We start from the raw sequence: 57,671 nt of genomic DNA on the forward strand, positions 1-57,671 counted from the left end.
CAGCACCGGACGCTCCAACTCCGCCACCACCTCACGCATCACAAAAACGCTCTCCGCCTCAAGAGCATCCAGATGCGACACCCGGTACGCCGCCGGAGTGGTCATGTCCACGTCTCCCATCGCGGTCAGCCGGCTGCCGTGGCCGTCGCCGGCACGGGGGACAGGTGCCGGCGCAGTGCGGCAAGCAGCGGGACGGCCAGTTCCGGCCGGCAGACGACCAGGTCGGGTAGCCGGGGATCGGCCTCGTTGTATCTCAACGCGGAACCGTCGATTCGGGAAGCGTGCAGACCCGTGGCCATCGCCACAGCCACCGGCGCCGCCGAATCCCACTCGTACTGACCACCCGCATGCACGTACGCGTCCACCTCACCACCGACCACCGCAGCGATCTTCGCACCCGCCGACCCCATCGGCACCAACTCCGCACCCACCTCCTCCGCCAACTCGGTCAGGAACACCGGCGGCCGACTCCGACTCGCCGCCAACCGGATCGTCCGCCCGTCGAGGGCGTCGGCCGGTCGGGGCGGCGGATTGTCGGTGCCGAGGGTGCGGTGCTGGGCCGGCAGGGCGACGGCGCCCGCGACGAGCCGGTGCTCCGTGGCGGCGCTCCGCGCCCAGAGCGCCACGTGCACCGCCCAGTCGGACCGGCCCTGCTCGGAGAACTCCCGCGTCCCGTCCAACGGATCGATGATCCACACCCGGTCGGCACCGAGCCGGTCCGGCGGCGCTCCGGCCGTACCGTCGGCCCAGGCCCGTCGGGCGTCGTCGTCCTCCTCCGACAGGACCGCGTCCGTACTCCGGTAGCGGGCCAGTTCGTCCCGGAGCAGGTCGTGCGACGCCCGGTCACCCGCACGCTTCAACGCGGCCGGGTCGCCGTGCCCGTGTTCGGCGCGTACCCGCAGCAGCAACCGGCCGGCCCGGTCGGCGAGCCAGGCGGCGAAGGCACCATCCGACACGGGAGCATCGGTTGTGGGGGGTTCCAGCACGTTCATCGACGAGCACCTCCGGGGAAAACGTTGACCGTGCCGCTCATTGAACGGCACGCCGACTGAAACTACGTACGCTGGTGGCGGTGACCAGTCCGGCCACGCCGGTGAGCACCAGCAGACAGACCCAGGCCGGGATGTGCGCGACGTCGGGCAACATGGCCCCGCGTACGCCCTCGGAGACGTACGTCATCGGGTTCACGGCGGTGACCGCCTGGAACCAGGGCATCGAGGAGAGCCTCGGCCACGGGTAGTGGATGCAGCCGGTCCAGATGATCGGGGTCACGACCAGCGAGAACGTGACGTTGATCCGTTGGATGGGCAGGATCGTCGCCAGCGTCATCCCGATCCCGCCGCCGATCCATCCGCCGAGCAGCACCGTCAGCGCGACCATCGGCAGTCGTTCCGGTTGCCAGGGCGCCGAGCCGACCATGAGTGCGCCCAGCGGGTAGATGAGGGCGGCGGCGATCAGGCCGCGCAGCGTCGCGACCACCAGCTTCCCCACCGCGACCAGGCTCGTCGACAGCGGGGCGAGCAACCGGTCCTCGATCTCGCGGGTGAAGCCGAACTCCTTGACCAGCGGCAGCGCGACACTCTGGAGCGCGGTGGTGAGCGCGGCCAGCGCGATGATGCCGGGCAGGAACAGGTCGGCGAAGTCCCGGCTGACGATGCCCTGCCCGCCGAGCACCTTGACGAAGACGAAGAGCATGAACAGCGGGGTGAGGCCGACCTGGACCAGGATGACCCAGAGTTCCTTGCCGGTGACCAGCAGGTCCCGGCGCAGGATGGCCAGGAACGCCCGGTGGGCGGCGGGTCGTGCGGGTGGTGCCGGGACGGGGATCGCCGCCGGCACCGGCGGGGCGTCGAGGTCGGTCACCGTGGGTCCCTTCCGGTCAGTCCGATGAAAACGTCTTCGAGGCTCGGTTCGGCGATGTGCACGTCGGTGAGCTTCGCCGAGCGCGCGGTCACGATGCCGAGCGCCGGCCCGAGCACGGCGGCCGGATCGGTGGCGAGATGCAGCCGGATCCGTACCCGTTGGCGCCCGCCGACTTCCGGGGCGAGCGTGGCCACCGACCGCTGCCGGGCCAGCGCGGCGAGCGCGGCGGCCGGCGCCCCCGCACCGTTGCCCAGCCCCGCGCCGAAACCCCACCCCGGTCGTCCGGCACCCGCTCCGGCACCCGGCGGCGCCGCCGGGGCCAGGCGTTCACCCTTGCGTACGCCGGGAACCTCCGACAGCGCCCGCAACAGCTCGTCCGGATCGTCGGGCGTGGCCGGGGTGACGGTCAGGTCGAGGATCGACCGTCCGGCGAGTCCCCGGACCAGGTTGCCCGGTGTGTCCAGGGTGAGCAGCCGACCGTGGTCGACGATGCCGACCCGGTCGACCAGGGCGGCGGCCCCGTTCATCTGGTGCGTGGTGAGCACGATCGCCACGCCGCGACCGCGCAGTTCCCGGATCCGGCTCCAGATGAGTCGCCGGGACTGCGGGTCGAGCCCGTTGGTGGGCTCGTCGAGGAAGAGCACCGCGGGCTCGTGGATCAGCGCGCGGGCGATCATCAGCCGCTGCGCCATCCCGCCCGAGTACGCCTCGATCCGTTTGTCCGCCCGGTCGGTGAGGCCGAAACGGTCCAGCAGCGCGTCCGCGCGGGCGTTGCGTACGGCCCGGCCGACGCCGTGGTACGCCGCGTGGTACAGCAGGTTCTGTCGGGGGGTCAGTGACCGGTCCAGGTTGTTGTGCTGGGGTACGACCGCCAACTGGGCGCGGGCCGCGACCGGGTCGGTGACCACGTCGACCCCACCGACCAGGGCCCGACCCGCCGTCGCCCGCAGTCGGGTGGTGAGGATGCCGATGGTGGTGGACTTGCCGGCGCCGTTCGGGCCGAGCAGACCGAAGATCTCGCCGGGGGCCACCGTGAACGACAGCCCGTCCACTGCCGCGGTATCGCTTCCCGGATAGCGTTTGACGAGGTCGACGACCTCGACCGCGGCCGGGGTGCCACCACTGCTGGTCATCTGCTGCTCCCTGGGCTGGCTCTCGGATGGATGGGTGTGGCCGGTGCCGGCTCAGCCGCCGGCACGGGGGTGCGCGGCGAAGAAGCGCCAGATGGTCGCGGTGGCGTCCGGTGCGGTAGCGGGTGGGTCCAGGTCGAGCAGGCGTTGCGCCTTCGGTTCGGCGCCGGTGGCACCGGGCCACTGGTGGCCGGCGTCGGCGACGGTGACCAGCTCGACCGCCCGCCCGTCGGGGCAGGTGGCGGCCGAGGTGCTGACCGGGCCCGAGGTGGTGGTCACCGGCGCGGCGCAGCCGGCGACCGTGCGCCACCGGGCGAGCAGGTCGGGGGTGGGCGGACCATCGATCCTGACGGGATTGCGGCCGGTTCCGCCGTTGTCCCGTTTGCCGGGCCCACCGGCGTACGGCACGGTTCGGTCCGCCGTACCGTGAATGTGGATCACGGAGGTCGGTGCCGGCGTCGGGCACGGGCCGAGCTGGGTCGCCGCCACCGGCCCGATCGCGGCGAACAGGGTGGTGTCGCAGGCCAGGCGGTAGGCGAGCATGCCGCCGTTGGAGATCCCGGTGGCGTACACCCGGTCGGGGTCGATCGGGAGCCGGTCGCCCACGGCCGCGACCACCTGCCGGACGAAGGCGACGTCGTCCACCCCGTCGCGGGCCGGTGGGCCGCAGCAGTCCGGTGCCACCGCCCAGGAGCGGTTCAACCCGTCCGGGTAGGCGACGACGAATCCCTCCCGGTCCGCCTCGGCGTTCCAGCCGTACGCGGTCTCGGCCTGGCTGCCCGTGCCGAGCGCGCCGTGCAGCATGACCACGAGCGGCGCCGGGGCCGACCGGGGGAGGCTCGCCGGTTGGTAGAGCCGGAAGCCGCGCTCCCGTCCGTCGACCACGACGGTGTGCGCCGACGAGCCGGCCGGCAGAGTCGCCTCCGGACCGACCACGGGCGGCTGCGGGTCGTCCCGGAACAGTCCGCAACCGGCCGACAGGATGAGCACCCCGACCAGCGGCAGGACCGCGAGTCGCCGTCCCCACCGGGTACGACCGTGCCGGCCGAGTCGACCCACCGGACCTGTCCAAGATCTACTAATTTCAGGCATATTCGCACCATGACATGATGATGTTCGAGGAAGGTAAGGATTCGAGCTGGTGGGTGTATCCGAGGGTCGGCCCCGCCCGTGCCTGCCCACGGTGCGCGGGCGGGGCCACCCGGCTAACAGCGCTGCGTGCTCAGCCGGATCAGTTCCCAACCACCCTCGGGAACGTCGTCGTCCGGATCCGTACGCAGGTTCATCGGATTCGCCATACCCAGGTACAGGGTCGACCCGTCGGCGACCATGTTGCGGATGCCGTAGTTCAGGTAGTTGCCGAGCCCGCTGTCGTCCACCACCCGGGCCGGCTTGCTGGTCGAGTCGAACACGAACAGGTCACCGCCGTACACCGGTGCCGGGGGCGGCGGCGGATCGTCGGCCAGCACCGTGGCGTCGCCGAACTGCGCCGCCGCCGGTCCGCTGACCCCCAACAGACTCGCCGTCTCCTGCCCCAGGTCCTTGGAGATGTAACTCCAGTCCATGGTGCCGACGTACAGTTTCCCGCCCGCCACCGCCATCTTCCAGGTGTAGTTGTTGTACGGGTTGCCCATGCCGGACGGGCCGTACAGCGGGGTGTAACCCGTCGGGACCGGAGCCCACGCACCCGCCCCGCCGTTGGCCGCCGGGTCGTACGCGGGCAGCTGCGGTGCCCCGTACAGCAGGTCCACCCGCTGGTGGCGGTCGCCGAAGCTCTTCCCCCGGAAAATGCTGATCGCCCGCTGGGTGCCGCGCACCGACGCCCGCAACGCGGTCTCGTTCGCCGGTGGGAAGGCCGCGATGTGCACCGTCGTCGCCTTCATCGGCACGTGCATCGTGCCCCAGTAGAGGTAGCCGTTGTACGAGGCCAGCCCACCCAGGGCATAGGTGCGGGCGACGGTCGGGTCCGGCTCGTACCCGTCGACCGACCAGACCTGGGTCCAGCTGTCGGCGTCGGCCGGGGTGAGACCCCGTTCCCCGTGCGACAGTTTCGGGCTCATCCACACCCCGGCGACACCGGACAGCGGCTCGTCGGCACCGTCCGGCGCGGCGGCGAGGGCGTCGTCACCGGAACCGGTCCAGGTCGTCACGAAGATCCGCCCGTCGTGCACGGTCAGATCCGCCGCCTGGGCCGGCAGGTTCGCGACCTCGACGAAGCTGAACGGGTTGCTCTTACTGCCGGTCCAGCGCAGCACGTGCCCCCGGTTACCGCCGTTCGCACCCACGCCGACACCCGCGTACAGCGCCCCGTCGGCCACCACGAAGTGCCGGATGTTGCCGTACGCCGGCAGGTTGACCGAGCCGAGGAAGCCGCCGGTCTGGGTGTCGAAGGCGAACAGGTTGATGCTCTCGCCCAGCGCCGGCCCACCGAGGAACGCCACCCCCTGATGGGTACCGGCGGCCCGGATCCCCGCCGTCGTGCCGAGCCGGTTGGCGTGCTCGGTGGAGGCGTTCTTGATCAGGTCGGTCTTTTCCGTCAACCGCTTGGAACGCTTGTCGTACGTGTATAGCCGGGGTGGGCGGTGGTCGCCGAGGGTGGCCGGCAGGGTCGGGTTGCGCTTCACGATCTGGCTCTCGCCGTACTCGCACACCCAGTCGTCGTTCAGGTTCGGCGTCGTGTTGCGCAGGTTGCGCCCGCTGGTCAGGCAGTTGACGTTCGCCCCGGTGCCGAACCAGAGAGCCTGCTCGGTCTGGGTCATCCCCCACAGGTACGACTGGTTCACCTTCGGCTGGCCGGTCGCGCACGGGGGACCGGCCGGGTAGGCCAACCCGACACCGGCGAAGCACTCGTCCGGGGTGCCCTTGCCGAGCAGCTTCCGCTCGTACGTCGGCGGGTGCCCGGTCGACCCCGACCCGGCCGAGTCGACCGGGGCGGCGGTGGCCGGCGACGGTGCCGCCAACACGTACAGCAGTCCCAGCACGGCGGCCGCGGCGAGCGGTCGCCGGCCCGACATCCGGAATGGTTTCACCAATCGTTCCTCTCGTTGAACGGATTCGGTTGCGTTCGACGGTCCCGGTGCGGCGTGCCGCCGGGGCCGAAGCAGATCGCCGGTGGAACCTGTCCCCGTTGCGGTGGGCGCGGTTCAGGCCGCGGCGACCTCGCGGGACCGGGCGGGTGCGGCCACCCGCCCGGCGACCCGGTCCGCCCACTGCGCCCAGTCCTCGAACTCCAGGAACCGGCCCAGCCGGCCGAGTTGCCCGACCGGATCGGCGACCAGATCCTCGTAACTCATCCGGTGCAGGTGCCGCGGCGGCAGGTCGGTCAGCGCCTGCTCGGCCTGGCTGGTCAGGAACGCGCTGAGGCCGAGGTAGCGGCGCAGGTCCTGGCCCCGCTCACTGAGCAGGTCGGCGGTGAGCCGGTCCGGCAGGTACCGCTCCAACTCCTCCGGCACCGACTGGCCGGGCTCGATCCGGAACGGATCCAGCCCGCACCGGCCGAGGAACTCCACCCGGAGCTGGATCAACTGGAACGACGAGTGCTTGCTCATCGACCGCGCGGTCGCCTCCCGGTCGCGGGTCAGGTAGACCACCTTCGCCTCGGGAAACGCCCGCAGCAGGTACGGCGCCACGTGGCTGGACCCACCGGACCGCTCGACCCAACGCCGTTTGCCGGTGACCTCGGCGAGCAGGTCGAGGAACATCCGGTGGTGGTCGCCGACCGACTGGGTCGGGAACTGCGGCACCCGCTCGGCCAGCCGGTCGAACAGGGCATCGGGATCGTCGGTGAGCTTCGACAGGGTGATCGCGAGGATTCTCGGCAGCTCGGTCATCCGGTCCGCCCACCGACCGGTCGAGGGATAACGCACCTCCTTCGGCGGCAGCCCGATCCGGAACAGCGTGGCGAGTTCCGCCTTCGGACTGCTCAGCACCGCCCAGTACGCCGTACCGGTGAGCACCTCGGAACTGCGCGCCCAGGGCGCCACCGACATGAAGAACTCCTGCGCCGACAGCGTCCCGGACTGCTCCGCTATCAGGTCGGAGAGCAGCGTCGAACCGCACCGGCCGTTGCTGATGATGATCGACCTGCCGGCGATCGGGGTGTCCATCCGAAAACCTCCTGCACGATGGGTTGTCACGGGGTGGTGGCGGCCTCGGCCACCGCGACGGAACACTCCTCGCGGAGCCAGGCGAGGACGAGCCGGCGTACCGCCTCCGGCCGGTCGACCAGGACGGTGTGCTTCTCCCCGGGCAGGACGACGGTCCGCGCCCGGGGCAGCAGTCGGACCACCGCCGGGGCCAACTCGACCACCGCGGAGTCCGCGCCGTACAGGCAGAGCACCGGTACGCCGATCGTGCTGATCTGGGCGGGGGCGGGTAGCACACTGGCCGGAAGGTCCCGGGCCAGCGTCGTCGTCCCCAGCATCTCGCCGGTCGCCCGCGCCCGCCGGGCCACCCGTTCCCCCCGCCCGGCGGTGATCCGCTCCAGTGCCTCCGGCCGGGGCAGGAGGTCGGCGGCCCGGTCCAGCCGGCGGGCGACCCGGTCCATCCACGCCCTGGTCGGCGGGGACGACTCGATCGCCGCGATGGAGGCGACCCGGTCCGGGTGGCGGATCGCGTAGCCGAAGGCGATCGTGCCGCCGAACGAGTTGCCGAGCAGGTGCACCGGACCGGTGACGTCGAGGGCGGACAGCAGCGCAGCCAGGTCGTCGACGAAGTCGTCCAGGGCGTACCCGGTGGGCGGGCGTTCGCTGTGGCCGTGTCCCCGCAGGTCGTACATCAGGACCCGCAGCCCGGCGTCGGCCAACGGCTTGGCGAGCGTGAAGTACCAGCTCGCCAGGGTGTCGGAGGCCATCCCGTGGATCATCACCAGGGTCGGCGGCCCATCACCCGCGTCGCCCGCGTCCGGCCCGGCCGGCGGATCGAGCCGTTCGACGTGCATCCCGATCCCGTTGGCCCGGATCATCGTCACGAGCGGGCCACCTCGACGACGGCGGGCGTGGCGCCCGCCAACGTGTCCCCGCCGGACCCGGCCGGGTCGAGCGAGCGCGCGATGTGCTCGACCAACTGCCCGACCCGCAGCTCACCCACGGTCTCCAGGTCCAGCTTGGCGACGAAGTGGGCGAAGTTGACGGTGTTGCCGTACCGGGCCTGCAACCGGCCGGCGAGGGAGACGACGTCGATGCTCTCCATGCCGAGTTCGTCGCGGAACGTCGTCTCCATGGTGATCGGGGTGTCGGTGGCGAAGTCCCCGAGAACCGCGTGGATGATCTCCGTGAGTTCGGCGAGGATGTCGGCGGGCGAGGCGGCCATGGGGCGTACTCCTTCGAATGGTCGGGAATGGGTGCCGATCACGGTTGATCAGTCCCGGGCACCGGTCTGCGGGCCCCAGGTCCAGGCCACCACGTACCGCCGGGGCGGAAGGTCGTCCGGGTTCTCGACCTCGCGGTGCTCGACCCGGTAGTCGCGACCGTCGACCCGTACGGTCAGCGCGGAGTCCCCGGCGCCGGTCACGGTGAACCGGCGGGGGCGCCCGTCGAGGCCGGTCCCCTCCGCCTTGCCGACCGCCTCCTTGGCGGCCCAGAAGCGGGTGAACCAGCGTCGCCGGTGCGCGGCGTCGCCGCCGTCGAGCGAGTCCAGCAGCGCGGTCTCCCCGTCGGAGAGGGCGAAGCGCAGGGTGCTCTCCGGATGGTCGGCGATCTCGGCGACGTCGATGCCGACGCCCGGTGCGCCGGGCGGGGCCGCCGGATCGCGGGGCTTGGCGACGGCGACCCCGATCTCGGCGCAGTGCGCCAGCGAGACGTCACAGTCGCGCAGGTCACGGCCGGGGCGCCCGAACACCCGGGGCCGTCCGTCCGGGTCGTTGCCGACGGTCAGCTCGATCGGGTAGATGTCGTTGTGGCCGTCCTCCCACAACCGGAACCGGACGGCGTCCTTCACCGCGATCCGACCCAGCAACCACTGTTTACGGCCCTTGGCCGGTTGCCGCTCGTAGTCGGCGTACCCGGTCGAGCCCAGGATGCCGCGCGCGGCCATGCCCTGGGTGACCAGGTCGGTCCAGCAGTCGAAGGCCATCGTCCAGCCCTCAGGCTGGATCAACGACATCGAATGCCGCTCGGGGAACCGTTCCGCCGGCCGGGCCTGCGGATGACTGTCGAAGCGCCGGTCGACCGCGCCGTCGATCTGCGCCCACACCCGGTCGCCGTACACCAGTTGGGTGTCCGCGACGAGTTGGCCGTCGTCGATCGTACGGACCCGGGCCACGCACTCGAACGCCGTGCCGGGCGGGGGCGGCGGACCGAAGTACCGCACGTGATTGAGGCCCACCGGCAGCGCCACGGTACGGAACGGCTGGGTGGTGATGAGCCAGTTGCCGATCAGTTGCAGCGCGTTGTCCAGCAGCGCACCGGGCGGTACGGGCGCGGTGACCACTCCCCGTACGTGCATCTCCCCGAGGGCGTGTACGGCGGTGACCCCCTGGAACTGGGGCCCGTGGAACATCAGCCGCTCCGCGTACATCTCCTCGGCGCTGATCCGGGGCGGCTGTTCGGTCGCCGGATCGTGCCGCCAGACCTCGGGCGGGTCCGACGGATAGTCGGCGGCGAGTTCCACCGTCGACCGGGCGAACGGGCCGAAGGTGACCGAGACCTGTCCGGCGCCGGACGGCTTCACCGTCACCTCGACGTCCTGGCCCGGTTCGGCGATCAGCCAGCGGTTGAACCGCGCGTCGCGTACGGCCACCGCCCGCAGGCCGGGCACGGCCCGCTCCGCCGCGTCGACCATGTGCTGGACCAGGGTGGTGGCCGGCACCACCGGCCACCGGTCCTCCATGTTCGGCCAGTCCGGCGGCTGGACGAAGAAGCAGTGGTCCCGCAGGTACGGCATCGCGTCGACGGAAACCCGGATGGTGAACCGCTGGACGGCACCCGCGTCGCCGGTACCCCGGTCACCGTTCGCCGTGCCGCCGTTTGTCGTGCCGGCGATGCCGATGCCAGCGTTGCCCGTGCCGCCGTTTGTCGTGCCGAGGTTGCCGACGCCGTTGCCGTTGCCGCCGACGGCGGTGCCCGGGGTCGGGGCGGGCGGGGGCGGTGGCACGACGGTCACCGGCGACGCCGGTCGTTGCGGTCGGGGCGGCGCTCCGGCGGCGTCCAGCACGCTCACCGCGTCCCGGGCCGTGTCCTGCAACAGGGCGGCGAGTTCCGCCGCCGCGCTGGACCGCCCGGCCAACCGGTGCAGCGCGGCCAGCGCCGCGGCCGGGTTGCCGCCGCCTGCCGGTTCCGGCTGCCGGGCCACCCCGCCCGTTGCCGAGGCGTCGACCGTCCCGCCCGTGCCGTGGCCCGGCGCGGCGGGGGCGAACGGCCCCGGCCCGGCCTGGCCCGGGGCCGTGGGGGAGAGCCGGCTCGGTTGGCTGCCGTGCACCGAGACGCCGAGCAGACCGGCGGCGCCGTCACCGAGCCGGACCAGCGGCCCACCCAGGTCCAGCGGGATCGACGGTCCCCGCCGTACCGGCTTCTTGTTCGGCTCCGGCTTCGTGGGCGTCGGCGGCTTCGCGGTCGTCCCCGGCATCGCGGTTGTTGCCGACTCCGCAGGGTCGAGCGCGGTCAGGTTCGGGCTGCCGCCCTCCACCCAGAGCGCGGTGGCGACCCGGCGCAGCTGGTCCAGCCCACTGCGGTGCTTCACGTTGACCGGCATCGCCAGGTGGTCCCGCCCGCGCAGGTTGTCGCTGATCAGCGAGGCGAGCTGCCCGGCACCGAGTTGGAGGAAGACCCGTACGCCCGCGTCGTACATCGCCGCCACGGTCTGCCGGAACCAGACCGGCTCCATCATGTGCCGCACGAACAACGCGTTGACCTGCTCCTCGTCGGCGGGGAACGGGGCCGCCAGGGTGGCCGACCAGACCGGGATCCGGGTCGGGTGCACCTCCCACCGGCGCAGTGCCGCGCCGATCGACTGGAGGCCGTCGGCGAACACCGGAGTGTGGAACGCCGACCGGAACGGCAGCTTCTGACACAGCACGTTCTCCGTACGTAGCGCCTCGACCAGCCGGTCCACCTGGGACTCCGGCCCGTTGACCACCGACTGCGCGGGGGCGTTGTCGTGCGAGAGGACCACCCCCGGGTAGTCGCCGAGCATCGGGGTGACCCGGTCCGCGCCCGCACCGACGGCGGCGAAGACGTACCCGGACACCTCGACCGAGTCGGCGTTGAACAGCTCCAGGAACTCGTCCATCGCCGCGGTGCTGATCTGGCCGCTGGTCGCGGCGGCGGTCCACTCACCGATGCTGTGCCCGGCGACCGTGTCCGGCACCACGCCGATGCGGCGCAGCGACTCGTCGAGCAGCTTGCCCACCTCGATCAGCCCGGCGCCGTGCCGGCCCAGGTCGGTCGCGGACCACTGCCGGTCGGAGAGCCCGAAGTGCGCGGCGATGTCCGAGGTACGCGGCGAGAACTCCGCCTCCAGGCCGGGGAAGACGTAGGCGAGTCGACCGGTCCCGGCGGCCAGCAGCGGATCGGGGCTGAACCAGATGTCCCGGCCACCCCGCCAGGCCTGCCCTCGGGCCACCGTCTTGCGGGCGACGGCCAGCAGCTTGTCGGTCGGGTTGACGATGCCGATCCGGCACCGCTCGGCCCCGGTGGCGGGCCGGTTGCTCCGGGCCCGGTCGGTGCCGAGGGCCCGTACCTCGTGGTCGTCGCGGGCGAGCAGACCGGCCAACTCGACCGGGTCCGTGGCGGCGAGCCAGAGCACCCGGTCGGGCTCGGTCACCTCGGCGGTCGGCCCGCTCGGCTCGACCGCCGGCATCGGGGCCGCCGGTCGCCCGCCGTTGCGCCGGCCGCGTACGCCGGCCGGTTCGGGTGCCTGCTCGACGATGACGTGGGCGTTGATGCCGCCGAAGCCGAACGCGTTCACCCCGGCGCGGCGCGGCCCGTCGCTCTCCCAGGGGCGGGCGGTCGCGATCGGGGCGAACCGGGTCGCCGCCATCTCCGCCCGCGGATCGTCGCAGTGCAGCGTGGGCGGCAGCACCCCCCGGTGGACCGCGAGCGTGGCCTTGATCAGGCCGGCGATGCCGGCGGCCGGCATGGTGTGCCCGATCATCGACTTGACCGACCCGATCACCGGGCGCGGGCCGTCGCCGGAGTGGGGACCGAAGACCTCGGCGACCGAGACCAGCTCGGCGGCGTCGCCGGTGGGTGTTCCGGTGCCGTGCGCCTCCAGCAGGCCCAGCGCGTCCGGCGCGGTCGGGTCGAGCCCGGCCGCCTCCCAGGCCCGCCGGATGGCCAGCACCTGCCCGGAGGAGGCCGGGTTGAACATGCTCGCCGACCGGCCGTCGCTGGACATCCCGCTGCCCCGGATGATCGCGTAGACCCGGTCGCCGTCCCGGACCGCGTCGGAGAGCCGTTTGAGGACGACCACACCGGTGCCCTCGCCGATCAGCAACCCGTCGGACTCGCGGTGGAACGGTCGGCTCTCCCCGCGCCGGGACAGCGCCCGCAACTGGCTGAACACCGACCAGAAGCTGATGTCGTGCACGTGGTGCACACCACCGGCGAGCACGGCGTCCAACCGTCCACTGGTCAGCTCGGTGATCGCCTGGTCGACCGCGATCAGCGACGAGGCACAAGCCGCGTCCAGCGTGTACGCCGGGCCGCGCAGGTTGAGCCGGTTGGCCACCCGGGACGCGGCCAGGTTCGGCACCAGCCCGATCGTCCCCTCCGGCTGGTACGGGCCGAGCCGCTCGTCGAACTTCTCGCGTACCAGGTCCAGCCGGCTCTGGTCCAGCTCGGGGATGAGTTCGCGCAGCACCTGGATGACCTGGCTGGACATCCGTACCCGTTGGGCGTAGCGGGCCTGGGCGGGGCTGAGGATGCCGCCCCGCCCGAGGATCACGCCCACCCGGTCGCCGCCGGGCAGCCGGTCGGCGCCACCGGCGTCCTCGATCGCGGCGGCGGCCACGTCCAGGGCGATGAGCTGGTCCGGCTCGATCTCCGGCACCGACGTCGGCATGATGCCGAACCGCAGCGGCTCGAAGGTCGCGAACTCGTCGACGAACCCGCCCCGCCGGCAGTACATCCGGTCCGGTCGGTGGGCCTGGTCCGGGTCGTAGAACTCGTCGTCCCACCGGTGCGCCGGCACGTCGGTGATCGCGTCGAAACCGTCGACCAGGTTGCGCCAGTAGCTTTCCAGGTTGCCGGCGCCGGGCATCACCGTCGCCATCCCGACGATCGCGACCGGGTCGCGCCGGTCGGTACTCGTGTTCATCCTCGACCTCTCGTTCCACCGTCGACGGGCGTAGCGGGGGTACGGGCCGGGCGCCGCCGCAGCGCTGGGCGGGTCGGCGCCGGCCGTACCGCTTGCCGGGTCACCAGCCGGAGGCGGTGTAGACCACGGAGTTGATCTTCGGGTCGCCCCAGGCCAGCTCGCTCAGCAGGCTGAACGCGCCCGCTTCCGGGTCGATCAGCTCGATGCCGCGACGCGCGTACTCGCGGCTCAGCTCCTCGCTGACCATTCCGCCGTGACCGGCGCCCGGCGCCCACGGGCCCCAGTGCACGGTCAGGCAGCGGTTGCCGGTCCCGGCTGCCCACCGGGCACCGATCGCGTCGATCGCGTCGTTGGCCGCGGCGTAGTCGCCCTGCCCCCGGTTGCCGTAGGCCGCGGCGATGCTGCCGAACAGCACCACGAACCGGGGCGCCGAGGCCAACTCGTCCAGCCCGGCCAGCACCGACCGGGCACCGTCCACCTTGGTTCCGAACACCCGGGCGAACGAGGCGGGATCCTTCTCCGCGATGAGCTTGTCCTCGATCACCCCGGCGGCGTACACCACGCCGTCGACCCGACCGTGCGTACGCTCGATGTCCAGCAGCAGGCTCCGGGTCGCCGCCGCGTCCCGTACGTCGAGGGCGTGGTAGCGCACCTCGCCGCCCAACTCCCGCAGCTCGGCGATGGTCGCCTCGACCTCGCGGGCGGCCAGGACCGCCTGTGCGGTGCGCTCGATCTCCGCCGGTGAGCGCAGGCCCCGACGGGCCAGCGCGGCCCGCAGCGCCGCACCGTCGCGGGCCGGCACCAGGTCCGGATCCTCCGGCCCGTCCGGCAGCGGGGTGCGGCCGACCAGCTCGATCCGGCACCGGCTCGCCGTGGCGACCGCGCGGGCGAACCACGGCGTGATCCCCCGCGCACCGCCGACCAGGACAACCACCGAGTCCCGGTCGAGCCCGATCGCCGCCGCCTCGGCGGCACCGTCACCGGCCGGCCCGGCGCCGCTGGTCGCCACCGCGCCGAGGGTCACCGGCGCGAGGTCGACCGTGGACCGCTCGGTTTCGCCGCGTACGACGACCGGGGTGCCCCCGCCGACCAGCAGTTCGTCGAGCAGGTGGCCGGCGACCCGCTGCGGATCGGCCCCACCGTCGACCTCGACGTACCTCGCCGTGACCTGCGGATACTCCCTGGCGATGGTACGGAACAGGCCGGCGAGCCCATCGGTACGCGCGCTGCCGCCGACCGGTCCGGCGGCGAGCAGCCAGCGCGGTCCGGCCGCGAGCGCCCGCTTGAGGAACGGGAAGATCTCGGGCAGCAGCGGGGCTCCGGTGCCGGTCAACCCGTCGAGCAGGATCAGCCCGTCGAAGCCGGAGAGTTGTCCGGCCTGCTTCTCGTCCAGCACACCGGTCTGCCCGCCGGCCCCGTGTTCCTGGAGCAGTTCGGCGACGTATCCCAGCGCCGGGCTGGCCCCGGTGATCAGGAACCTGGTGCCGGCGAGTACGTCGACCGGCTGCCCGGCGAGCGTGGTGTCGGTCGCCGCTTTGGCCGGCACGGCGAGCACCGTCGTCTGCGGCAGCAGCCGCTTCGGCGTGATCCCCGCCCGGACGGGGGCCGGCACCGGCGCCGGCGCGGTTGCGGTCACGCTGGCGGTTGCGGTCACCGCGGCGGTCGCGGTCAGCGCGCGGGGGGCGGGCGGGGCGGTGAGCGTGCCGGCGCCCGACGACCCGGTCGGGGCGGCGTCTGCCTGCATCTTCTGGTTGAGCCAGTCGACCATGGTGCGTACGGTGCGGGCCTTGACCAGGTCTTCGAGTTCGGCTTCGTCGCCCTCGACGGCGAGGCGCAGGCGTGCGGCGACCTCTCCGGCGACTTCGGCGCGTTTGATGGAGTCGATGCTGAGGTCGGCTTCGAGGTCGAGGTCGAGTTCGATCAGGTCGACCGGGTAGCCGGTGCGTTCGCTGATCACGTCGAGGATGGCGCTCTGGAAGTCGGGTCGGGCCACCACGATCGTGCCGGTGGCGACCATCCCGTTGCCGTTCGCCGATCCGCCCGCCGAGCCGAGCACGGCGGTCGCGTGGATCACCGTCGGGCCCGCCGTGGACCGCATCTTCTGGTTGAGCCAGTCGACCATGGTGCGTACGGTGCGGGCCTTGACCAGGTCTTCGAGTTCGGCTTCGTCGCCTTCGACGGCGAGGCGCAGGCGTGCGGCGACCTCTCCGGCGACTTCGGCGCGTTTGATGGAGTCGATGCTGAGGTCGGCTTCGAGGTCGAGGTCGAGTTCGATCAGGTCGACCGGGTAGCCGGTGCGTTCGCTGATCACGTCGAGGATCGCGCTCTGGAAGTCCGGCCCGGCGACAGCCCCCGGCGCGACGGCGACCTCGACCGCGCCCGCCGGTGCGACCGGGGCCACGGCGGCGGGCGCGGCCGGCGGCGCGGCCACCATCGTCGTTGCCGTCACCTGGGCGATCTCGCCTCCGACACCCGGCAACACCACCGGCGGGTACGCCTGGGACGGCTGCCACACCAGCCGCCCACCGGCACCGTCACCGAAGTAGGCGAGCATCACGTCCCGCTGTGAGGCGATCATGTCCCGACTGGTCCGGAGGAACTCACTGAGCAACTCGTCCCGGCCGTCCCGGCCACCGAGGCCGGTCCCGTTCGCTGCGGTCATCGACAACTCCTTGATTCGTCGTGGCGGCGTCATCCCGCCGGGCAGGCTGTTTCCGAACTGGTCGCGTACGAGCTGGCCGTCGACCGTCCAGATCGGGCGCCGGGCCGGCTCGGTCGCGCCGAGGTCGGCGGGTTCACGGCCCTGGTACAGCCAGCCGGTCCGGACCGGTACGCCGGCACAGGCCAGTTCGGCGACGGTGAGCAGGAAGCCGCGCAGCCCCTCGTCGGGACGCGGCTCGGCGGCCACCGCCAGGTGCGGCCGGTCACCGAGCACCGCCCGGACGAGCTTCGTGAGGACCTGACCGGGTCCGGCCTCCACGAACGTGCGGGCGCCGCTGGCGTACATCGACTCGATCTGCTCGACGAACCGGACCGGCGCGCCGATCTGCGCGGCGAGCTGCTCGCGTACCTGGTCGGGGTCACCGGCGTACGGGGCGGCGGTGCGGTTGGACCAGACCGGGATCGCCGGTTCGCGTACCGGTCGGGCGGCCAGCGCCTCGGCGAACCGGGCGGTGCCACCGGCCACCACCGGACTGTGGAACGCGCACGCGACGGCCAGGCCCCGGGCCGACAGCCCGGCCTCGCGCAGCGCCGCCACCGCCGAGCCGACCGCCGGTGTCGGACCGGAGATCACCACCTGGGTCGGGGCGTTCCGGTTGGCCAGCACCACCTCGCCGGCCAGCCCCGCGTCGGTGAGCACCCGGTCGACCTGTTCGACGGTGCCGGTGACCGCGGCCATGGTGCCCGGATCGTCGCCGGTGGCGGCGAGGATGGCGTCGGCCCGCTGTCGGCTGAGCGCCAGCAGGGTCTCCGGGTCGAAGGCGTCGGCGACGCAGAGCGCCACCAACTCGCCGTAGCTGTGCCCGCCGGTCAGGTCGGGCCGGATGCCCAGGCGCCGGAACAGGTGGTCGACGGCGAGGCCACCGATGCCCAGCACGGGTTGGGCCACGCGGGTGTCGCGTACCCGGTCCTCCTGCGCGCGGGTCGTGTCGGCGTCGAACGCCGCCGGTGGGAAGAGCAGGTCCGCCCACTCGGCGCCGAGACGCAGGTAGTGCCGCAGTTCGGGGAAGGCCACGAACAGTTCGGCGAGCGCGCCCGGCCGCTGGCTGCCCTGTCCGGGGAAGAGGAACGCCACCTTGCCCGGCTCCGGCTGCCCGTCGTCGGGTGGTTGGACCAGCCCGCGCGCCGGGTCGTGCTCGCCGGCGAGTGCCCGGTCGAGCAGGGTGGCGAGTTCGTCGCGGTCGCGGGCGACGATCGCGATCCGGACCGGGCCGGCGCGGTGGTCGGACTCGTCGGCCAGGGACGCGGCGAGGTCACGCAGGGTCCACGGCCGGCCCAGCTCGTCGCGGGCCGACAGTTTCTCCACCAGCTTGCCGGCCCGGACCCGGGCGGCGGCCCGGTCGACGCCACGCAAGCAGAACAGCTCCGCCGGCCAGGTCCGCCGGGTGTGCCGGGGCTCCGGGCTGTTCGGGTACGCGCTGAGCACGGTGTGGAAGTTCGTGCCACCGAAGCCGAACGCGCTCACCCCGGCCAACCGCTGCGCCGCCGGGGCGACCCACGGCCGGGCACCGGTGTAGAAGGTGAACGGGCTGCGGTCCGGGCTCCAGGCCGGGTTGGGGCGGGTCAGGTGCAGCGTCGGCGGCTTGACCCCGGTGTAGAGCGCCAGGCTCGCCTTGATCACGCCGGCCAGGCCGGCGGCGCACTTGGTGTGCCCGATCTGCGACTTCACCGAGCCCAGCGCGCAACTGCCGGGCTCCGCGCCGGCCTCGTCGAAGAACCGGGTCAGCGTCTCCAGTTCGGTACGGTCGCCGACCACGGTCCCGGTGCCGTGCGCCTCGACCAGGCCGATCTGCTTCGGCGAGACACCGGTGCGGTGGTAGGCCCGGTCCAGCGCGCGCCGCTGCCCGCTCGCCCGGGGGGCGGTGAGCCCGAGCGCCCGCCCGTCGCTGGAACTCCCGACGCCCTTGATCACGGCGTAGATCCGGTCCCCGTCGCGTTCGGCGTCGGCCAACCGCTTCAGTACGACACACGCCACCCCCTCACCGAGGGCGATGCCGTCGCCGGTGCTGTCGAACGTACGGCACCGGCCGGTCGGGGAGAGGGCGTGCGCGGAGGTGAACATCAGGTAGTCGTTGATGCCGTTGTGCAGGTCGGCGCCACCGCAGATCATCAGGTCGCTGCTGCCGGCACTGAGCTCCTTGCAGGCGGCGTCCATCGCGGCCAGCGACGAGGCGCAGGCGGCGTCGATGGTGTAGTTGGGCCCACCGAGGTCGAGGCGGTTGGCGACCCGGCCGGCGATGACGTTGGCCAGCACGCCGGGGAAGCTGTCCTCGGTGACCGTGGGTAGCTGGTCCTCCAGCTCGGCCGGCACCTCACCCAGGTAGGCGGGGAGCATGGTGCGCAACGTCTGGGCGTGGCCCATGTCGCTGCCGGCCTCGGCTCCGAACACCACCCCGGTCGCGCTGTGGTCCACGCCGGCCGCGTCGTACGGGTAGCCGGCGTCGACCAGCGCCCGGTGCGCCACCTCCAGGGCGAGCAACTGGGTCGGGTCGATGCTGCTCAGCGCCGCCGGTGGGATGCCGTAGCGGATCGCGTCGAACGGGACCGGGTCGATGAACCCGCCCCACCGGGAGACACTGATCCGGCCCGTCTGTCCGGGGCCCACCTCGGGTGCGTAGTAGGTGTCGACGTCCCAGCGGTCGGCCGGCACCTCGGTCACCGCGTCGGCGCCGCCGAGCACGGTCTGCCAGAAGCTGTGCAGGTCGGGGGAGCCGGGCAGGATGCAGGACATTCCGACGATGGCGATGTCCAGCGGAGCCGGCGGCTCCTCGACCGGTACGGCCGGCGGGGTGAGTTCGGCGCGCAGCGCGGCGGCCCGTACGGCGTGGAACTCCCGCGCCTCCGTGGTGACCTGTGCGTGCAGTTGGGCGACCGTGGTCGGCGCGTGCCGCAGCACGGCCACCTGCCCGGCCATGAACATCCCCTCGACGGCCTGGACCGCCTCGTCGACCTCGACCAGGCCGGTCTCCTCGCGGCGGACCCCCTTGCTGGCGATCCGCAGCCGGCCGACGTTGAGCAGCTCCAACTGTTCCCAGACCTGGCGGTTCTCCACGCCGGCCGATTCCAGTTCGTCCCGTACGCCGTGGAAGTCGTCGACGAACGGGCTGGGCAGGCAGCGGGTGGCGTGTCCCGGGGCGGTTTCCAACAGCGAGGTGCCGGTGGCGGCGATCGCCTCGCGGTGGAACAGCGGCTGGATCGCGCCCTGCTCGACCGCCTCGCGGGTGAACAGGTAGGCGGTCCCCATCAGCAGGCCGATCCGGGCGCCGCGCCCGGTCAGCGGTGCCGCCATCGCCGCGACCATGGCCGCCGACCGCGCGTCGTGGATGCCACCGGCGAACAGCAGTTGCAGCGCCGCCGCGTCCTGCGGTGCGTCCGCCAGGTGTTCGTCGAGGACCAGCAGTTGGGCCTCCCACAGGGGAAAGCTCGCCCGTGGTCCGACGTGCCCGCCGCACTCCGCGCCCTCGAAGACGAACTTGCGCGCGCCCGAGCGCAGGAACTGCCGCAGCAGCCCCGGCGACGGCACGTGCAGGAAGGTGTTGATCCCCTCCTGTTCCAGCACGGTGGCCTGGGCCGGCCGGCCACCGGCGATGATCGCGCAGGCGGGTTTGACCTCGCGGATCGCGTCGAGTTGTGCCGCGCGCAGTTCGTCGGGGGCGAAGCCGAGCACGCCGACGCCCCAGGGGCGGTCGCCCAGCCGGTCGGCGGTCTCCCGCAGCACCCGGCGGGACTGTTCGGCACCGGACAGGGCGAGCGCGATGAAGGGCAGCGCGCCGTCTTCGGCGACCGACGCGGCGAACGGGGCCTCGTCGCTGACCCGCGTCATCGGGCCCTGCACCACCGGTATCCGTACGTCGAGGGCGTCGGCGAGGGCGGCGCCCGGCGCCAGCGCGTCTCCGGCGGCCGATTCGGCGATCGCTTCGAGCAGGGTGGTGCGGATCGCGCGTACGGCCGCGGCGGTGTCGGGCCAGCGCCGGGCGAAGACGGCGGCGAGCCAGCCGTCCTGGCCGATCGGGAGCAGCGGCGAGGAGGTGTCGTGCGGTCCACCGCTGCGGATCCCGCGTACGCCGTCGACCAGCACCGTCTCGGATCCGTCCAGCCGCCGGACGGTGCTCCGGACGTCGTCGCGCAGTTCGGCCTCGGGCATCAGGATGAGCTGGCTGTCCAGGACGACCCCGGTCGCGCCGCCGATCAGGCAGGCGACGGCGGTACGGGGACCGATGCCACCGGCCACCCAGATCGGCAGGTCGATGCCGTCGGCGGCGGCCAGTTGCTGGAGCAGGACGAACGAGCTGAGCTCGCTGACCTTCCCACCGCCCTCCATGCCGCGCGCGATGAGCCCGTGCGCCCCGACGGTGGCGGCCCGGCGGGCTTCGTCGAGGCTGGTCACCTCGACCAGCACCCGGTACCGGTCGACGATGGTTGCCAGGTCCCACGGTGTGTCCAGCGGTACGACCACGAGGTCGACCCGACCGTTGCCGGCCCGGTCCACATCGGCCGGTGTGGCGGCGCAGCCGGCCGGCACCCGTACGCCGATCGGCTCGTCCGACCCGGCGGTGGCCTGGGCCAGGCTGGTGAGTGTCCAGCTGTCGCCGGAGGCGAGGTCCAGGACGCCGTGACCGCCGCCGTGGCGGGCGGCGGTGGCGATCCCGGGACTGGGTTCGAGGAGGCTACCGGCGCTGATCGCGATCACCAGATCGCGCGTGTTCGGTGCAGGGCTCATCGGACTCCCACTTCATGGGGCGGCGGTTTCTCGGGCGCGACCGAATGAATCAAATGATCAACCGAGGGGACCCGTAGCTAATTGGCGCCAATCGATCTCGCGCTCCAGTTAAGTTAGGGGAGCTTGGTTACAGGCCAGTTAAATCTCTCTAACTTGCGTACGGGGCTGTGTGTTTTTCCGGCAAGCCCGCCCGTGCGCCGGACATCTGACGGCCGTCGGTGGCCCGCCGTGCTCGGTCTGTCAGGAGCTGGGCTGTTATCTGGCCGCCGTCGGTCCGATCTGTTAAATACCGACCTACTTTGATTGCGAAGATGTTACCTGCCACCCGAAAAGAGTGACGTCCGTCACTATCTTGTTGCCGTTGTGAATTGTGAAAGCATTCTTGTTCGGTCGGTTTGGTTCGCAGAACCATTCCTATCTGGTGGGTATGAAAATGGTACGGGCACGCCTCGCCGAATTGGTCCGGAACAGCGAGTGGGAGGGAGGTGAATCGGCCGATAGAAGGCCCGGCGGCCGCCTGTGCGGCCCCGGTCGCCGCCGCTGACCGACCGGCACCCGGCACCGTTCGTCCCACCCCCGCTTCCACCTCCCCCCGACGAACTGGTGGTCCCTCATGCGCAAAATCCTCCTGCTGGCCCTGGTCGGCCTCGGCGCGCAGCTGGTTGACGGCAGCCTCGGCATGGCCTATGGCGTGACCTCGACGACCCTGCTGCTCGCCGTCGGCGCCCATGCCGCCGCCGCCTCGGCAACCGTCCATCTCGCCGAGATCGGCACCACCCTCGCCTCGGGCGCCGCCCACTGGCGGTTCGGCAACGTCGACGCGAAGGTCGTCGCCCGGATCGGCATCCCCGGTGCGGTCGGTGCCTTCGCCGGAGCCACCTTCCTGTCCAGCCTCTCCACCGAGTCGGCGGCTCCGATCATGTCGCTGATCCTGCTCACCCTCGGTGGTTACCTCCTGGTCCGCTTCACCGCCTTCGACCTGCCGAAGGGGAACGTGGGCAAGCCGCTGCGCAAGCGGTTCCTCGGTCCGCTGGGCCTGGTCGCCGGCTTCGTCGACGCGACCGGCGGCGGTGGCTGGGGGCCGATCGGCACCCCGGCGATCCTGGCCAGCGGTCGGCTCGAACCACGCAAGGTCATCGGATCGATCGACACCAGCGAGTTCCTGGTCGCCGTCGCGGCGAGCCTCGGCTTCCTGGTCGGGCTCGGCGCGGAGAACATCAACCTCGGCTGGGTCGTCGCGCTGCTCATCGGCGGCGTGGTCGCCGCACCGATCGCGGCCTGGCTGGTCCGCAAGGTCCCGCCCCGGGTCCTCGGCTCCGCGGTCGGCGGCATGATCGTCCTGACCAACGGTCGGACCCTGCTCCGCAGCGAGTGGCTCGATGCCCCGACCGCCGTCCGCTACGGCTGTTACGCGCTGATCTGTCTGGTGTGGGCGGCGGCGGTCACCCACTCGATCCGCCAGCACCTCGCGCAACAGCAGCGGCAGCCGATCACGGTCGGCGGCGACCCGAAGCCCCGGACGGACTGAGTACCCGGCGCCGGCCCGCCGCTCCGGCGGGTATCCGCGTCCCGCCGGCAGCCGTAGCCGGTCCGCGCGGAGGACGACCGGTCGGACGATCCTCGCATCCCTGTCCCGGACGGCACCTACGATGAGATGCGAGGCTCGTCGCCGCCGGACGACCCATCGACCACCGGTCGTCCGGTCGGCGGCCGCGCCGCTGAAAGGAAGAACCGACGATCGTGATCCGCCCGGACCAACCCCCGCCCCGACGCTTCCCGCTGGCGGTCGTGGCCACGCTGACGCTTCTCCCGCTCGCCGCCTGCTCGGCCCCATCGGCTGCCCCACCGTCGGCCGCCCCGCACTCGGCCACACCGACGAGTTCCGCCCCGACCAGCCCGACGCCGGCCCAGGGGTCACCGGCGCCGCCGGTGGATCCCCGGTTCGCCCGACTTGAGGCGAGCTTCAACGCCCGACTCGGCGTCTACGCGGTCGACACGGGCACCGGTCGCACCGTCGAGCACCGTGCCGACGAACGGTTCGGCTACGCGTCGACGTTCAAGGCACTGGCCGCCGGCGCGGTGCTGGCCGGGACGACCACGGCCGAACTCGACCAGGTCGTCCGCTACACGTTCGCCGACCTCGTCGCGCACTCGCCGATCACCGAGCGGCACGTGCGCGACGGCATGACCCTGCGCGCGGTGGCGGACGCTGCCGTACGCTACAGCGACAACACGGCCGGCAACCTGCTGCTGCGTCGACTCGGCGGCCCCGACGGCTTCGAAGCGGCGCTGCGCGCCCTCGGCGATCGGACCACCGAGGCCGCTCGGGTCGAGACCGCGCTCAACGACGTCAGGCCGGGCGACGACCGTGACACGAGCACCCCTCGGGCTCTTGCCACGGACCTGCGGGCGTACACCCTCGGCGACGCGCTCTCCGCCGAGGACCGCGCCGTGCTGAGCGGATGGCTGCGAAACAACACGACCGGGGCGAGACTGATCCGGGCCGGCGTTCCGGCCGGCTGGGTGGTCGGCGACAAGACCGGCACCGGTGCCTTCGGCACGCGCAACGACATCGCCGTGGTGTGGCCGCCCGACGGTGCCCCGATCGTGCTCGCGATCCTGTCCGACCGGGACGAGGCGGGCGCCGAGCCCGACGACTCGCTCATCGCACAGGCCGCGACGGTGGTGACATCGCTGTTACGGCCGCCTCCCGCGACCCGGTGACCGACCGGTCGCCCGGCCCGCTCCGGGTGTCCGTGCCGCGCCCACGCACGGCCGCCGTCGTCGGGTCACGCGAAGTCGCCGTCGTCGGGTCACGCGAAGTTGCCGTCGTCGGGTCACCGGCGCCGAGCGGGAACCGTCGGTCACCGTCGCGCGTCTGCGGCTCCGGGTCACCCGGCCACGGTGGACGGCGTGCGGACCGCCGCCGGTGCCCGCAGCCGCGCGGTCGCGAACCCGGCGACGCCCTCGGTGAACCCGATCCGGGCGCGGAAACCGATCAGCTCGGCCGCCCGGGTCGGGTCGGCGACCACGTGCCGTACATCGGCCGGGCGGCCGCCACCGACCACCATCGGCGTCGGGCCGTCCATCGCGGCCGCCAGTTCGTACGCCAGTTCGCCGACGGTGCGCGGCTCGCCGGAGCAGACGTTCAGCGCCACCAGCCCGTCCGGTGCCGGGGTGGTCAGGGCCAGCAGGTTCGCCCGCGCCACGTCGCCGACGTGGACGAAGTCGCGCCGTTGCCGCCCGTCCTCCAGCACCCGGGGCGCCTGCCCGGCGGCCAACGCCGACCGGAAGATCGACGCCACCCCGGCGTACGGGGTGTCCCGGGGCATCCTCGGTCCGTAGACGTTGTGGTAGCGCAGCGCCCAGACCCCGCCGCCGGTCTGCCGGGCCCACGCCCCGGCCAGGTGCTCCTGGGCGAGCTTGGTCGCGGCGTACGCGCTGCGCGGTTCCAGGGGCGCGTCCTCGGGCACCAGGCCGGGGGCCAGTGTGCCGCCGCAGGTGGGGCAGGTCGGGTCGTACCGGTTCGCGGCGAGGTCGACGGGGCGCCGGCCCAGCGGGCGGACCACCCCGTGTGCCGCGCAGTGGTACCTGCCCTCGCCGTAGACCACCATCGAACTGGCCAGCACCAGCCGGCGTACGCCCGCCGTGTGCATCGCCGCGAGCAGGTGCGCGGTGCCGAGGGTGTTGTGTCCGGCGTACTCCGGGGCGTCGGCGGGGTCGAGACCGTGGCCGACCATGGCCGCCTGGTGACACACCGCGTCGACTCCGGTCAGCAGCCCGACCAGCAGCCCACCGTCGCGTACGTCGCCGACGACCAGCCCGTGCCGCCGGGACCAGGACGGCACCTCACCGCCGTGGGCCTGGGGCAGAAGCGCGTCCAGGGCCACGACCTCGTGCCCGTTGTCGGCGAGCAGGTCGGCGACGTGGGATCCGATGAACCCGGCCGCACCGGTGACGAGTATCCGCATTCCGGTCACCGTATGGCCCGTACGGCACCCCTGTCCGCCGATCGACGCAAACGGTGGCTCGACCGCCACGACGCCGACCCGCCCGTTCACCAGTAGAGGGTCGTCGAGACGGTGAAGCCGGCCCGGACCGGGTTGGGGGTGGTGAACGAGAAGACGTCGCCGTACCACGGCGGTGGTGTCGGAGGCGGTGGGATGGGGCGACGCCACCACCAGTGGAACCACCACCAGATGTTGTTGCCGCACCAGGCCGCGTACACGTAGTCGTCGACGACGGTGAGCGAGACCGGGCCGCCCGGTCGGGCGATTCCGGGCTGGCTGGCCGGCGCCGGCTCGGTCCATCCGCCGGTGAGGTTGCTCGCCACCCGGATCGCGCCGTCGGCACCGGCGAAGAAGACGGCCAGCCGGCCGTCGGTGAACTGTGCCGCAGCGAGGCGGGCACCGGCCGGCACCGCTCCCACCCCCGAGACGGCTACCGGCTCCCACGGGTCCGGAAGGGCCCCGGAGGCGAAGCCGACCCACCACAGTCGGCCGTCCTGGCCGGTGAAGAACGCGTGCGGGCTCGTGGTGGAGACCGCGGCGACGCCGCCACCGGGTGAGGCCACGCCCGGTGGACCGGCCGGGACCGTGGTCCAGGTGCCGGTGGTGCCCCGCCAGATCGAGTGCAGCGTGCCGTCCGCGCCGACGAAGACGACGCCCGGCAGGTAGGACTGCCGGGTCGCGGCGACCACCGCGCCGGGCGGCGCGACACCGGTCGCCGAGATCCGCCGTGGTCCGGCCCCGGGTCGTACGCGCTGGACGTACGAGGCGCTGTAGATCGCCCCGTCGTTGCCGACGAAGAAGGCGTGCACACCGTCCTGGGTGCTGACCGAGCTCACCTGCCCGCCCGGCGGGGCCAGACCGGCGGCCCCGTCGAGGAAGATCGTGAACCCGGAGCCGGCGGAGTTGGTGGTGCCGGCGACGAGCCCGCCCTGGTTGCCGATGACGAACGTCGCGACGTTCCCGTCGGGCTGCCGGGCCGCGCTGACACCCGCGCCCGGCGGGGCGATCACCGCGTTGCTGACCGGACCCGACGCGCCCGACGACCCGCCGGGCGTACCCGAGTAGAGGCGGCCGTCGGCGCCGATCGTGAAACTGACGAGTTGTGACGGTGCGAGCGGAGCGGCGCGCGTGGGTGGTGCTCCGATCGGTGCGACGGCGGTGGCCACTGCGACGCCGACCGCCACCGCGATTCGGAAGCGTCTGGTGTGGTTCTTACTCACGGAGGTCCCTTCGCTGCGAACACGAACCGGAGACAACAGGTTCGCCACCCGGACGCCCCGATCGCCAGACATCGAGAAAAGTGCTTGCCATTCGTGAATTGCCATCCGTACCCGTTGACGAATAACCCCGGCGGTGCGATACCCGCGCCGGTTGCACCACCACCAGAAGAGCTGACCGGCGCGATTGTCCGTACGATTCCGGGTGGTGCTCGGACAGCCTCGAAGCGTACGGCGGCCCTGAGCTGTGCTAATCGCGCCGACGCTCGTTCCGTTGTCCGGGAATCGCTCGGACAACAATGGCGTGGGGCAGAATTCCCGGTGTGCCGATTGTTGCCGGCGGGCCGGGTTCAGCGCGATTCTTCGGTCTCCGGCAGCAGTTTCGTCCGGACCTGCGCGGCATCGGGGTGGCCGAGCCGGTCGAGGATGTCGACGGCCTGCCGCCAGGCGGTACGGGCCCGGTCGGGGGCGCCCGCGACATGATGGGTGTCGCCCAGGTGCGCCCGGGTGGTGGCCTCGAAGTAACGCTCGCCGGCCTCCTGCCACAGCGCGAGCGCGTGCTCGTAGCAGTCGACCGCCTGCCGGTGGTGCCCGAGGTGGTGGTGGGCGTAACCGAGACTGTCCCAGGTGTGGGCCTGCCAGTACCGGTTGCCGGTCCGCTGCTGCTCGACGAGCGCCCGCTCGCAGTAGCCCAGTGCGCGCCGGTGGTCGCCGAGCTGGATGTGGTACCAGCCGATGTTGTTCAGCGCGTTGGCCGCGCCCTGTGCGTGGCCGGCGCTCTCGAACAGGTCGAAGGCGCGTTGCGCGTGTTCGAGGGCCTGCCGGTAGCGGCCCCGGCGTTCGGCGAGGATGCCGAGGTTCAGCTGGGTACGGGCGCCACCGACGTGGTCGCCGAGCTGGTCGTACAGGTCGAGGGAGCGGTCCAGGTGGGTACGCGCCTCGTCGTACCGCTCCAGGCGCAGGCACGCCACCGCCCGGTTGCGGTGGACCCGGGCCTGACCGTTGCGGTCGCCGGCCCGGGTCGCGGCGTCCAACGCGAGCTGCTGCACGCCGGTCTGCTCCTGCCAGGCACCCAGCCGGTCCAGGTACGTGTTCAGGGTGCAGGCGAGCTGCCAGGCGTGGGTGTCGAAACCGGTGGTGGCGGCGAGTGCGGTGGCGGCCAGCAGCGCCCGGTGTTCGGTGCCCAGACAGGCCCAGGCCCGGTCCCGGTCCGGCAGCTCGACGATGACCACCCCGTGGTGCATCGCGGGCAGCCGGATCGAGTCGCGGTGCTGGTAGAGCAGCAGGTCCGCAGCGTGTGCCGTGTGCAGGTAATGATCGAACAGCCGGGCTAGCGCGGCCCGGCGATCCTCCCCGGCGCCGCCCCGCTCCCGCACCCGATCGGAGTCGTCCGCGCCGCTCTGTTCAGGTGTGTCGGTCGGTTCGAGGGCGTCGAGCTGTTCGAGCGCGTAGGCGCGCAGGAGGTCGTGCAGCGCGTACCGGCCGGGAACGGGTTCGGCGAGCAGGTTCGCCCTGGTCAGGGCGGCCAGCGGGCCGCGTACGTCGGCGACCGGAAGACCGGCGAGGCTGGCGGCGGCCGCGACGGACAGGTCCGGGCCGGGATGCAACCCGAGCAGGCGGAACAGCCGCGCGGTCGGCGCGTCCAGGGCCCGACAGGACCAGGAGAAGACCGCCCGTACGTCGGCGGTCGCCTCACCACCGGTGAACCCGTCGAGGCTTCCCCGGCTCCCCTCCAACTCGTCGGCCAGCCGGACCAGCCCGAAGTCCGGATGGGTCGCGGCCCGCGCGGCCACGATGGACAGGGCGAGCGGCAGCCCCGCCGACGCCACGGTGATCCGGTCCACCGCCTCCGGTTCCCGCGCCAACCGCTCCGGCCCGAGCCGGCGCGACAGCAGTTCCCGTGACTCCGCAGCCGGCAGCAGGTCCAGGACGAGCGGATGCGCACCCTCGGCCGCGACGAGCCCCGGAAGCTGGTTACGACTTGTCACCACCACCAGGCACCCCGGTGAGCTGGGCAGCAACGGTCGTACCTGGTCGGCGTCGCGGGCGTTGTCCAGCAGCACCAGCATCCGACGGCCCACCAGCAGGCTGCGGTAGAGCGCCGCCTGCGCGGTGAGCCCGACCGGGACGCGTTCCGGAGTGACGCCGAGGGCGTCCAGGAAGCCCCGCATCGCCTCGGACGGGCTCAGGATCGGCCCGGTGGCATCGAACCCGCGCAGGTCCACGTAGAGCTGGCCGTCCGGGAACCGGTCGGCCACCCGGTGCGCCCAGTGCAGCGCGAGGGCGGTCTTGCCCACCCCGGCCGTCCCGCCGATCGCCGAGATCAGCACCGTGCCGGGTGCGCCGTCCGGTTCCGTGAGCAGCCCAGTCAGGGCGGCGACCTGTGCCGCCCGCCCGGCGAAGTGCCGTACCGCCGCCGGCAGTTGCCGGGGCACCACCCACGCCCGGGTGAGCTGCGGGTGCTCCGGGGACGGCACCTCCGGCTGCGCCGGTGCGGTGTGGGCGGCCCGGCGACCGACCTCGGTGTGGGCCGCACCGGCGAGCCGGTCGCCGGCCCGCACACCGTCCGCCGCCCGCAACAACCGCCAGTGCTCGGCGTCCCACCGGGCCAGGTCGGCCAGGTCGGCCGGAAGCGGCGTGCCGGCGCGTTCGGCGTACGCGGAGCAGGCGCTGACGTACGCGGCGACGAACTGCCAGTCCGGCAGGGACTTGGCGTTGAGCTTGTCGCTGAGGGTGGACCGGGCGAGCGGCTGCCGCAGCCGGGCGGAGACCGCGACCAGTTCGTTCAGCGATGGTGCACCGGCGAGTTGCCGCAGTCGCCTGAGTTCGTCGACGAACCGGACCAGCACCTCCCGGCCGGCTTCCCCCATCCCGCACCTTCCTCGGCGTCCAGCCCGGACCTTGACAGGCCCTGCCCAGAGTAGCCGAATCGATTCACGCTTTTCGATGCTGGGCGGCGCCGTGACCGAGCGTCCGAGGCGGCGGGAAGGGAGAGGCCCGGGACGTCGCCCGCAGTGTGGTCAGACCTGTTCGCGGAGCGCGGCCACGCCGCAGGTCAGCAGGATTCCGAGCGCGACGAGACCGATCCGCAGCCAGGGTACGTCCCGGGTCGGTCTGACGCCGATGGAGATCGAGATACCGACGGCGGCGGTCATGATCAGGCAGATGACTATGCTCAGGGCTCGGAACGCCACACCGTAGTCCGACCACCACGCCCAGGTGCCGAACAATGCGGGGACGAGGAGGAGCAGAGTCAGCCCGATCAGCGGGAATGCGATCTGCCAGCGGGTCCAGGCGCTCACGAATTCACGCCCTCCCTGTGGCCGCGCTCGTCAGCGTCGAGGTGGCGTCGCCGTGTCGGGCCGACGACGCACAGCCCAGAGGTCGCTGCCTGATGTCACTGCTCATGACTTATCCCTGGTGGCTGGCGGGGTGCTGGTATGGCTTCAGGTCCGGCAGCTTGATGACTCCGAGACCGGCGTCGATCATCGCAATCGCACCTGCGATGGTCTTGAAGGTGGCCTCGGCGTTGCCGTAGACCGTCGAGATGTCCTTGTACAGGTCATAGGCCTGCCAGGCATAGTAGGCGGCGACACCGTAGCCGGCGACCGCACCGATGCCGGTCTGGATTGTGGCCGTTCCCAGCACGGACGCCAGGTTGACGATGATGAGCACGTCGATCAGCTTGCCGATCAATCCGCTGATCACGGAGAAAAATTGCTTCGCCGCCTCCGCCGCTTGGACGTAGAGATCGGCGTACCGGTCGCAGACCGAGTGCAACGCCATCGTCGAGGCGCCGAGGGTTAGCTGGAACTCCTGTGCGGCTTCTGCGGCGTTGCCGCGCCATACGTTGGGCACGTCCGCTGCGCCACCGGTCAGATTGCGACCGACGTCGTGCATCGTATTGCCGATGATTCGCCATGCCGCGGCGCAGTGCGTGTACGACTTCCAGTCGCCGCTGAATGCCTTGGCCCAGCCCTCGAACGGGTCGTGGTCGAAGAGCCAGACGCTGACCTGGCGCAGCCAGGCCGCCGGACTTATCAGATCCGTCAGCGGGTTGATCTGCCACATGTCGATACTGGTCGCGTAGTTGGGCGACACGAGTTTCCGGGCGGGCTCGGCTACGTCGGAGAAGGGCGAGGAATCGGCGGCGGGCCAGAGGTCGGGGCGTCCGCCAGCCAGTACGCCGCGCACCCGGGCCGGGTCACGCGCACCCGGATAGTTCTGGTCGAGTCGTGCGGCAGCCGACGTATCCGATGCCGCGTAGTCCCGCTGCGCCAGGTTGATCTGTGTGGCGGCACCCTCGGTCAGGGCACGGAGCCGCTCCAGATTCTCCGTGATGGACCGGTACGCCGTCCGGTGTGGACCGCCGAGGATGAAGATCATCCCCTGTTGGTCGAACTCCAGCTCGCAGTGCTGCACGGTGTATCGCAGGGTGTCGTTCGCATCGCCGGAGGCGCGGTGGAGCAGGTTATACAGTCCGTCGAGACCAACCGGATCCACATAGAAGCCGCTCATGTTCCCCCGTCGAACGTCCGTCGGCACCTCGCGGCACCGTAGTCGCCGCCGAGTCGCGGAGTCAACGGAATGTAGCCGCCGGTAACTCATCCGACAGGGGAACCTGCTGCTCGGGCGATCGTCTCGGCCGGCAGGGAATCCGGTTACCGGTGAACCGGGACGACCGCCGGGAGTCCCGTACCCCGGATCTGGCCGCCGTTGGGCCGACCCCGACCCTGCGGGTGGCCGAACCGCCGTACGTCCTGGTCAAAAGGTGGCACGGTCGCGCGGGCGCGACCGTGCCACCAACACCGCCAGCGGGGTCAGCTCATGGTCGCGAGCAGGTCCCGGCAGGCCCGTTCGGTGCCCCGGCACGCCTCGGCGCAGATCCGGCAGTGCTCGTGCCGCGCCGCGTGCTGCCCGCACTCGTCGCCGCAGGTGCGGCAGGCGGTGGCGCAGGCTTCGAGCAGGGTACGGCCGACGTTGGCGTCGTAACCGGTCTGCCGGGACAGGACCCGCGCGGTGGTGGCGCAGATGTCGGCACAGTCCAGGTCGGTACGGACGCACTTGACCAGGACCGCGACGTCGGCTTCGCTGAGGCAGGCATCGGCGCAGGCGGTGCAGGTCTGGCTACAGGTGAGCAGTGCGTCGATGGTCCGGGCGAGCTTGTCCCGATCGAGGTTGATCTCCGCCGGGTGGTTGATGAGCATCGGCATGGTCGTGGCGGTCATGATGGCGCTCCCTCGGTCGTGGCGGTTCCGGGTGCTGCACGGGGGTCCCGTCGGCTCCCGCTTCGGATACCCGGAAGACCCCCGGTCATCCGCCCGGACGGCTGCCGGGCCGGCGGCTCCGCCCAGCCGGTCGTCCGGTTTCCGGTTCCGCCTCGGCACGGGGCTCGGCGCCACGTGCCGCGCATCCGGTTTCTGCCCGTACGCCGGCCGGCGTACGGTCCCTGTCGCGGCGGTGCCGGTGGCTACGGTTGCCCGATGACGGACAGGATGTCGTTCGCGCTGGTCGGTTTCGGTTGGCGGGCGGAGGCGTTCCGGCGGTTGTCCGCCGAGTTGCCCGGTGTGACCTGTGTCGGGGCGGTGGTCCGCGCACCGAGGCAACTGCCGGTGCCGAGTTTCGGTTCGCTGACCGAGTGCCTGGACTCGGTCCGGCCGGACTTCGTGGTGACCGCCCTGCCGAGGGTGGTGAACCCGGACATCGTGATGGAGGCGGTGGCCCGAGGTGTGCCGGTGCTGACCGAGACCCCGCCCGCGCCCGACCTGGCCGCGCCGCGCACCATCGTGCGCTCACCGCTGGTACGTCGACAGACCGGCCACGACCTCGACCTCGACAGCTTCGACACCGGGAGCATCACGCTCGGCTCGCAGGGAACCGGTGGCCCGGTTCTTCGACCGGGCGACCGCGCTCGGCGACCGGCTCGGCCCGGTGCTGCTGCAACTTCCACCGAACCTGCGGGTCGACGTGGCCGGGCTGGACCGGACCCTGGCCCGGTTTCCGGCCGGTGTACGGGTGGCGGTCGAGCCACGGCATCCGTCGTGGTGGACCGCCGAGACCCGGCGGGTGCTGGAGCACCGTGGGGCGGCCCTGTGCTGGGCCGACCGGCGCAGCCGCCCGGTCATCCCGCTGTGGCGTACCGCGGACTTCGGCTACCTGCGGCTGCACGAGGGCCGGGCCAGCCGTGGCCGAGGTACGGCCGGGGTGCCCTCGGTTCGTGGCTGGACCGGATCGACGCCGCGCAGTACGGCGACCGGAACCCGGTGTACGTGTACTTCGACAACGATCCGGGCGGGGCCGCGATCGTCGACGCGACGGCGTTGGCCGGCATTGCCCGTCGGCGCAACAGGGTGGTCACCCGCACCCCATCCTGATCCCGCTGTCGGTGACGGTTCCCGTGGGCAGGTCGTGGGGGATTGGCCGGAGAACTCGGTTCCGCCGTGGGGATTGGGCGACGGACTGCGGGGAAGTCGGGCGCTGTTGGCGGAGCGGAGGTGGTGACGATGGGTCGAGGAGCGAAGTCGGGTGGCCCGAGCGCGCGACTCAGCAGCGTACGCAACAGCACGAGGCGTCGACGTATCGCGTTCGCGCAGCGGGCCGAGGAGCTTGCCGCCCAGGTCGGCGTACTGATCGGGCGCAAGGCCACGAAGGCGGGTCGGAAACGCCCGTTGAAGACCGAGCGGGGCGGCCGGAGCACCACCCGCAGCGTGGGCGCGGACACGCGCGGGATCAAGGGCGCCAAGATCCGGACGCGCAACGGCCGGAAGATCGGTCTCGGTCGTAAGCGGGTCCGGCCCGGCTGACGGGTCGACGGCGGCCCGCGCGCCGCTCGGCGGGCTGGTACGCACGCTGCGGCCGGAACGGGCGGGCAGGCAGCGGGCTTCAGTGGTGGGCGAGGCCGGCGACCAGGTTGATGGCGGCGCCGATGATGACCGCCCCGAACAGGTAGGCCAGCAGTGCGTGCCGCAGGACGGTGGTTCGCATCTCGGTGCTGGTGAGGTCGGTGTCCGACACCTGGAAGGTGAGGCCGATGGTGAACGCCACGTAGGCGAAGTCGGCGTACCGGGGCAGCGGCGTCTGGTGGAACTCGATCCCGCCGTCGGGGCCGGTGTAGTAGAGCCGGGCGTACCGGGCGGTGAAGACCGTGTGGACGATGCTCCAGGAGAGCACGATGCTGATGATGGCGGCGCCGACCCGGATCGGCTGACCGAGGTCGGGCGGATTGCCCTCGGCCAGCACGAAGCCGATCGCGACCAGGCTGGCCAGGCACGCTCCGAGGAGGAGCAGGTCGCGGACGGTGCGGCTGGGGTCCTGCCGGAGCGCGAGGCGGGCGGTCTGCTCCGGATCCATCGGCCAGATGATCAACCAGATCCAGACCAGGTAGGCGATGGCGGCGGCGTCCCAGCCGGCCAGCGGACCGAGGATCGGCGAGTAGAGGACACCGACCGGTACTCCGACGCAGAGGCCGATGAGCACGACGGCGGCCAGTTCCACCCCGGAGTGCACCCGTTGGACGGCCGCCGGAAGCCTGCTCAACATCGGCGCCCAACCATGTTCGCCACCTCTTCCGACCGTATGTGTCGCGCCCGACGCCGGCCGCCACGCTCGTCTTCTGCCCTAACGAGGCAGTGCCGCCTTTGTCGACGGCCGTTGATCGGGAAGCAGGTCGGGGCCGCCGGTCGCTCGGGCGGGGGCCGCGCGGATGGCAGCGGCCGGTTCGAGCACCTCGGTGGCGAGCCGGGCGATGTTGTCCAGGGTGGGCTGCCGGCCGCCGCCGGCTTCGACCATCAACAGCAGATGACGTACGCCGGGCAGGGCGGCGGCGTCGGCGAGCCGTTCACGGCACCGGGTCGGGCCGCCCACCGGATGGATGTCGAGCAGGTGTTCCACGTAGGCGCGTCGGTCGGCTCGGGCCGGTGCTGTGTCGTCGAGCCGGACGTAGTCGTCGAGGCCGGTCAGCAACGCCGGCAGGCTGGTACGGATCGCGGCCTCGGCGGCGGTGTCGGTGTCGGCCACGTACGCCAGGTGGGCACTGGCGTGGGCCGCCGTCGCCGGATCGTGGCCGTGTACGACGGCTTCCCGCGCGTACCGGTGGAGTAGTTCCTCCTTCTCGGCGAGGCCGGCGTGCATGCCGAGCAGGAGCGGCAGTCCGTGCCGGGCGGCCAGTTCGACGGTTGACGCGGAGGTGGCCGCGATCCACACCGGGACCGGTCTGCGGGGGCGGGGCACCACCCGCACCGGGCGGAACGGGAACCGGTCGGTCCCCGTCACCCGTTCGGCGCCGGAGAGCCAGGCCGTGAGGAGGTCGACCGATTCGGCGAAGCCGTCGGCGTACCGTTGCCGGCCGGTGCCGAACACCTCCAGGTCCACCCAGGGGCCGCCGCGCCCGACGCCGAGCGCGAACCGGCCGTCGGAGAGTTCGTCGAGCAGCACCGCCTCCTCGGCCACGGCGACCGGGTGCCGGTTGGACAGGATGCAGGCGGCGGTGCCGACGGTGATCCGCCGGGTCGCGCCGAGCAGGTGCGCGGCGAAGGCCAGGGCGGAGGGGCAGACGCCGTACGAGATGAAGTGGTGCTCGGCGATCCAGACCCCGGCGTAGTTCGCGGTCTCGCCGGCGAGCGCGTACTCCCGGGCGGTGGCGAGGGTCTCGGCGTGGGTGCTGCCCGGATACTGGCCGGCGAGCAGGAACAGGTGGGCCCGCACCGGGGCGGTGGGTGACATGGTCCTCCTCCGGTGGCCGGTCGGTCGGCACACCCTAAACCGACATGATTATCGTTTCCCTTCGAGATCACAACGATCGGTGGGCCGAACGCCGCGTGTCGCGTCCGGGTGCCGGAAGGCGAGCACGCACGAATTTGCGCTTTTCTCTTCGGATATTGCAGCAGATTGTTTGGCATCCTACGATCACAGCGTCGCCAACCGATTCAGCGCCGCCGATGCGGTCGATCCCGCCCAGGCCCCCGGTTCGGCACGCGGAGCGTCCCGCCACCCGGCAGGCGCCTGGCCCATCCGCTTCCACCGCGAAGGATCACTGTGAGAATCGTCAAGCTGCTCGTCGCCGCCGCCATCGCCGCCGCCGCCGTCCTCGTGCCGGCGAGCGCCGCCCAGGCCGCCTCCTGCCAGGGGATCTACACGATCGCCCACTACGCCGGCAAGGTCGAGGTCACCGGCGGCTTCGCCTGCGACAACGGCTGGCAGCCGGCGTACCTGGTGCTGCTGCGCAGCCAGGCCGGTGGGCCACAGCAGTACGCCGCCAGCGGCATGGGCGTGGCCACCTACGTCTGCCGCACCTCGGACGTCTGGACGTACCAGCTCAGCGGTCAGGTCGTCGGCAGCGGTGGCTACACGCTGACGGACGTCCACTGCGGCTGAACACCCGCCGGGGGCCGGACCGGTACGCGGTCCGCCCCCCGGGCAACGCCGTGAAGCCGATCTCAGTGCCGGCCGTTGTCAGTGCCGGCCGTTGTCGCCGTTCAGCGTCGGGTGCTCCGCCGTGCTTCCGTCGTTGGTCGCCTCGGCCGGCTCGGCGACGGGCCGGTTGGCTGCCGGCGGGACCGCCACCATCCGGTACTCACCGGTCTCGGCGCTGATCGCGGCGGCCGCCATCACCGCCGCGGCGGCCCGGTCGGCCACCCGCTTCGCCTCGCGCTGCACCCGGGCCCGTACCTCCATGGCGTGCCGTTCGGCGGAGTCGGCCGCCTGCCGGGCGTCGTCGAGCCGGGTGAGTTCGGCGGTCATGTCCTGACGGACCTCGCCGAGACGTTGCTGCAACTGGATGACGTCGCGTTCGGTGCTGGCCCGCTCCTGGCGCGACTGGGCGAGGCGCTGCTGGGCGGTCTCCTGCGCGGCCTGGAGCTGGGCCAGGGCCTGCTGCCGGGCCTCGATCTCCTTCTGGGCGACCGCGAGCTGCTGTTCGAGGGCGGCGGCCTGCTCGTCGGCGCGACGGTGCAGGTCGGCGGAGTACTGCTGCGCCTCCGCCTGGAGCGCGGCGTTCTTCTGTTCGGCGAGCGTGCGCCAGCGGGTCAGGTCCGCCTCGGCGGCCGCCTGCCGCTCGGTGATCTCCCGCTCGACGTGCGCCTTCCACTGCGCCAACTCGTGCTGGGTCTGGGTCCGGGCCGCCTCGACCTCCTGCTGGACCTGCGCGCGGGCCGCTTCGAGCATCGACTCGGCCTCGGTCCGGGCCTGCTCGACCTGCTGGATGCTCTGCTCGTTGATCCGGTCCGCCTCCTGCTCGGCCTGCTTCAGGGCGGCCTCGCCGTCGGTGATCAGCTTCTCGGCGTGCTCCCGGGCCTCGGTGAGGACACGTTCGGCCTCGGCCTGGTGTTCGGTTGCCCGCTGGGTGGCGGTGTTGACGATCGCCTCGGCCTGCATGTCGGACAGGGCCAGGATCTGCTCGACCATCGGCCCGAGCTGGCGGAAGGAGGCCCGGTCGGTCTGCGGTGGCCGCTGGTGCAGCTCGGCCACCTCCGCCTGGAGTTGCTGGACCTGGGCGGCCAGGTTCCGGATCTGGGCGTACGCGGACTCGCGGTCGGACGTCAGTTTCGAGATCTCGCCGGTCGCCTGTGACACATACTGGTCCACCTGCCGCTTGTCATAGCCGCGCAGGGCGGACTCGAAGCCCGGCCGCGAGGTCGTGCCCTCGCGTAGGTCGAACAGCTCCGCGGCTTGGGACATGCGCCATCCTCCATGCGATCGAAGTCCGGCCCGGACGTACGGGGCACGCCACCGGGACACGGCTCAACCGCCGGACTATACCGCCCGCCGACGGCCGCGCAACGCTTCCGCCGGCTCCCAGGTGGAGCCGCGCGGTGTGCGGCGTGATCAGGCGCCTGCGGAACGCGGCGCGCGGCTCCACACCCGCCGTCGTCCCGGCCGGAAGGCGTACGCCACGGACGCCACAGCGATACGCCACCGGAGGCGACGGCGGTATTCCGCACGCGCGGAGATGTCCGGTGGGCGATTGCGCACGGCGTGAGATGTGAGCCGGCCGGCGCCGGTGTGAGGATCCGAGGACATCTGCTGTTCTCGATCTGAAGGCGGGTCGTCATGGGTTCCGGGTTGTCGCTCGTGCTCTTCCCCGTCGCACTGGGCATCGTCATGCTCGGGCTCGGGCTCACCCTGACCGTCGAGGACTTCCGCCGGGTGGTGCGCTACCCGAGGGTGGTCGTGATCTCCCTGTTCTGCCAGATGCTGATCCTGCCGGCGATCTGTCTGGGACTGGTGCTCGCCTTCAACCTCCGCCCCGAACTGGCCGTCGGCATGATGCTGCTGGCCGCGTCCCCGGGAGGAAGCACCGCGAGCCTCTACAGTCACCTGTTCAAGGGCAACGTCGCGCTCAACGTGTCGCTGACCGCGATCAACTCGGTGCTGGCGCTGTTCACCCTGCCGCTGATCGTCAACCTGTCGGTGGCCGGTTTCGTCGGCTCGGACAGCTCGATCGGTCTCCAGTTCGACAAGGTGATCCAGGTCTTCGCCATGGTGCTGATCCCGATCGCGGTCGGGATGACGATCCGGGCCCGGTTCACCGACTTCGCCGTCCGGATGGAACGCACCGTGAAGGTGCTGTCGGTCGTGGTGCTGGTGGTGATGATCGTCGGGGCGCTCAGCGGCATCAAGGACGACATCGCCGCCACCATCGGCGAGATCATCGTCGTCGTCCTGGTCTTCAACCTGATCAGCCTGGCGATCGGGTACGCCGCGCCGCGTACGCTGCGCATCGGGCACCGGGAGTCGGTTGCCTCCTCGTTCGAGATCGGCCTGCACAACGCGACCCTGGCCATCACCATCGGCATGAGTCCGGCGCTGCTCGACAGCACCCAGATGGCGATGCCGTCGGTCATCTACGGCACCGTCATGTTCTTCACCGCCGCCGCCTTCGGCTTCGTCGCCGCCCGCCGGGTGCCGGCCGGAACGGGGGTCACCGGCCGGGCGACGGACTCCACGACGGTCTGAGCCGTCCCCTGACCACACCACCTCGGCGGGCGCCGAGCCAGCGATCACCGTCGACCCGTCGGGGCGGCGCGGACCACGTCGTACGTTCGCCTTCCGGAAACATTCGTCCGCCTACAATCCTCGCGCCGACAGTGGTCCTCCGGACACGCGAAGCCGGATGCCGACGACCGGGAACGAGGGCGGGCGATGGATGTCCGGAGACGTACGTGGTCGACGGCGGCCGTGATCGCGGTCTGGGTCCTGAGCAGAGCCGCATTCGTGCTGATCTACACCAGGGTCGTACCGGCACCGGACTTCAGCGGCGTCTTCGCCGACGTGGAGTTGTACCACCGGTGGAGTGACGCGCTGATCGACTGGCGGATCCCCGGCGACGACCCGATGTGGCAGTACCCGCCCGGTGCCGCGGCACTCTTCCTCTGCCTGCGCTACGTCGCCGGCGACTCCGTCGGCGGGTACGACGACACCTTCTTCGCCGCCGCGTTGGGTGCGGACCTGCTGGTCCTGCTCGTCCTGCTCCGGCTGGCCCGGGGCAACGGGCTGCTGCTCGGTGCCGGAGCCTGGGCCGTGGTCGTACCGTGCCTGAACCTGTTGACCTACTCCCGGTACGACATCTTCGTCACGGCCTGCGCCGTCGTCGCGCTCGCCGCCACCGTGCGACGCCCGATCGTCGCGGGCGGTGTCCTGGCCGTCGGCGGGCTGGTCAAGGTCTGGCCCGTACTGCTGCTGATCAGCGCGAGACCGCTGGGCGGACTCCGCCCGCTGCTGACCGGTTTCGTGGGGACGCTCGCCGTGCTGGGTGGTGCCCTCACCCTCGCCTTCGCCGGGAGCTGGTCCGGATTCACCGACAACCAGTCGGACCGGGGGTTGCAGATCGAGGCGGTGGGCGCCGCCCCGCTGGTGCTGGCCCGACTCTGGGACGAGACCATCACGGTCACGTACGTCTACGGCGCGATGGAGTTCCAGGACGCGTACGTGGGCCCGGCGACGGTGGTGCTGCCCGTCCTGACCGCCGTCGGGCTCGGCGCCCTGGTCCTCTGGTGGCTGGTACGGGGCCGGCGGCTCGTCTGGACCGCGACGGTCGGTTTCGACGTGGCGCTGCTGGCGGTGCTCGTGTCGGTGGCGAGCAGCCGGGTCTTCTCGCCGCAGTACATGCTCTGGCTGGTCGCGATGGCGGCGGTCTGCCTGACCCGCCGGGACACCACGCAACGGGCCACCAGTGCTCTGATCATGGTCGCCACGTTGCTGACCAGTGTGCTTTTCCCCTGGTTCTACGACCAGGTGGCGGCGGAGCCGGACTGGCCGGGCACCGCCTTGCTACTGGTCCGCAACGCCCTGGTCGTGCTCGCCCTCGGCATCGGGTTCGCCACCCTGCTGCGCCGGGCCGGCCGACCGGATCCCGACGCCGGTACGTCCACCGCCAGCACCAGCACCAGCGACGGCGCCGCCGCCGAACGAGACGTGCCGGCCGTGAGCGTGCTCCCGGGATGACGTTCCACCCGGGAGCACGCCGCACGACCGGCACTCGCGGTTACCGGGGTGGCTAACCGCCCGTGATCACGAAGCTCGATCCGGGTTCTCGGACGATGTCGCCGTCGGCCGAGTTGGTGATGGTGACGTTCGTCAGGGTGGCGTTGCCACGGGCACCGCCCATGGCCAGGATTCCGGCACCGTTGTTGGACTTGTCGATCCGTACGTTCGTGACGGCGACGTTCGGCATGTTGCCGCCACCGTTCTTGAACTGGATGCCGTCGTAGGTCGAGTCGAAGATGTCGGTGTCCCGGATGGTGACGCCGGTGATGTCCAGGGTCGCCGGGAACAACGTGATGGCGCCGAACTCCTGGTCCTCGTTCCAGAAGGCGCCACCGGTGCGGTAGAGCGCGTTGTTGGCGATCAGGGTGGTCCCGGAGAAGGGCAGGGGACTGTGGTCGGTCGCCAGCATGATGCCCGGGTAGTTCATGGTGTCGTAGATCAGGTTGTTCTCGATCGAGTTGTCGTAGCCGCCGTAGATCGCGATGCCGTTCGCTCGCCAGGGCAACTGGATGGTGTTGTTGACGAAGTGGTTGTTGTCGGTGTTGTCGACGACCCGGTCCCGTACGGCCGTGTTGGCCCAGATCGCCAGGGCGTCGTCACCGTTGTTGCGCAACGACGAGTTGAACACCCGCGAGTTGCTCGTGCCGTTGGTGAAGTTGATGCCGTCGGCGTAGGTGTTGCGGATGCGCATGCCGCTGAATTCGAGGCCGTCACCGGGTCCCCACAGTGCGGGGATGTTGTCGTAGTCACGACCGACCCAGGCACCCACGTTGGCGTGCTCGATCCACACGTTCGTGATCTTGGTGTCGTTGCCGAACCGCCCGTTGAGGCCCACGCCACCCTCGTCGTTGCCGTCCCCGCCACGGATCCGGCCCGAGCCGAAGATGGCGATGTCGGAGATCTGGGTGTTGTCGTCGATGTCGAAGCCGAAGTTGCCCTCGTGCGGGTGGTTGATGCCGCCCACCACGTCCTGCGGCTCGGTCAGGGTGTAGAGCTGCGAGTGCCACATGCCCGCGCCACGGATCGTGACGTTGCTGATGCCCACCTGGTTCCACTGACCCCGGTTCAGCGGGTCGTCGGTGAGGATCTTCTGCTCCTGCCGCCACTGGCCGGCCGGGATCCACACGCAGCCGATGACACCGTTCTGGTCGTCGGTCACCGCCCGCTGGATCGCGGTGGTGTCGTCGAGCCCGTCGTTGGGCACCGCGCCGTACGCGGTGATCGAGGTGCAGCCGGCCGGTTGGCTCGTCGGTGCCGCCACCTGCTCCAGGTCGATGAAGTCGATGATGTAGAACGACGCCGAGTCGGTCGCGTCCCGCTGCAACTTGAACCGGGTGCCGGCCGGGTACGACTGCGCCAGCAGCGCGTGCGCCTCGTCGAACAGCCGCCGGGCGTCGGCCTGCGGGGTGTTGGTCAGCCCCTCCGGGCTGTCGGTGTTGCCGTACAGCCAGCTGTGGCGGGACGAGAGCGTCAGCTTCTGGACGAAGGTGTCGTTCGCGTACAGGCTGAGGCTGGCCTCGATCCCGCCGCCACCCGGTGCGTCCGGGATGGAGTTGCGGACCACTATCGAGTTGGACGGGTTGGTCGAGGTGAACTCGACGAACTGCCCGGTGCTGTTCAGGCGTACCGACTTGCGGCCCGAGGACTCGGTGGCGAAGTTGGTGTGCCCGAAGGTGCGCAGCGGGTCGGTTTCCAGCAGCACGCCCTGGTACCGGGCGGCCTCCGCCTCGTACGAGACGAACGGGACGGCCGCGCCCCGGCCGACCACGATCGACTGGGTGAACACGTTGTTGGACTCGTTGGTCTCGGCGACGACGCCGGTGGCGTCGGCGGTCGCGGTGATGGTGGCGCCGCCGCTGGTGGCGGTCCAGCTACCGGTGATGGCCACGTTGGCGGTCGTACCGGCCGCGATCGACGGCGTGTTGGTGTTCAGCGTGGTGCCGCCGACCGACAGGCGGGTGACGGTGGTCGCCCCGCTCGCGCTGGTGCCACGGTTGTTCACCGCGGCGGTGAAGGTGACCGTCGCGCCGACCGCCGGGTTCGGCGGGTTGGAGCTGACGCTCAACACCTGGAGGTCGGGACCGGGGGCCTGGGCGACCACCAGCGGCGACGGTGCGGTGAAGCTGTTGTTGCCGTTGTTCTGCTCGATGATGGTGTTGGCCGGGTCGACCACCGCCGCGACGCTGTAGCTGCCCAACGGCCGGGTCCCGGCGTTGAACGAGACGGTGGTCGACGCACCGGCGGCCAGTGCGCCGACCGGCGCGCTGCCGACGACCGCGCCGCCCAGGCTGAAGTTGACCGTGGTCGCACCGGCCGCCGCCGAGCCGATGTTCTGGACCGTGGCGGTGAGGGTGACCGGGGTGACCTCGGTCGGCGCCGAGGGGGTCCAGGTGGTCGCGGTGACCACCAGGTCCGGGTTGGGGGCCGGGGTGCCGCAGACCTCGAACTCGGCGACCTGGCCGGACGGGGCGCCGGTGTTGGAGGTGAACCGCAGCTGCACGTCCGAGGTGTTCGCGCTGACCGGGATGCTGACCACGTTGTTGCCCTGGACGAACTGGTAGTTCGCCGCCGCCACCAGGCTGGTGTAGGTGGTCGAGGCCTGGTCGCGGCCGAGGACCTGGATGTTCTGGGTACGGGTGCCCCAGGACGCGTCCGGGTTCAGCTTGACGTTGACCGACGTGATGGCGTGGTTCGCGCCCAGCACCGCCGTCAGGCTCTGCGGGTAGCCGGCCGCGCCCTCCCAGTAGGTGGACAGCGAGCCGTCGTTCGCCTTCTCCGGGGTGAAGGTGAAGGTGGAGCCGGTCGCCGTCATGGTCTTGCCCAGCGCCACGTTCACGCAGGCGGGCGGCTGGGTGCCGGTCCGGGTGACGGTGTTGCTGTTGCCGGAGAGGTTGCCGGCGCCGTCGCGGGCCCGGACGTAGTAGGACACGGTCGCCGTCGCCGGCTGGGTGTCCTGGTACGTGAGTACGGTGCCCAGCGTCGCGATCAGGCTGCCGCCCCGGTAGACGTTGTACCCGGCCAGGCCGCTGCCGCCGGAGTCGGTGGAGGCGCCCCAGCTGAGGGTGATGGTGCTGCCCGAGGTGCTGTGCGACAGCGTGCCGGGAACGGTCGGCGCGGTGGCGTCACCGGCACCGGTCCGGGTGACGGTGTTGCCGTTGCCGGAGAGGTTGCCGGCGACGTCGCGCGCCCGGACGTAGTACGACACGGTGGCCGAGAGCGGCTGGGTGTCGGCGAACGTGGTCACGTTCCCGACCGACTGGAGGTACGCGCCGTTGCGGTAGACGTCGTACCCGGCCATGCCGCTGCCGCCGGAGTTGTCCGTTGACGCGCCCCAGTTGAGGGTGATCGTCGTACCGGACTGGGTGTAGGACAGGGTGCCGGGGACGCTCGGCGGGGTGGTGTCGGCGGTGCCCTGGGGTCCGTAGACCTCGAACTCGGAGATCTGGCCGGCCGGCCAGCCGCTGTTGGCGGTGATGTTGATCCGCAGGTAGCGGGTGGTGGCCTGGGTGAAGTTGATGGTGACCGAGTTGGCGTTGACCGCCGGGTTGAAGGTGTAGGTCTGCGACCCGACCAGGGTGCTGAACGTCGACCCGTCGGTGCTGCCCTGCACGCTCAGGGTCTGCGTACGGGTGCCCCAGTTGGCGCTCGGCAGCCGCAGGACGACCTGGTTGACGGTGACCGACGGGCCGAGGTCGACCTGGATCCACTCGGGGAACGAGTTGTTGGCGCTCTCCCAGTAGCTGCCCTGGTTGCCGTCGACGGCCCGGGACGAGTCGTAGACGTCGGCGTGGCCGCTCTCCTGGGTGGGGCGGCCCTGGGCGAGGTTGCCGACCGCGTTCACGCCGATGACCGGGTTCGCGGCTGCCGTCGTGTCCGCTGGGTGGTCGGGTTTGGCGGCCGCGTTCGCGACGGTCGCCCACCCTACGGTGGCGATCATTGCGGCGACGACCGTCGTCGCCACCGATCTGACCAGATTCGTTCGTCTCATCACTGTCCTTGTCGCGTGGAGGGACGTTTCCGCGTGTGTGGGGGTTCCCCATGGGCGTGGGGTCGGGGTGGGGACGCGTGCGACGGGTCGGGTCCGTGGCGACGGGCCGGACCGGTCCGGTCGGGGGTGTGGGTGAGCCGACGCATCACCGGGCCTCTCCGGGACGGGGGAGAAACACCGCCAGGGAGAGCGGCCCCACTGGAAATTGCAGATGCAAGCGACGAACCAAGCAGCTCTTTGTCGTAATCTTGCAGTGCTTTGGCCGAATGTTACCGACGTGCTACGGGCACGTCAACACTGACGATCGATCGGTGTCATCGACCGGCGAAAATGCGTGTCGGTCCCGCCGCGCGCCGACCTCAGTGGAGCTAGGCGCCGGCCGGTGCCACCGTCGGCGCGGCCGCCAACTCGGCGTACTCGCGGGACTCGCGGTCGTGGAAGACCCGGCGCGCACTGGCGAAAGCCCGCTCCGCCGCGACCGCGTCACCGCGCGCGGCGTACACCTGGGACAGGACATATTCGGTACGGGCCCGCCAGAGCGGGGCCTGCACGGTGTCCCACAGTGCCATCGCCGCGTCGAGCAACTCCTGCGCCAGGTCGAGCCGCCCCCGCGCGAGGTGCAACTGCCCGAGTACGCGCAGCGCCACCCCCTGCCCCCACCGGTCCCCGGCGTCGCGGGCCACCGACAGCACCCACTCCAACCGGGGCAGCGCCTCGTCGACCAGACCCATCCGCAACTGCGTCGTGGCGTGCGCGCGTACGGCGTACGAGTGCATCAGGTCGTTGCCGAGCTCGGCGAAGATCTCGGCGGCCTCGGCGCAGGCTCGCAACGCCTCGTCGTACTCGCCCCGGGCCCGGTGGTAGAGCCCGAGACTGCGCAGCGTGTACGCGACCCCGCGCCGGCTACCCGTACGCCGGTAGGCGCGCATCGACACCTCCAGGTCGGCCAGCGCCGCCGGGAAGTTGCCCTGTTCCAGGAAGACCGAACCGCGCACCCGGTGCACGTACCCGAGGCCGACCGGGTCGTCGAGGGTGTGCAGCAGCGCCGCCGACTGGTTGAGGAAGTGCAGCGCCTCGGCCAGATGACCGGGCTCCCGGCAGGCCAGCCCCAACCCGGCCAGCGCGGCGGCCTGCCCCGGTACGTCCCGCAGGGTGCGGAACCTGCTCAACGCCTCACCGAAGTGCCGCCGGGACTCGCCGTACCGGTCCTCGGCGTAGCGCAGCTGCGCCAGCTCGGCGAGCATGTCCGCCTCGCCGTGCGGGCTGGCGGCCAGCACGCTGGCCGCCAGCGCGGCGTTGACGATCCGGGACCGGAACTCGAACCGGTTCGCTCCCTCCAGCTCCAGCGCCATCCGGGCCGAGACGAAGTCACAGGCCAACTCGTGCAGGCCGATCGCCGCGGCCCGTTCGACCCCGATCGCCAGCACCGACTCCTCGCGCTCCAGCCAGCCCACCGGGTCGGCGACGACCCGTTCGGTCAGCCCGTCCGGTACCGCGGTCCCGGGCACCGGTGGCCTGCGCCAGACCACCTCGGCCGGCGGAAACGTGGCCGTGATCCGGTTCATGACCGACCGCCAGCCGTCGACCGCCCGGACCACCGCGTCCCGCAGCGCGGTCGCCGCTTCCTCCGCGTCGGCGCGTTCCCGTGCGTAGAGCCGGACCAGGTCGTGCAGCCGGTAGCGCAGCGTGCCGGTCGGGTCGACCCCGGTGAACTCCACCAGATGCGCGTCCACCAGCGACTCCAGCAACCGCTCGGCGGCGGGTTCGGGCGTGTCCAGCAGCCGGCCGAGCACCCAGGCGTCGAACTCGGGGATGCCGAAGAAGCCCAACCGGCGCAGGGCCGCCCGAGCCCGCCAGGTCAGGGCCCGGTAGCTGAGGGCGATGCTGGAGCGTACGGCGAGATCGCCGGCCGCGAGTTCGTCGAGGCGCTGACGCTCGTCGGTCAGACGCCCGGCGAGCACCCGCAGCGGCAGTTGCCGGCGGGTGGCCAGTCGCGCCCCGGCGATCCGGATCGCCAGCGGCAGGTTCTCGCAGCCGGCCAGGATGCGCCGGGCCGAGTCGGCGTCGGTACCGGCTCGCTCCGCCCCGATGATTCGGCAGAACAGCGCCCACGCCTCCTCGTCGGTGAGCACCCCGAGTTCGGTCAGCGTCGCCCCGGCCAGGCCGGCCAGCCGGTCCCGTGAGGTGATCAGCGCCGCGCAGCGCGCGCCGGCCGGCAGCAGGGGCCGGACCTGCGGCTCGTTCGCGGCGTCGTCGAGCAGGACCAGGACGCGCCGACCGGCGACCAGGCTGCGGTACAACTCGGTCCGTTCCCGGACCGAATCCGGAATGTGGGCCGGGCCGACCCCGAGCGAGTGGAGGAAGCCGGCCAGCACCTCGTCCGGTGTCGCCGGGGTCTCGGTCATGCCCCGCAGGTCGGCGTAGAGCAGACCGTCCGGGAACGACTCCGCCACCTCCCGGGCCACCCGGGCGGCCAGTGCCGACTTGCCGCTGCCTCCCGGGCCGGCGAGGACGTGCGTACCCGGCATCGCGGACCGCAGCGCGGCGACGAGCACACCGCGTTCCACCGCACGCCCGGTGAAGTCCGCCGGGGCGAGGGGAATCTGTACCGGCACCACCGGGGTCGGCGCCGGATCGGGCGTCCGCCGGTCGCCGGGCGGCATCTCGCCGGCACCGCGCAGGATCGCGTCGTGCAGCTCCCGGAGCCGCTGGCCCGGCTCGACGCCCAACTCCTCGACCAGCGCCGACCGGCCCTCCCGGTAACAGGCGAGCGCATCGGTCGGCCGACCCAGCCGACACAGGGTGACCATGAGCAGTCCGCGCAGCAACTCGTTGGTCGGATGCCGCCCGACCAGGCCGGTCAGCTCGGCGACATGGTCGAGGCGGCCGAGGTTCAGCTCGGCCTCGATCCGCTCGCCCTGCGCGACCAGGAGCAGTTCGTCGAGCCGGCGGGCCTCGGCGGAGAGCGCCGACTGATCAAGACCCGACAGTGCCGGTCCCCGGCTGAGCCCGACCGCCTGGCGCAGCAACTCCGCCGCCGGCCCGTGCTCGCCCCGCCCGGCCCGCTGTCCGGCCTCGCCGACGAGCGCGGCGAGCAGATCGGCGTCCACCGTCGTGTCGTCGAGTCGGGCCAGGTAGCCCGGCGGTTGGCTGCCGATGACGTCCGGATATCCGTGCCGGGCGAACGACTTGCGCAGGGTGGACACGTAGGTCTGGATCAGCGCGCGGGCGCTCTCCGGCGGGCTCTCCGGCCAGACCAGGTCGATCAGGCGGCTGGTCGGTACGACCCGCCCCCGCTCCAGCACCAGTGCCGCGAACAGCGCCCGTGGCTTGCTGCCACCCAGCGGTACCGGCCCGTCCGACGAGTGGGCCGTTACCGGGCCGAGCAGCCGAACCTGGAGCACACCGACCACCAGCCTCCGCCCACCTCTACCCCTTGGATGGTAGCGGTGTGGGATCGGTCGATGCTTGGGTCAGGAATCGACCGGTCCGTAGGGGGCATGATCGGATCCGGTCAGGTAGGCCCAGTAACGGTCACCGTACGACCAGTGCCACCACTCGCTCGGGTAGTTGACCAGGCCCGCACCGCGCAGGGCGTCGGCGAGCAGGATCCGGTTCGCCCGCGCCTGCCCGTCGATGTCGGGGGAGTCGGTGTGGCAGGCGGTGGTGTCGGTGTCGTTCACCTCCGTACCCATCGGGAGTTCCTCGCCGTCGACGCTGCACAGCGTCAGGTCGACCGCCGCCCCGGCGACGTGGGGAGCGACCGCCGGCGGGGAGATGTACCGGCTGGCGTGCCGACGCAGGTCCGACTCGTCGGCATCCGGCGTACGGTCACGCAGCCGCCGTACGTGTGCCTCGAAGTACTGTTCTTGCAGGCTCAGCGGCCGGTACCCCTCGACGACCAGGAACCTGGTCCCGGCCGGGAGCAGGGTCTGCGCGGTGACCAGGCGATCGACCACTCCGACCCGCAGCCGCGCGAACGCCCCGTCGGAGTCGGCGAGCCGGTGGTCGAGCCGCAACGCCTCGACGTCGCGCAGGTCGACCAACGGCTCACCGCACTCGCGAACCCGTGTCGCCGTCACGACCGGATCGGACAGCAGCACCATCCCCACGTTCAGCACCCATCTCCACTGACGATGCTCCGTCCCGCCCAGCGCGGGCGGCGACCCCCCGATCCGAGACAGCATCCCCGACCGCGCTTCAAGTTTTCTTCAAGCGCGAAACTGAGCACGTCCGAATCCCAGGTCAGCGTCTGGTCGTTGGTTCCGGCCGGGAGAATCACAGGAAAGGCGACCCGGGCCTGCTCCGCGCATTAGGCTCGAACACGGGCCTGAGCTGCTTCGCCGGGAGCGTCCGGCGCCCCCCATAGTGGTATGCCATCGACCCGGGCGGTCGGTGAGGTAGAGGTTGCGTACGCTGCGCCACCGCCACGACGGTCTCGGCTCATCTCGCCGGGTTCTCGGCCGGAGGACCGCAGCGAGACCGATCTACCCGACGGAACTGTGGAGACGGGGGAAACGCGGATGTCGGATCAGCGATCCGTGCCGGCTGAGGCGGCCGGCGGTGGAAAGCGGCGGGGCGGACATCTGTATATGCAGACCAACGAGACCGCCAACGCGGTCATCCACTATGTGCGATCTGCCGCTGGCGAGATCAGCGAGGTCGACAGGACTCTCACCGGCGGTGCTGGCTCCGGGCCCTTCAAGCCGATCAGCGGCCAGCCCAGCGCACCGAACGCGTTCGAAGGCGCGGCCAGCGTCATCCTGACCCCGGATCTACGGTTCTTGTTCGCCACCAACGGTGGCGACAATTCCGTCTCCAGTTTCGGTGTCGGCGCGGACGGCCGGCTCACGCTGCTGGATGTCAAGCCGACCGGCAACGCCGTGACCGGACGGAGTGGTACCGCCAAGTCCTTGGCGTATGTCCCGTCGAGCGGCACCTTGTTCGTTCTGCACGCGTTCGGGCCGGATCATCTGCGGCTGATGTCGGTCGACGAGAACGGTAAGCTCGCGGTGCGCCTGGAACGCTACTCGGTGAACACGTTGGACAAGGCCGACCGTGTGGCCACCATGACCAAGCTTTCGCCCGACGGCCGGTTCCTCTTCGTCGGCACCACGTTCGACCAGCCACCCACGGCGAATCCGGATGGCTCTGCGATCCTCTGGGTACGAGGACCGGACGGCGCACCGAAGTCGATCGCCTCGAACGAACCGGACCCCGACGGCCTGGTCACGTTCCCCGTGACCGGGGACGGCACGCTCGGCGCGCCGTCGTTCCACGACGCGAACGGCGGCTCCCCGTTCTATATTGCCTTCCTGCAGAGCAGGCCGGACACCTTCGTCCTCGGTGAGGCCGTCGGCGACGGGGTCGCCATGGGCAGCATCGACGCGACCGGACGGGTCGACATCGGTCCGGTCGTGGAGATCGACACGAGCGCGGGGAAGCCGTCCGAGCTCTGCTGGCTGGCCATCTCGCCGGATGATCGAATGGTGTTCGCCACGAACTTCGGCTACAGCAACATCAGTAGCTTCCACATCGACGGCACCGAACTGTCCATCGCGCGGGACCCGGCGTGCCCGAGGGTTCCCGGCGACGGCACCTTCAGGGCGCTCAACGGCACGGTGAGCAGTGGCCCGAGTGACAACTGGATCACACCGGACGGTGCGTACCTCTACCAGATCTACGGGAACGCCTCCAAGCTGGTGGGCTATGCCGTCCAGCCCGACGGCTCCCTCGAAGCGGTCACCAGCGCAGGCATCCCGTACAACAGCCCGCAGGGTCTGGCCGGTATCTGATCCGGTCCACGGCGACTTTCGCGCCGGCGCTTCCCGAGTCTCACGGCGTCTCGCACTGCTTTATCGCTATTCGTCCGTCATGGCCGGTTTGAGCGGTTTATCGTTGGATCGGACATCGTGGGCGGGCAGGGGCGACGAGTCCGTCACACCGCCCTGCTGGCGGTCGGTCAGACCACCGGCACGCTGGTCCACTGCTCCACCGCGCCCCGGCACTGCCATGCCGCAATCGGTCTCGAAAGGACGGGAGACATGTACCTCACTCCGCGGGAGTTGGACAAGCTGACCATTCTTTCCATGGCCCAGATCGCCACGGCACGCAAGAACAGGGGCCTCAAGCTCAATCATCCGGAGGCGGTCGCCATGGTCGCCGCCGCGGCACTGGAAGGTGCCCGGGAGGGCAAGACCCTTGAGGAGGTGCTGCACGAGGCGAGTCACGTCCTCACCAAGAACGACGTCATGGAAGGAGTGGCCGACCTGGTGCCGGTGATCCAGGTCGAAGCGGTGTTCACCGACGGCAGCCGACTCGTCAGCGTGCATTCACCCATCCGGTAGCGGGACGAGCCGCTCGACCCGAATGCGAGGGAGAAGTGCCGGAATCGCAGGACCAGACCGGGTCCGGTCCCGAAGGATCGGGACCGGTGGGCGGATACCTCCTCTCGAACGCGCCGGTGGAGCTGAACGCCGGGCGCCCGACCCTCCGGATCGAGGTGTGCAACACCGGGGACCGCCCGGTCCAGGTCGGCTCGCACTTTCACTTCTACGAGACGAACCGTCGCCTCACCTTCGACCGGGAGGCGACCTTCGGCTGGCGGTTGGACATACCGGCCGCCACCTCGGTGCGCTTCGAGCCAGGTGACAGGAAGACGGTCCAGCTCGTGCCGTACGGGGGACGACAGCGGGTGTACGGCTTCAACGGCCTGGTGAACGGTTGGACCGGCGGCGGTCCGGCCGGGTATCAACCCGCTCGGGCGGAGGCGATGGTTCGCGCCCGCATCCGGGGTTTCGGGTCGGACGGCACGCGATGAGCAGTAGGCCGGATCGACGGGACGCCGACAGCGGTCCCAGGAGCAGGCGATGAGTCAGATATCCAGGCAGGAGTATGCCGGACTGTACGGGCCGACGACCGGCGACAAGATCCGGTTGGGCGACACGGAACTCTATGTCGAGATCGAAAAGGACCTGCGCAGCCTCGGTGACGAGGCCGTGTACGGCGGGGGCAAGACCCTGCGGGACGGCATGGGCGCGAATGCCGAGCTGACCAACGCGAACGGGGCGTTGGACCTGGTCATAACGAACGTGACGATCCTCGACGCGCAGGTCGGTGTGGTGAAGGCCGACGTGGGGATCAGGGACGGACGGATCGTCGGGATCGGCAAGGCCGGCAACCCCGACATCATGAACGGGGTCAGTCCCAACCTGGTGGTCGGAACGGGCACCGACGCCATCGCCGGCGAGCACCTCATCCTGACCGCCGGCGGCATCGACGCGCACGCGCACCTCATCGCGCCGCAGCAGGCGTACGCCGCGCTCAGCAACGGCATCACCACCATCTGGGGCGGCGGCACCGGCCCGAGCGACAGCTCGAACGGCGTGAACTGCACTCCGGGCCCCTGGAACCTGCACGCCATGATGCGCGCCTTCGAGGGCATTCCGATCAACATCGGCCTCTTGGCCAAGGGCAGCAGTTCCGGTGCGGGGCCGCTGGAGGAGCAGGCGCTCGCGGGTGCCGCCGGATACAAGATCCACGAGGACTGGGGTGCGACGCCGGAGGCGATCCGTACGGTGTTGGCGGCGGCGGAACGGTTCGACGTCCAGGTCGCCATCCACACGGACACGTTCAACGAGAGCGGCTACATCGAGGACAGCATCGCCGCGTTCGAGGGCCGGACCATCCACACCTATCACACCGAGGGTGCCGGTGGCGGCCACGCACCGGACATCATCAAGGTGGCCGGCGAGACGAACTGCCTGCCGAGTTCCACCACGCCGACCAACCCGTACGGGGTGAACAGCCAGGCAGAGCTGTTCGACATGACGATGGTGACCCACAACTTCAACCCGAAGGTCCCGTCCGACGTGGCGCTGGTGGAGAGCCGGGTCCGCCCGGAGACGATCGCCGCCGAGGACGTCCTGCACGACCTGGGCGTCATCTCGATGATGTCCAGCGACTCGCAGGCGATGGGGCGGATCGGGGAGAACTGGCTGCGGATAATGCAACTGGCCAGCGTCATGAAGGTGGTCCGGGGCAAGCTCGCCGAGGACTCACCGGACAACGACAACTTCCGGGTGCTGCGGTACGTGGCCAAGATAACCATCAATCCCGCGATCACCCAGGGCATCGCCGACGTGCTCGGGTCCATCGCGCCGGGCAAGATCGCCGACCTGGTGCTGTGGGAGCCGGCCTTCTTCGGTGCCAAGCCGAAGATGATCATCAAGAACGGCCAGATCCTCTGGGCGATCATGGGCGACCCCAACGCCTCCATACCCACCCCGCAGCCCGTCCTCTACCGCCCGATGTTCGGCGCATACGGCACGGCACTGAGCGAGAACTGCGTGACCTTCCTGTCGAAGGCGGGTTACGAGGCCGGCGTCGGAGAGAGACTCGGCCTACGTCGCCAGGTCCTGCCCGTACGCGGGACGCGGGGTCTGACCAAGCTGGACATGGTACGCAATGACGTCCTGCCGCGGATCGAGGTGGACCCGGAAACCTTCGCGGTGAAGGTCGACGGCGTACATGCCACCGTCCCGCCGGCCAGGAATCTCCCGCTCAGCCAGCTTTACTTCTTCAGCTGACGGCCGACGCACGCAACAGAGGAGTTCGACGTGCTCGTGGAATCGGTGCTGGGCAATGCGAGCGACCCCGGATGGAAGATCCGGCTCGACGCGGCCCGGGTGGACAACCTCCTGCTCGACCAGTGGGAGGCGCAGAAGAACCGGCTGCGCAAGCGCACCGTGGACGGCGACGAGGTGGCGCTTTCCCTGGGGCGGGGACACCGGCTGCGCGACGGCGACATTCTCCGCTGGGACGAGCCGACGCAGACCGCGGTCGTGGCCCGGATCCGGCTGGGCGAGGTGATGGTCATCGACCTGAGCGGGTTGCGGAAGGAACCGGCAGAGCTGGGACTGCGCGCCGCGATCGAGCTCGGCCACGCCATCGGCAACCAGCACTGGCCGGCAGTGGTGAAGGAGAACAGGATGTACGTCCCGCTCACCGTGGACCGGAAGGTGATGGACTCGGTGATGCGGACCCACGACCTCACCGGTGTCTCCCACGATTTCGTCTCCGGCACCGAGGTCATCGCCTACCTTGCCCCACACGAGTCCCGCCGACTCTTCGGCGGCGCCGGCTCGACGCCGCACTCACACGCGCCCCAGCCCGTCGACTGATGGAGCCGCCCGCGTCGACGATCCCGGCGACCCTGAAGCTCCTCCAGTTCGGGGACTCGATGTTCCCCGTCGGCGCCTTCTCCTTCTCCGGTGGGCTGGAGATGGCGGTGCAACAGGGCGTCGTCCGGGACCGCGCGGGTCTGGAGGAGTTCACCCGTACCCTGACCCACCTCGCCGCCAGGGGCGACGGCGTGGCGGTTCTCGCCGGGCACCGTGCCGCCGCCCTGGGCGATCTGGACCGGATCCGCCGGGCGGACGAGGCGGTGCACCTCCGCAAGCTCTCCGAAGAGACCAGGACCATGACCGTACGGACGGGGCGCAAGCTGGCGGAGGCGGCGGCACATGTCGTCGGGGACTCGATGCTGGACAAACGGCTCCGGGACGCGGCCACCGATCCGGTCCCCGTGACCTACCCCGTCGCGCTCGGCGCGCTCTTCGCCGCCCTCGAACTCACCGAGCAGGATGCCTTCGCCACACACCAGTACGGCGTCGCGGTGATGGTGCTCAGCGCCGCCGTACGGCTGATGCGGGTCGACCACCTCGACACCCAGGCGATCCTCTACCGGGTCAACGCGACCGCCGCCGACGAGTACCAGCGGGTGAGGGCGGCGGGGCTGGACGACATGTCCACCTTCGGGCCCGTGATCGACGTGCTCGCGGCGGCCCACGTCCACGCACACGTCCGCATGTTCATGAACTGACAGCAGAGTTTCGGGAGTAGGTATGAAGACGGTCAGCCGGATTGGTGTCGGAGGCCCGGTCGGCAGCGGCAAGACGGCGATCATCGAGGCGGTCGTCCCCAGGTTCGTCGCCGACGGCCTGCGGGTGCTCGTGGTGACCAACGACGTCGTCACCACCGAGGACGCCAAGCACGTGCGGCGGGCGCTCACCGGCGTGCTGGTGGCGGAGCGGATCATCGGTGTGGAAACGGGGGCCTGCCCGCACACCGCTGTCCGGGAGGACCCGAGCATGAACCTGGCCGCCGTGGAAGACATGGAGGAACGGTTCCCGGACAGCGACCTGTTGCTCATCGAGAGCGGAGGCGACAACCTGACTCTCACCTTCAGCCCCGCCCTGGTGGACTACTTCGTCTACGTCATCGACGTCGCGGCTGGCGACAAGATCCCGCGCAAGAACGGTCCGGGCATCTCCCAGTCCGACATCCTCGTGATCAACAAGATCGACCTCGCACCGTACGTCGACGCCGACCTCGGCCTGATGGCCCGCGACGCGGCCGACATGCGCAACGGGAAGCCGGTCGTCTTCACCAACTGCAGGACCGGTGAAGGTATCGACGAACTGATCTCGCTCATCCGACACAACGCACTCTTCGATCTTGCGCAGTCGGCCGGTCCGGACACCCCGCCGACCCGTCGACCAGCCGCCGCGCTGGACGTACCCGCATGATCTCCGTCGACGACGCGCCCGAACTCGCGCCCTACCTCGACGAGCCGGCCCAGCTACCCAGCGCCGCACCGGGCAAGGTCGGCCTGCTGCGCCTGGGGTTCGAACACCGGGACCGGAGGACGGTGCTGGCCGACCTGTTCAGGCAGGCCCCGCTCCTCGCCCAACAGGCGTTGTACTGGGACACCGCGATGCCCGAGATGGCGTGCGTCTTCATCATCACCACCTCCGGCGGCATGCTCCAGGGCGACCGGCAGCGGATCGACGTGTCGCTCGGTGCCGGCGCCCGCGTCCACCTCACCACCCAGGCGGCAAACAAGATCCAGCGGATGGACGCGAACCACGCCGCCCAGATCCAGCAGATCACCCTCGCCGACGACGCCTACCTGGAATATCTCCCCGAGCCCGTCATCCCCTACCGGAACAGCCGGTTCATCACCCGTACGGGCGTCACACTGCCGGAATCCGCCACCATGCTCTACACCGAGATTCTGATGCCCGGCCGGAAGTACCACCGAGACGGTGAGATTTTCCAGTACGACCTCTTCTCCTCGACCGTCCGGGCCGCCCGACCGGGCGGCCCGGACCTGTTCGTCGAGAAGTTCGTCGTGGAGCCCGCCTCGTTCGGCCCGGCCCGCCGCGGCGTCCTCGACGACTTCCATGTCTTCGGCAACGTCGTCCTGCTGACCTCGCCCGAGCGTGCCAGCAGGGTGTACGAGCGGACTCCTCCGGTGTGGGACCACGACACCCCGCTGGTCGCGGGAGCCAGCCGGCTACCGAACGGCGCCGGCCTGATCTACAAGGTGCTCGGACGGGAAACGGAACCGGTGCGGGCCCAGGTCCGCGACTTTTGCGCCACAGCACGGATGGAAACCGTCGGCCGGGCCCTTCCGCCCGCCTTCGGATGGCGCTGACCAGCGGTGTGGTCGGCACCGCCAGGAACGGTCAGGCCGGTACGGCGACGATCACACTCGTCGGTGCCGGTGTCGCCCTGGTCTCCTTGTGCCGCAGACCGGCCGCCTCGAACAGTCGCGCGAACTCCGCCTCCGTCCGACCCTGCCCGTTGAGCAGCGAGAGCATCACGATGTCGCTGAACTTGCCGAAGTGCGGGGTGTCCCCGTCGGGCAGGACCTCGTCGATGACGATCAGCTGCCCGCTCTCGCCCATCGCGGTGCGGATGTTGCGCAGGATCGTGACCGCGTCCCGGTCGTTCCAGTCGTGCAGGGTCCAGGACAGGACGTACACGTCGCCGCCCTCGGGCACCGATTCGAGGAAGTTGCCGGCCACGCACTCGGCCCGGTCCTCCAGCCCGGCGGCCCGGATCACCTCGGCGGCCTCGGCGACCACGTGCGGCAGGTCGAAGACGACCGCGCTGAGGTCCGGATAGCGCTGCAACAGGGTGGTCACCAGCAGGCCCTTGCCGCCACCGACGTCGACCAGCCGCCGGGCGTCAGACAGGTCCTGCGCCTGGAGCGTGCCCGAGTTCACCATCCGGGCCATCGTGCCCATCGCGTTGTTGAACAGCGCGGACAGCTCGGGGCGTGTGCCGATGTAGGACCACCAGTCGGTGCCGTGCAGGTGGTCGAACGACGGCTTGCCGGTCCGCAGGCTGTAGGCCAGGGAGCTGAACGCCGCCTGCCGCTCCGCCGACCCGACGTACCGGGCGAGGTCGCGCATCGAGCCGTTGGCGTCGCTGCGCAGCGTCGCCGCGAGCGGGGTCAGGGCGAAGGTACGGGGTGCCACCTCGGTGAAGACCCCGACGCTGGCCAGGGCGCGCAGTGCACGGTACAGCGCGCCCGGATCACTGCCGGTACGTTCGGCCAGCTCGTCCACGTGCCGGGGCTCGCCGTCGAACGCGTCCGCCACGCCCAGCTCGGCCACCGCCCCGAGCAACTGGCTGACCAGCGAGCTGTAGAGCATCTCGTACATCCGTACCGGTGCGGGCGCGTCGGTGCCGTGGTGGAGGTCGATGGCGTCGGTGTCGGGCGCCTCGTCGCGGCCGTACACCGGCCAGCTTTCGGTGGCAGCGTCCTGAGTCATCAGTACCTTCCTCAGCCGTGGGGACAACGATCGGAATGGGTCCTGTGCCGGTTCTGCGTGCCGGGCCGCCCGGTTCATCGAGCCTGCCGCAGCGGTTCCGCCGCCGACATGGCGCATTCTCGGGATCCGACCGTCTACCCGAGGTCGTGGGTCAGCACCTGCCGGGTCAGTTCGACCCGGCTGGTGACCCCCAGCTTGCTGAAGCTGTGTCTCAGGTGGCTGTCGACGGTGTGCGGCGACACGAACAGCCGGGCGGCGACCTGACGGTTGGTGAGGCCGTTCGCCACCAGCCGGACCACCCGCAACTCGGACGGGGTCAGGCTCTCCCAGCCCCGGTTGCGGCCGGCCGGGGACTGCCGCTGCCGTCGGCGTACGCCCAGATCGCGCAGGCCCCTGCGGGCTCGCGCGGCATCGCGTTTCGCACCGCTTGCGAGGTAGAGCCGCAGTGCCTGCTCCATCAGGTCCACCGCCTCCTCCCGGTGCCCGGCCGCGCGTTCGGCGAACGCGAGGTCCTCCAGGGCGGCGGCGGTGCTGAGCGGGCGCGCACCCGCCCGCAGCGCCCGTACCGCCCGGCGCAGGGCGGCGATGTCCCCGTCGACCAGACCGTGTACGTGCGCGGCCATTCCGACCAGTGACGGGATGCCGGGATTGCGTTCGGCCAGTCGGGCGGCCGTTTCGACGGCCGAGGCGAGCAGTTCGGTCGCACCGGCCTCGTGGGCGAGCCGGACCAGGCCGGGTGCGGTGGCCGGATCCCGGATGAGGGCGAGCAGCGGCGTCGACGCGGAGAACTCGGCGATCAGCGGCGCGATCGCCTCGCGGGCCGGTTCACCGGTCGCGGTGGCGAACTCGGCCATGGTCCAGGACAGGTCGTCGGGGACCGGGACCCCGCCCTCCTTCAGCAGGACCTGGCTGTCGTCCAGGTGCTCACGGGCCGCCGGCAGGTCGTCGCGGTGGATGGCCAACCGGGCGAGCAGAGTGAGCAGCGGCAGGCTCGTCGCCCGGGTCCCGAACTGCTCGGCCATCCGGATTCCGGCCTCGGCCTCGGCGGCCGCGTCCTCGATCCGGCCGGCGGCGGCGAGCATGACCGCCCGCAGATGGTGCCAGCGCGGTCGTACCCAGGCCGTGCCGAGTTGGTCGGATTCCCGCCGGGTGTGCGCGAGCAACTCGTCCGCCTCGCTGAACCGGTCGACGGCGGTCAACGCGGCGGCGAGCCAGAGCCGGGGATGACGCTGCCTGGCCTCGCCGCCGACCCGCTCGGCGATCCGGACCGCGTCCCGGGCGTGGGTGATCGCGCCGGACATGTCGCCGCTCATCCGGGCCGCGATGCTGCGGGCACTGGTGCCGCAGACCTGCGCGGCGTACCCGCCGGTGGCGGCGCCGAGCGCGGCGGCCTCGGTGGCGGCGGCGTGAGCACCGGCGAGATCCCCGGTGTCCAGCAGCGCGTACGCGTGGACGGAGAGCAGTTCGGCGCGGGTGGGGTCGGAGGCGCGGGTACGGGCGATGCCCCGGGTGGTGTACGCGACCACGTCCACGCTGTGCCCGGTGACCAGGAGTGCCTCGGCCAACCCGAGCAGCAGCGAGGCTTCCTCGGCCGCGTCCAGCCCGGCGTGCAGCGCCTCCTCGCCGAGTCGTACCGCCTCGGAGACGTCACCGGCGAGCA

The 57,671-nt window shown here is 71.3% G+C and carries 40 protein-coding genes and 1 pseudogene (1 of these 41 running past the window's edge); 15 read left to right on the forward strand and 26 right to left on the reverse strand.

Going from position 1 to position 57,671, the window contains the following annotated elements:
• The 11 genes and pseudogenes from ACZ6QQ_RS09710 to ACZ6QQ_RS09760 all read right to left on the reverse strand — a co-directional run.
• Positions 1 to 105 (reverse strand): annotated as a pseudogene (locus ACZ6QQ_RS09710) (sulfate adenylyltransferase subunit CysD); the annotation flags it as partial.
• Positions 106 to 125: 20 nt separating this feature from the next.
• Positions 126 to 992, reverse strand: coding sequence for a 3'(2'),5'-bisphosphate nucleotidase CysQ (locus tag ACZ6QQ_RS09715; RefSeq protein ID WP_465875526.1), 867 nt, complete (start codon positions 990 to 992; stop codon positions 126 to 128).
• Positions 993 to 1,029: 37 nt separating this feature from the next.
• Positions 1,030 to 1,863 (reverse strand): ABC transporter permease, encoded by an 834-nt coding sequence (locus ACZ6QQ_RS09720; protein WP_465875527.1) that lies wholly within the window; start codon positions 1,861 to 1,863, stop codon positions 1,030 to 1,032.
• Positions 1,860 to 2,996, reverse strand: a complete 1,137-nt coding sequence (locus tag ACZ6QQ_RS09725) for an ABC transporter ATP-binding protein (protein ID WP_465875528.1) — start codon at positions 2,994 to 2,996, stop codon at positions 1,860 to 1,862. Before ACZ6QQ_RS09725 ends, ACZ6QQ_RS09720 begins: the two co-directional genes overlap by 4 nt.
• A gap of 51 nt (positions 2,997 to 3,047) precedes the next feature.
• The gene (locus tag ACZ6QQ_RS09730; protein WP_465875529.1) at positions 3,048 to 4,052 is read right to left on the reverse strand and encodes an extracellular catalytic domain type 1 short-chain-length polyhydroxyalkanoate depolymerase; all 1,005 of its coding nucleotides are present in this window, start codon (positions 4,050 to 4,052) and stop codon (positions 3,048 to 3,050) included.
• Between the two features lie 146 nt (positions 4,053 to 4,198).
• Positions 4,199 to 6,022, reverse strand: a complete 1,824-nt coding sequence (locus ACZ6QQ_RS09735; RefSeq protein ID WP_465875530.1) for a hypothetical protein — start codon at positions 6,020 to 6,022, stop codon at positions 4,199 to 4,201.
• A 114-nt stretch (positions 6,023 to 6,136) separates the two neighbouring features.
• Entirely contained in the window at positions 6,137 to 7,099 is a 963-nt protein-coding gene (locus ACZ6QQ_RS09740) for a sulfotransferase family protein (protein WP_465875531.1), read from the reverse strand.
• A gap of 26 nt (positions 7,100 to 7,125) precedes the next feature.
• Entirely contained in the window at positions 7,126 to 7,956 is an 831-nt protein-coding gene (locus ACZ6QQ_RS09745; RefSeq protein WP_465875867.1) for an alpha/beta fold hydrolase, read from the reverse strand.
• 2 nt (positions 7,957 to 7,958) lie between these two features.
• Positions 7,959 to 8,303: an acyl carrier protein gene (locus tag ACZ6QQ_RS09750; RefSeq protein ID WP_465875533.1), complete on the reverse strand. Its 345-nt coding sequence runs from the start codon at positions 8,301 to 8,303 to the stop codon at positions 7,959 to 7,961.
• 48 nt (positions 8,304 to 8,351) lie between these two features.
• Positions 8,352 to 13,247 (reverse strand): type I polyketide synthase, encoded by a 4,896-nt coding sequence (locus tag ACZ6QQ_RS09755; RefSeq protein ID WP_465875534.1) that lies wholly within the window; start codon positions 13,245 to 13,247, stop codon positions 8,352 to 8,354.
• Between the two features lie 100 nt (positions 13,248 to 13,347).
• Positions 13,348 to 20,688, reverse strand: coding sequence for an SDR family NAD(P)-dependent oxidoreductase (locus ACZ6QQ_RS09760; protein WP_465875535.1), 7,341 nt, complete (start codon positions 20,686 to 20,688; stop codon positions 13,348 to 13,350).
• A 613-nt stretch (positions 20,689 to 21,301) separates the two neighbouring features.
• Between ACZ6QQ_RS09760 and ACZ6QQ_RS09765 the strand changes: the two genes are divergently transcribed.
• Positions 21,302 to 22,216 carry a sulfite exporter TauE/SafE family protein gene (locus ACZ6QQ_RS09765; RefSeq protein ID WP_465875536.1) on the forward strand — a complete coding sequence of 305 codons (915 nt, stop codon included), beginning with the start codon at positions 21,302 to 21,304 and terminating at the stop codon, positions 22,214 to 22,216.
• Positions 22,217 to 22,431: 215 nt separating this feature from the next.
• Positions 22,432 to 23,412 (forward strand): class A beta-lactamase, encoded by a 981-nt coding sequence (gene bla, locus ACZ6QQ_RS09770; protein WP_465875868.1) that lies wholly within the window; start codon positions 22,432 to 22,434, stop codon positions 23,410 to 23,412.
• A gap of 167 nt (positions 23,413 to 23,579) precedes the next feature.
• Here the strand turns inward: bla and ACZ6QQ_RS09775 are convergent, their stop codons facing one another.
• The 7 genes from ACZ6QQ_RS09775 to ACZ6QQ_RS09805 all read right to left on the reverse strand — a co-directional run bounded on the left by ACZ6QQ_RS09775 (position 23,580) and on the right by ACZ6QQ_RS09805 (position 31,700).
• Positions 23,580 to 24,659 carry an NAD-dependent epimerase/dehydratase family protein gene (locus tag ACZ6QQ_RS09775; RefSeq protein ID WP_465875537.1) on the reverse strand — a complete coding sequence of 360 codons (1,080 nt, stop codon included), beginning with the start codon at positions 24,657 to 24,659 and terminating at the stop codon, positions 23,580 to 23,582.
• An 86-nt stretch (positions 24,660 to 24,745) separates the two neighbouring features.
• Entirely contained in the window at positions 24,746 to 25,918 is a 1,173-nt protein-coding gene (locus tag ACZ6QQ_RS09780; protein ID WP_465875538.1) for a PLL family lectin, read from the reverse strand.
• Positions 25,919 to 26,265: 347 nt separating this feature from the next.
• Positions 26,266 to 28,785, reverse strand: coding sequence for an ATP-binding protein (locus ACZ6QQ_RS09785; RefSeq protein WP_465875539.1), 2,520 nt, complete (start codon positions 28,783 to 28,785; stop codon positions 26,266 to 26,268).
• Positions 28,786 to 28,935: 150 nt separating this feature from the next.
• Positions 28,936 to 29,217, reverse strand: a complete 282-nt coding sequence (locus ACZ6QQ_RS09790; RefSeq protein ID WP_465875540.1) for a hypothetical protein — start codon at positions 29,215 to 29,217, stop codon at positions 28,936 to 28,938.
• 109 nt (positions 29,218 to 29,326) lie between these two features.
• Positions 29,327 to 30,433 carry a hypothetical protein gene (locus ACZ6QQ_RS09795; RefSeq protein WP_465875541.1) on the reverse strand — a complete coding sequence of 369 codons (1,107 nt, stop codon included), beginning with the start codon at positions 30,431 to 30,433 and terminating at the stop codon, positions 29,327 to 29,329.
• A gap of 302 nt (positions 30,434 to 30,735) precedes the next feature.
• Positions 30,736 to 31,143, reverse strand: a complete 408-nt coding sequence (locus tag ACZ6QQ_RS09800; RefSeq protein WP_465875543.1) for a four-helix bundle copper-binding protein — start codon at positions 31,141 to 31,143, stop codon at positions 30,736 to 30,738.
• Positions 31,144 to 31,385: 242 nt separating this feature from the next.
• Complete coding sequence (locus ACZ6QQ_RS09805; RefSeq protein ID WP_465875544.1) at positions 31,386 to 31,700, reverse strand: hypothetical protein; 315 nt, start codon at positions 31,698 to 31,700, stop codon at positions 31,386 to 31,388.
• Between the two features lie 95 nt (positions 31,701 to 31,795).
• Between ACZ6QQ_RS09805 and ACZ6QQ_RS09810 the strand changes: the two genes are divergently transcribed.
• Positions 31,796 to 32,416 (forward strand): DUF72 domain-containing protein, encoded by a 621-nt coding sequence (locus ACZ6QQ_RS09810; protein WP_465875545.1) that lies wholly within the window; start codon positions 31,796 to 31,798, stop codon positions 32,414 to 32,416.
• Positions 32,417 to 32,418: 2 nt separating this feature from the next.
• A complete protein-coding gene (locus ACZ6QQ_RS09815) occupies positions 32,419 to 32,718 on the forward strand; it encodes a hypothetical protein (protein ID WP_465875546.1) in 300 nt (99 codons plus the stop codon).
• A 79-nt stretch (positions 32,719 to 32,797) separates the two neighbouring features.
• On the opposite strand, the gene ACZ6QQ_RS09820 is transcribed toward ACZ6QQ_RS09815, so the two are convergent.
• Positions 32,798 to 33,454 (reverse strand): DUF1345 domain-containing protein, encoded by a 657-nt coding sequence (locus ACZ6QQ_RS09820; protein ID WP_465875547.1) that lies wholly within the window; start codon positions 33,452 to 33,454, stop codon positions 32,798 to 32,800.
• A 78-nt stretch (positions 33,455 to 33,532) separates the two neighbouring features.
• Positions 33,533 to 34,636: an LLM class flavin-dependent oxidoreductase gene (locus tag ACZ6QQ_RS09825; protein ID WP_465875548.1), complete on the reverse strand. Its 1,104-nt coding sequence runs from the start codon at positions 34,634 to 34,636 to the stop codon at positions 33,533 to 33,535.
• Between the two features lie 312 nt (positions 34,637 to 34,948).
• On the opposite strand from ACZ6QQ_RS09825, the gene ACZ6QQ_RS09830 reads away from it, so the two are divergent.
• Positions 34,949 to 35,287, forward strand: a complete 339-nt coding sequence (locus ACZ6QQ_RS09830; protein ID WP_465875549.1) for a hypothetical protein — start codon at positions 34,949 to 34,951, stop codon at positions 35,285 to 35,287.
• A gap of 78 nt (positions 35,288 to 35,365) precedes the next feature.
• Here ACZ6QQ_RS09830 and ACZ6QQ_RS09835 read toward each other — a convergent pair whose 3' ends face one another.
• Complete coding sequence (locus tag ACZ6QQ_RS09835; protein ID WP_465875550.1) at positions 35,366 to 36,589, reverse strand: hypothetical protein; 1,224 nt, start codon at positions 36,587 to 36,589, stop codon at positions 35,366 to 35,368.
• Positions 36,590 to 36,961: 372 nt separating this feature from the next.
• Between ACZ6QQ_RS09835 and ACZ6QQ_RS09840 the strand changes: the two genes are divergently transcribed.
• Both ACZ6QQ_RS09840 and ACZ6QQ_RS09845 read left to right on the forward strand, forming a co-directional pair.
• Positions 36,962 to 37,867 (forward strand): bile acid:sodium symporter family protein, encoded by a 906-nt coding sequence (locus tag ACZ6QQ_RS09840; protein WP_465875551.1) that lies wholly within the window; start codon positions 36,962 to 36,964, stop codon positions 37,865 to 37,867.
• 186 nt (positions 37,868 to 38,053) lie between these two features.
• A complete protein-coding gene (locus ACZ6QQ_RS09845) occupies positions 38,054 to 39,355 on the forward strand; it encodes a glycosyltransferase 87 family protein (protein WP_465875552.1) in 1,302 nt (433 codons plus the stop codon).
• Positions 39,356 to 39,407: 52 nt separating this feature from the next.
• Here the strand turns inward: ACZ6QQ_RS09845 and ACZ6QQ_RS09850 are convergent, their stop codons facing one another.
• The 3 genes from ACZ6QQ_RS09850 to ACZ6QQ_RS09860 all read right to left on the reverse strand — a co-directional run bounded on the left by ACZ6QQ_RS09850 (position 39,408) and on the right by ACZ6QQ_RS09860 (position 47,467).
• Positions 39,408 to 43,385, reverse strand: a complete 3,978-nt coding sequence (locus tag ACZ6QQ_RS09850) for a CARDB domain-containing protein (protein WP_465875553.1) — start codon at positions 43,383 to 43,385, stop codon at positions 39,408 to 39,410.
• Between the two features lie 368 nt (positions 43,386 to 43,753).
• Positions 43,754 to 46,789 (reverse strand): AfsR/SARP family transcriptional regulator, encoded by a 3,036-nt coding sequence (locus ACZ6QQ_RS09855; RefSeq protein ID WP_465875554.1) that lies wholly within the window; start codon positions 46,787 to 46,789, stop codon positions 43,754 to 43,756.
• A 69-nt stretch (positions 46,790 to 46,858) separates the two neighbouring features.
• On the reverse strand, positions 46,859 to 47,467 hold the full coding sequence (locus tag ACZ6QQ_RS09860; RefSeq protein ID WP_465875555.1) for a M15 family metallopeptidase: 609 nt from the start codon (positions 47,465 to 47,467) through the stop codon (positions 46,859 to 46,861).
• 510 nt (positions 47,468 to 47,977) lie between these two features.
• Between ACZ6QQ_RS09860 and ACZ6QQ_RS09865 the strand changes: the two genes are divergently transcribed.
• From ACZ6QQ_RS09865 to ACZ6QQ_RS09900, 8 genes are all read left to right on the forward strand, one after another.
• Positions 47,978 to 49,180: a lactonase family protein gene (locus ACZ6QQ_RS09865; protein WP_465875556.1), complete on the forward strand. Its 1,203-nt coding sequence runs from the start codon at positions 47,978 to 47,980 to the stop codon at positions 49,178 to 49,180.
• 249 nt (positions 49,181 to 49,429) lie between these two features.
• Positions 49,430 to 49,732: an urease subunit gamma gene (locus ACZ6QQ_RS09870; protein WP_465875557.1), complete on the forward strand. Its 303-nt coding sequence runs from the start codon at positions 49,430 to 49,432 to the stop codon at positions 49,730 to 49,732.
• A gap of 86 nt (positions 49,733 to 49,818) precedes the next feature.
• Complete coding sequence (gene ureB, locus ACZ6QQ_RS09875) at positions 49,819 to 50,205, forward strand: urease subunit beta (RefSeq protein ID WP_465875558.1); 387 nt, start codon at positions 49,819 to 49,821, stop codon at positions 50,203 to 50,205.
• A 49-nt stretch (positions 50,206 to 50,254) separates the two neighbouring features.
• On the forward strand, positions 50,255 to 51,973 hold the full coding sequence (locus ACZ6QQ_RS09880) for an urease subunit alpha (RefSeq protein WP_465875560.1): 1,719 nt from the start codon (positions 50,255 to 50,257) through the stop codon (positions 51,971 to 51,973).
• 30 nt (positions 51,974 to 52,003) lie between these two features.
• Positions 52,004 to 52,567 (forward strand): urease accessory protein UreE, encoded by a 564-nt coding sequence (locus ACZ6QQ_RS09885; protein WP_465875561.1) that lies wholly within the window; start codon positions 52,004 to 52,006, stop codon positions 52,565 to 52,567.
• Entirely contained in the window at positions 52,567 to 53,268 is a 702-nt protein-coding gene (locus tag ACZ6QQ_RS09890) for an urease accessory protein UreF (protein WP_465875562.1), read from the forward strand. Before ACZ6QQ_RS09885 ends, ACZ6QQ_RS09890 begins: the two co-directional genes overlap by 1 nt.
• Positions 53,269 to 53,290: 22 nt before the next feature.
• Complete coding sequence (gene ureG / locus ACZ6QQ_RS09895; RefSeq protein WP_465875563.1) at positions 53,291 to 53,974, forward strand: urease accessory protein UreG; 684 nt, start codon at positions 53,291 to 53,293, stop codon at positions 53,972 to 53,974.
• On the forward strand, positions 53,971 to 54,885 hold the full coding sequence (locus ACZ6QQ_RS09900) for an urease accessory protein UreD (RefSeq protein WP_465875564.1): 915 nt from the start codon (positions 53,971 to 53,973) through the stop codon (positions 54,883 to 54,885). Before ureG ends, ACZ6QQ_RS09900 begins: the two co-directional genes overlap by 4 nt.
• Positions 54,886 to 54,916: 31 nt before the next feature.
• On the opposite strand, the gene ACZ6QQ_RS09905 is transcribed toward ACZ6QQ_RS09900, so the two are convergent.
• Together ACZ6QQ_RS09905 and ACZ6QQ_RS09910 are read right to left on the reverse strand one after the other, a co-directional pair.
• Complete coding sequence (locus ACZ6QQ_RS09905) at positions 54,917 to 56,011, reverse strand: methyltransferase (RefSeq protein WP_465875565.1); 1,095 nt, start codon at positions 56,009 to 56,011, stop codon at positions 54,917 to 54,919.
• A gap of 134 nt (positions 56,012 to 56,145) precedes the next feature.
• Positions 56,146 to 57,671, reverse strand: partial view of a helix-turn-helix transcriptional regulator gene (locus ACZ6QQ_RS09910; RefSeq protein WP_465875566.1) — the 3' portion only. It continues 1,447 nt past the right edge of the window; only the last 1,526 of its 2,973 coding nucleotides appear in the window; its start codon lies off the right edge, out of view; its stop codon occupies positions 56,146 to 56,148.

Source organism: Micromonospora sp. NPDC049529, assembly GCF_055586685.1.

Excerpts from the sequence above, each read along its gene's own strand:
- ACZ6QQ_RS09840 (WP_465875551.1), top strand. The coding sequence starts at position 36,962 with ATGGGTTCCGGGTTGTCGCTCGTGCTCTTCCCCGTCGCACTGGGCATC.
- ACZ6QQ_RS09825 (WP_465875548.1), bottom strand. The coding sequence starts at position 34,636 with ATGTCACCCACCGCCCCGGTGCGGGCCCACCTGTTCCTGCTCGCCGGC.
- ACZ6QQ_RS09765 (WP_465875536.1), top strand. The coding sequence starts at position 21,302 with ATGCGCAAAATCCTCCTGCTGGCCCTGGTCGGCCTCGGCGCGCAGCTG.
- ACZ6QQ_RS09750 (WP_465875533.1), bottom strand. The coding sequence starts at position 8,303 with ATGGCCGCCTCGCCCGCCGACATCCTCGCCGAACTCACGGAGATCATC.
- ACZ6QQ_RS09775 (WP_465875537.1), bottom strand. The coding sequence starts at position 24,659 with ATGCGGATACTCGTCACCGGTGCGGCCGGGTTCATCGGATCCCACGTC.
- ACZ6QQ_RS09880 (WP_465875560.1), top strand. The coding sequence starts at position 50,255 with ATGAGTCAGATATCCAGGCAGGAGTATGCCGGACTGTACGGGCCGACG.
- ACZ6QQ_RS09715 (WP_465875526.1), bottom strand. The coding sequence starts at position 992 with ATGAACGTGCTGGAACCCCCCACAACCGATGCTCCCGTGTCGGATGGT.
- ureG (WP_465875563.1), top strand. The coding sequence starts at position 53,291 with ATGAAGACGGTCAGCCGGATTGGTGTCGGAGGCCCGGTCGGCAGCGGC.
- ACZ6QQ_RS09850 (WP_465875553.1), bottom strand. The coding sequence starts at position 43,385 with ATGAGACGAACGAATCTGGTCAGATCGGTGGCGACGACGGTCGTCGCC.
- ACZ6QQ_RS09785 (WP_465875539.1), bottom strand. The coding sequence starts at position 28,785 with ATGGGGGAAGCCGGCCGGGAGGTGCTGGTCCGGTTCGTCGACGAACTC.
- ACZ6QQ_RS09900 (WP_465875564.1), top strand. The coding sequence starts at position 53,971 with ATGATCTCCGTCGACGACGCGCCCGAACTCGCGCCCTACCTCGACGAG.
- ACZ6QQ_RS09905 (WP_465875565.1), bottom strand. The coding sequence starts at position 56,011 with ATGACTCAGGACGCTGCCACCGAAAGCTGGCCGGTGTACGGCCGCGAC.
- ACZ6QQ_RS09740 (WP_465875531.1), bottom strand. The coding sequence starts at position 7,099 with ATGGACACCCCGATCGCCGGCAGGTCGATCATCATCAGCAACGGCCGG.
- ACZ6QQ_RS09745 (WP_465875867.1), bottom strand. The coding sequence starts at position 7,956 with ATGATCCGGGCCAACGGGATCGGGATGCACGTCGAACGGCTCGATCCG.
- ACZ6QQ_RS09725 (WP_465875528.1), bottom strand. The coding sequence starts at position 2,996 with ATGACCAGCAGTGGTGGCACCCCGGCCGCGGTCGAGGTCGTCGACCTC.
- ACZ6QQ_RS09835 (WP_465875550.1), bottom strand. The coding sequence starts at position 36,589 with ATGTCCCAAGCCGCGGAGCTGTTCGACCTACGCGAGGGCACGACCTCG.
- ACZ6QQ_RS09805 (WP_465875544.1), bottom strand. The coding sequence starts at position 31,700 with ATGGTGCGCGGCGCGGCCAGGTCGGGCGCGGGCGGGGTCTCGGTCAGC.
- ACZ6QQ_RS09865 (WP_465875556.1), top strand. The coding sequence starts at position 47,978 with ATGCAGACCAACGAGACCGCCAACGCGGTCATCCACTATGTGCGATCT.
- ACZ6QQ_RS09755 (WP_465875534.1), bottom strand. The coding sequence starts at position 13,247 with ATGAACACGAGTACCGACCGGCGCGACCCGGTCGCGATCGTCGGGATG.
- ACZ6QQ_RS09815 (WP_465875546.1), top strand. The coding sequence starts at position 32,419 with ATGGGTCGAGGAGCGAAGTCGGGTGGCCCGAGCGCGCGACTCAGCAGC.
- ACZ6QQ_RS09760 (WP_465875535.1), bottom strand. The coding sequence starts at position 20,688 with ATGAGCCCTGCACCGAACACGCGCGATCTGGTGATCGCGATCAGCGCC.
- ACZ6QQ_RS09870 (WP_465875557.1), top strand. The coding sequence starts at position 49,430 with ATGTACCTCACTCCGCGGGAGTTGGACAAGCTGACCATTCTTTCCATG.
- ACZ6QQ_RS09795 (WP_465875541.1), bottom strand. The coding sequence starts at position 30,433 with ATGAGCGGCTTCTATGTGGATCCGGTTGGTCTCGACGGACTGTATAAC.
- ACZ6QQ_RS09845 (WP_465875552.1), top strand. The coding sequence starts at position 38,054 with ATGGATGTCCGGAGACGTACGTGGTCGACGGCGGCCGTGATCGCGGTC.
- ACZ6QQ_RS09820 (WP_465875547.1), bottom strand. The coding sequence starts at position 33,454 with ATGTTGAGCAGGCTTCCGGCGGCCGTCCAACGGGTGCACTCCGGGGTG.
- ACZ6QQ_RS09800 (WP_465875543.1), bottom strand. The coding sequence starts at position 31,143 with ATGACCGCCACGACCATGCCGATGCTCATCAACCACCCGGCGGAGATC.
- ACZ6QQ_RS09890 (WP_465875562.1), top strand. The coding sequence starts at position 52,567 with ATGGAGCCGCCCGCGTCGACGATCCCGGCGACCCTGAAGCTCCTCCAG.